Source organism: Peribacillus sp. TH14 (assembly GCF_016651145.1).
Lineage (GTDB): Bacteria > Bacillota > Bacilli > Bacillales > DSM-1321 > Peribacillus > Peribacillus butanolivorans.
The window spans coordinates 461374-519044 of sequence record NZ_JAEKEK010000001.1 but is presented as its reverse complement, the minus strand read 5'-3'; the positions used below and the strand labels follow the sequence as shown (position 1 = coordinate 519044).

General features: G+C 38.6%; 53 protein-coding genes and 1 pseudogene (2 of these 54 only partly in view). 42 read left to right on the top strand and 12 right to left on the bottom strand.

All coding sequences use genetic code 11. From position 1 onward, the window contains the following. The 8 genes from JFU50_RS02650 to JFU50_RS02615 form a co-directional block, all read left to right on the top strand. A protein-coding gene (locus JFU50_RS02650; protein WP_201221580.1) for an ABC transporter ATP-binding protein crosses the window boundary here: on the top strand, positions 1 to 859 show its 3' portion. Its footprint begins 167 nt before the window's first position; only the last 859 of its 1026 coding nucleotides appear in the window; its start codon lies beyond the left edge, outside the window; it ends in the stop codon at positions 857 to 859. Then, entirely contained in the window at positions 837 to 1763 is a 927-nt protein-coding gene (locus JFU50_RS02645; RefSeq protein WP_056530750.1) for an ABC transporter ATP-binding protein, read from the top strand. The genes JFU50_RS02650 and JFU50_RS02645 overlap by 23 nt, the downstream gene beginning before the upstream one ends. 15 nt (positions 1764 to 1778) lie before the next feature. Next, entirely contained in the window at positions 1779 to 2744 is a 966-nt protein-coding gene (gene opp4B / locus JFU50_RS02640; RefSeq protein ID WP_201181702.1) for an oligopeptide ABC transporter permease, read from the top strand. A 21-nt stretch (positions 2745 to 2765) separates the two neighbouring features. Then, complete coding sequence (locus JFU50_RS02635) at positions 2766 to 3665, top strand: ABC transporter permease (protein WP_201183392.1); 900 nt, start codon at positions 2766 to 2768, stop codon at positions 3663 to 3665. Positions 3666 to 3683: 18 nt separating this feature from the next. Continuing rightward, complete coding sequence (gene opp4A, locus JFU50_RS02630) at positions 3684 to 5456, top strand: oligopeptide ABC transporter substrate-binding protein (protein ID WP_201221578.1); 1773 nt, start codon at positions 3684 to 3686, stop codon at positions 5454 to 5456. Between the two features lie 100 nt (positions 5457 to 5556). Beyond that, positions 5557 to 5745 (top strand): hypothetical protein, encoded by a 189-nt coding sequence (locus JFU50_RS02625; RefSeq protein WP_201181698.1) that lies wholly within the window; start codon positions 5557 to 5559, stop codon positions 5743 to 5745. Positions 5746 to 5775: 30 nt separating this feature from the next. Next, a complete protein-coding gene (locus tag JFU50_RS02620; protein ID WP_201181697.1) occupies positions 5776 to 5913 on the top strand; it encodes a hypothetical protein in 138 nt (45 codons plus the stop codon). Between the two features lie 91 nt (positions 5914 to 6004). After that, the gene (locus JFU50_RS02615; protein WP_201181696.1) at positions 6005 to 7051 is read left to right on the top strand and encodes a M42 family metallopeptidase; all 1047 of its coding nucleotides are present in this window, start codon (positions 6005 to 6007) and stop codon (positions 7049 to 7051) included. 213 nt (positions 7052 to 7264) lie between these two features. Here the strand turns inward: JFU50_RS02615 and JFU50_RS02610 are convergent, their stop codons facing one another. After that, positions 7265 to 7687 carry a pyridoxamine 5'-phosphate oxidase family protein gene (locus JFU50_RS02610; protein ID WP_056530738.1) on the bottom strand — a complete coding sequence of 141 codons (423 nt, stop codon included), beginning with the start codon at positions 7685 to 7687 and terminating at the stop codon, positions 7265 to 7267. Positions 7688 to 7870: 183 nt separating this feature from the next. Between JFU50_RS02610 and JFU50_RS02605 the strand changes: the two genes are divergently transcribed. Then, entirely contained in the window at positions 7871 to 8683 is an 813-nt protein-coding gene (locus tag JFU50_RS02605; protein WP_053345089.1) for a cyanophycinase, read from the top strand. Continuing rightward, on the top strand, positions 8680 to 11301 hold the full coding sequence (gene cphA, locus JFU50_RS02600; RefSeq protein WP_201221576.1) for a cyanophycin synthetase: 2622 nt from the start codon (positions 8680 to 8682) through the stop codon (positions 11299 to 11301). The genes JFU50_RS02605 and cphA overlap by 4 nt, the downstream gene beginning before the upstream one ends. 206 nt (positions 11302 to 11507) lie before the next feature. Here cphA and JFU50_RS02595 read toward each other — a convergent pair whose 3' ends face one another. The 3 genes from JFU50_RS02595 to JFU50_RS02585 all read right to left on the bottom strand — a co-directional run bounded on the left by JFU50_RS02595 (position 11508) and on the right by JFU50_RS02585 (position 17398). After that, positions 11508 to 15836: a S8 family peptidase gene (locus tag JFU50_RS02595; protein ID WP_201221574.1), complete on the bottom strand. Its 4329-nt coding sequence runs from the start codon at positions 15834 to 15836 to the stop codon at positions 11508 to 11510. A 427-nt stretch (positions 15837 to 16263) separates the two neighbouring features. Continuing rightward, complete coding sequence (yidC, locus tag JFU50_RS02590) at positions 16264 to 17082, bottom strand: membrane protein insertase YidC (RefSeq protein WP_201221572.1); 819 nt, start codon at positions 17080 to 17082, stop codon at positions 16264 to 16266. Between the two features lie 28 nt (positions 17083 to 17110). Next, positions 17111 to 17398, bottom strand: coding sequence for a hypothetical protein (locus JFU50_RS02585; protein WP_201181692.1), 288 nt, complete (start codon positions 17396 to 17398; stop codon positions 17111 to 17113). A 315-nt stretch (positions 17399 to 17713) separates the two neighbouring features. Here JFU50_RS02585 and JFU50_RS02580 point away from each other — a divergent pair, with 315 nt between their 5' ends. After that, a complete protein-coding gene (locus JFU50_RS02580; protein ID WP_242485308.1) occupies positions 17714 to 18319 on the top strand; it encodes a transporter in 606 nt (201 codons plus the stop codon). Between the two features lie 57 nt (positions 18320 to 18376). Here the strand turns inward: JFU50_RS02580 and JFU50_RS02575 are convergent, their stop codons facing one another. Beyond that, a complete protein-coding gene (locus tag JFU50_RS02575) occupies positions 18377 to 19195 on the bottom strand; it encodes a glycerophosphodiester phosphodiesterase family protein (protein ID WP_201221570.1) in 819 nt (272 codons plus the stop codon). A gap of 243 nt (positions 19196 to 19438) precedes the next feature. On the opposite strand from JFU50_RS02575, the gene JFU50_RS02570 reads away from it, so the two are divergent. Beyond that, entirely contained in the window at positions 19439 to 20755 is a 1317-nt protein-coding gene (locus JFU50_RS02570; RefSeq protein WP_201221568.1) for an MFS transporter, read from the top strand. A 54-nt stretch (positions 20756 to 20809) separates the two neighbouring features. Here the strand turns inward: JFU50_RS02570 and JFU50_RS02565 are convergent, their stop codons facing one another. Beyond that, a complete protein-coding gene (locus JFU50_RS02565; protein ID WP_053345094.1) occupies positions 20810 to 21226 on the bottom strand; it encodes an organic hydroperoxide resistance protein in 417 nt (138 codons plus the stop codon). Positions 21227 to 21421: 195 nt separating this feature from the next. On the opposite strand from JFU50_RS02565, the gene JFU50_RS02560 reads away from it, so the two are divergent. From JFU50_RS02560 to JFU50_RS02540, 5 genes are all read left to right on the top strand, one after another. Next, complete coding sequence (locus JFU50_RS02560; protein WP_053345095.1) at positions 21422 to 21805, top strand: GntR family transcriptional regulator; 384 nt, start codon at positions 21422 to 21424, stop codon at positions 21803 to 21805. Next, positions 21802 to 22701 (top strand): ABC transporter ATP-binding protein, encoded by a 900-nt coding sequence (locus JFU50_RS02555; RefSeq protein ID WP_053345096.1) that lies wholly within the window; start codon positions 21802 to 21804, stop codon positions 22699 to 22701. Before JFU50_RS02560 ends, JFU50_RS02555 begins: the two co-directional genes overlap by 4 nt. Next, complete coding sequence (locus JFU50_RS02550; RefSeq protein WP_201221566.1) at positions 22676 to 23347, top strand: hypothetical protein; 672 nt, start codon at positions 22676 to 22678, stop codon at positions 23345 to 23347. The genes JFU50_RS02555 and JFU50_RS02550 overlap by 26 nt, the downstream gene beginning before the upstream one ends. A 133-nt stretch (positions 23348 to 23480) precedes the next feature. Beyond that, positions 23481 to 24641, top strand: a complete 1161-nt coding sequence (locus JFU50_RS02545) for a DUF6449 domain-containing protein (RefSeq protein ID WP_207198770.1) — start codon at positions 23481 to 23483, stop codon at positions 24639 to 24641. A 19-nt stretch (positions 24642 to 24660) separates the two neighbouring features. Further along, positions 24661 to 25197, top strand: coding sequence for an RNA polymerase sigma factor (locus JFU50_RS02540; RefSeq protein WP_201181684.1), 537 nt, complete (start codon positions 24661 to 24663; stop codon positions 25195 to 25197). Positions 25198 to 25254: 57 nt separating this feature from the next. Here the strand turns inward: JFU50_RS02540 and JFU50_RS02535 are convergent, their stop codons facing one another. After that, positions 25255 to 25458 carry a cold-shock protein gene (locus tag JFU50_RS02535; RefSeq protein WP_201181683.1) on the bottom strand — a complete coding sequence of 68 codons (204 nt, stop codon included), beginning with the start codon at positions 25456 to 25458 and terminating at the stop codon, positions 25255 to 25257. Between the two features lie 968 nt (positions 25459 to 26426). Here JFU50_RS02535 and JFU50_RS02530 point away from each other — a divergent pair. Both JFU50_RS02530 and nhaC read left to right on the top strand, forming a co-directional pair. Then, entirely contained in the window at positions 26427 to 28001 is a 1575-nt protein-coding gene (locus tag JFU50_RS02530; protein ID WP_053345100.1) for a peptide chain release factor 3, read from the top strand. Between the two features lie 536 nt (positions 28002 to 28537). Then, a complete protein-coding gene (nhaC, locus tag JFU50_RS02525) occupies positions 28538 to 29938 on the top strand; it encodes a Na+/H+ antiporter NhaC (RefSeq protein WP_242486115.1) in 1401 nt (466 codons plus the stop codon). 163 nt (positions 29939 to 30101) lie between these two features. On the opposite strand, the gene JFU50_RS02520 is transcribed toward nhaC, so the two are convergent. Then, positions 30102 to 31295 (bottom strand): FtsW/RodA/SpoVE family cell cycle protein, encoded by a 1194-nt coding sequence (locus JFU50_RS02520; protein ID WP_313889033.1) that lies wholly within the window; start codon positions 31293 to 31295, stop codon positions 30102 to 30104. A gap of 318 nt (positions 31296 to 31613) precedes the next feature. Between JFU50_RS02520 and JFU50_RS02515 the strand changes: the two genes are divergently transcribed. The 5 genes from JFU50_RS02515 to JFU50_RS02495 all read left to right on the top strand — a co-directional run bounded on the left by JFU50_RS02515 (position 31614) and on the right by JFU50_RS02495 (position 37817). Next, positions 31614 to 32714 carry an SDR family oxidoreductase gene (locus JFU50_RS02515; RefSeq protein ID WP_201221561.1) on the top strand — a complete coding sequence of 367 codons (1101 nt, stop codon included), beginning with the start codon at positions 31614 to 31616 and terminating at the stop codon, positions 32712 to 32714. A gap of 16 nt (positions 32715 to 32730) precedes the next feature. Next, positions 32731 to 34290 (top strand): aldehyde dehydrogenase family protein, encoded by a 1560-nt coding sequence (locus JFU50_RS02510; protein ID WP_201221559.1) that lies wholly within the window; start codon positions 32731 to 32733, stop codon positions 34288 to 34290. Between the two features lie 275 nt (positions 34291 to 34565). Further along, positions 34566 to 35342 carry a TerC family protein gene (locus JFU50_RS02505; protein WP_201181680.1) on the top strand — a complete coding sequence of 259 codons (777 nt, stop codon included), beginning with the start codon at positions 34566 to 34568 and terminating at the stop codon, positions 35340 to 35342. Positions 35343 to 35709: 367 nt separating this feature from the next. Beyond that, positions 35710 to 36453: an RNA polymerase sigma factor SigI gene (gene sigI / locus JFU50_RS02500; protein ID WP_201181679.1), complete on the top strand. Its 744-nt coding sequence runs from the start codon at positions 35710 to 35712 to the stop codon at positions 36451 to 36453. Next, positions 36450 to 37817: an anti-sigma factor domain-containing protein gene (locus JFU50_RS02495; protein WP_201221557.1), complete on the top strand. Its 1368-nt coding sequence runs from the start codon at positions 36450 to 36452 to the stop codon at positions 37815 to 37817. Before sigI ends, JFU50_RS02495 begins: the two co-directional genes overlap by 4 nt. A gap of 41 nt (positions 37818 to 37858) precedes the next feature. Here the strand turns inward: JFU50_RS02495 and JFU50_RS02490 are convergent, their stop codons facing one another. Then, complete coding sequence (locus tag JFU50_RS02490; protein WP_034314196.1) at positions 37859 to 38050, bottom strand: alpha/beta-type small acid-soluble spore protein; 192 nt, start codon at positions 38048 to 38050, stop codon at positions 37859 to 37861. Positions 38051 to 38283: 233 nt separating this feature from the next. Between JFU50_RS02490 and JFU50_RS02485 the strand changes: the two genes are divergently transcribed. From JFU50_RS02485 to JFU50_RS02415, 15 genes and pseudogenes are all read left to right on the top strand, one after another. Next, a complete protein-coding gene (locus tag JFU50_RS02485; protein WP_201181675.1) occupies positions 38284 to 39636 on the top strand; it encodes a TrkH family potassium uptake protein in 1353 nt (450 codons plus the stop codon). 271 nt (positions 39637 to 39907) lie between these two features. After that, positions 39908 to 40708, top strand: a complete 801-nt coding sequence (locus JFU50_RS02480; RefSeq protein WP_201221555.1) for a histidine kinase dimerization/phospho-acceptor domain-containing protein — start codon at positions 39908 to 39910, stop codon at positions 40706 to 40708. Further along, positions 40705 to 41160: an ATP-binding protein gene (locus tag JFU50_RS02475; RefSeq protein ID WP_201221553.1), complete on the top strand. Its 456-nt coding sequence runs from the start codon at positions 40705 to 40707 to the stop codon at positions 41158 to 41160. The genes JFU50_RS02480 and JFU50_RS02475 overlap by 4 nt, the downstream gene beginning before the upstream one ends. 97 nt (positions 41161 to 41257) lie before the next feature. Further along, on the top strand, positions 41258 to 42484 hold the full coding sequence (locus JFU50_RS02470) for an acyl-CoA dehydrogenase (RefSeq protein WP_057213375.1): 1227 nt from the start codon (positions 41258 to 41260) through the stop codon (positions 42482 to 42484). Continuing rightward, positions 42481 to 43254 carry an SDR family oxidoreductase gene (locus JFU50_RS02465; RefSeq protein WP_201181671.1) on the top strand — a complete coding sequence of 258 codons (774 nt, stop codon included), beginning with the start codon at positions 42481 to 42483 and terminating at the stop codon, positions 43252 to 43254. The genes JFU50_RS02470 and JFU50_RS02465 overlap by 4 nt, the downstream gene beginning before the upstream one ends. 37 nt (positions 43255 to 43291) lie before the next feature. After that, positions 43292 to 44902, top strand: a complete 1611-nt coding sequence (locus JFU50_RS02460) for a long-chain-fatty-acid--CoA ligase (protein WP_274606932.1) — start codon at positions 43292 to 43294, stop codon at positions 44900 to 44902. 72 nt (positions 44903 to 44974) lie between these two features. Next, positions 44975 to 45544 (top strand): TetR/AcrR family transcriptional regulator, encoded by a 570-nt coding sequence (locus JFU50_RS02455; protein WP_201181668.1) that lies wholly within the window; start codon positions 44975 to 44977, stop codon positions 45542 to 45544. Between the two features lie 39 nt (positions 45545 to 45583). Then, positions 45584 to 46468: a 3-hydroxyacyl-CoA dehydrogenase family protein gene (locus tag JFU50_RS02450; protein WP_201181667.1), complete on the top strand. Its 885-nt coding sequence runs from the start codon at positions 45584 to 45586 to the stop codon at positions 46466 to 46468. Continuing rightward, positions 46465 to 47245, top strand: a pseudogene (locus JFU50_RS02445) (enoyl-CoA hydratase/isomerase family protein). The gene JFU50_RS02450 and the pseudogene JFU50_RS02445 overlap by 4 nt, the downstream one beginning before the upstream one ends. 16 nt (positions 47246 to 47261) lie before the next feature. Then, positions 47262 to 47663: an acyl-CoA thioesterase gene (locus JFU50_RS02440; RefSeq protein ID WP_201181666.1), complete on the top strand. Its 402-nt coding sequence runs from the start codon at positions 47262 to 47264 to the stop codon at positions 47661 to 47663. A gap of 30 nt (positions 47664 to 47693) precedes the next feature. Continuing rightward, positions 47694 to 48755 carry a phosphotransferase family protein gene (locus JFU50_RS02435; RefSeq protein ID WP_201221551.1) on the top strand — a complete coding sequence of 354 codons (1062 nt, stop codon included), beginning with the start codon at positions 47694 to 47696 and terminating at the stop codon, positions 48753 to 48755. Between the two features lie 4 nt (positions 48756 to 48759). Next, a complete protein-coding gene (locus JFU50_RS02430) occupies positions 48760 to 49518 on the top strand; it encodes a 2-phosphosulfolactate phosphatase (RefSeq protein ID WP_207196294.1) in 759 nt (252 codons plus the stop codon). A 36-nt stretch (positions 49519 to 49554) separates the two neighbouring features. Next, on the top strand, positions 49555 to 50334 hold the full coding sequence (locus JFU50_RS02425; RefSeq protein ID WP_053345118.1) for an SDR family NAD(P)-dependent oxidoreductase: 780 nt from the start codon (positions 49555 to 49557) through the stop codon (positions 50332 to 50334). 16 nt (positions 50335 to 50350) lie between these two features. Further along, positions 50351 to 51130 carry an enoyl-CoA hydratase/isomerase family protein gene (locus JFU50_RS02420; RefSeq protein WP_201181663.1) on the top strand — a complete coding sequence of 260 codons (780 nt, stop codon included), beginning with the start codon at positions 50351 to 50353 and terminating at the stop codon, positions 51128 to 51130. 15 nt (positions 51131 to 51145) lie between these two features. Next, on the top strand, positions 51146 to 52123 hold the full coding sequence (locus JFU50_RS02415) for a quinone oxidoreductase family protein (protein WP_201221549.1): 978 nt from the start codon (positions 51146 to 51148) through the stop codon (positions 52121 to 52123). An 88-nt stretch (positions 52124 to 52211) separates the two neighbouring features. On the opposite strand, the gene JFU50_RS02410 is transcribed toward JFU50_RS02415, so the two are convergent. Then, positions 52212 to 52547, bottom strand: coding sequence for a DUF3905 domain-containing protein (locus JFU50_RS02410; protein WP_201221547.1), 336 nt, complete (start codon positions 52545 to 52547; stop codon positions 52212 to 52214). Between the two features lie 122 nt (positions 52548 to 52669). On the opposite strand from JFU50_RS02410, the gene JFU50_RS02405 reads away from it, so the two are divergent. Beyond that, complete coding sequence (locus JFU50_RS02405; RefSeq protein WP_056530653.1) at positions 52670 to 52828, top strand: hypothetical protein; 159 nt, start codon at positions 52670 to 52672, stop codon at positions 52826 to 52828. Continuing rightward, positions 52828 to 52974: a hypothetical protein gene (locus JFU50_RS02400; protein ID WP_169787512.1), complete on the top strand. Its 147-nt coding sequence runs from the start codon at positions 52828 to 52830 to the stop codon at positions 52972 to 52974. Before JFU50_RS02405 ends, JFU50_RS02400 begins: the two co-directional genes overlap by 1 nt. Before the next feature lie 41 nt (positions 52975 to 53015). Here JFU50_RS02400 and JFU50_RS02395 read toward each other — a convergent pair whose 3' ends face one another. Both JFU50_RS02395 and JFU50_RS02390 read right to left on the bottom strand, forming a co-directional pair. Then, positions 53016 to 54776 (bottom strand): B12-binding domain-containing radical SAM protein, encoded by a 1761-nt coding sequence (locus JFU50_RS02395; RefSeq protein ID WP_201221545.1) that lies wholly within the window; start codon positions 54774 to 54776, stop codon positions 53016 to 53018. Positions 54777 to 54992: 216 nt separating this feature from the next. After that, positions 54993 to 56018, bottom strand: coding sequence for an acyltransferase family protein (locus JFU50_RS02390; protein WP_201221543.1), 1026 nt, complete (start codon positions 56016 to 56018; stop codon positions 54993 to 54995). A gap of 284 nt (positions 56019 to 56302) precedes the next feature. Here JFU50_RS02390 and JFU50_RS02385 point away from each other — a divergent pair, with 284 nt between their 5' ends. Further along, positions 56303 to 57671, top strand: the 5' portion of a protein-coding gene (locus JFU50_RS02385) for a PAS domain S-box protein (RefSeq protein WP_201221541.1). 791 nt of this gene lie beyond the right edge of the window; only the first 1369 of its 2160 coding nucleotides appear in the window; it begins with the start codon at positions 56303 to 56305; its stop codon lies beyond the right edge, outside the window.

The following is a 57671-nucleotide window of genomic DNA, read 5'->3' as shown; positions in this document are numbered from 1 at the left end:
GCAATTACATAATAAACAGAGAACGAAGTCAGAAGGTACAATACATTATAAAGGTCAAAATTTACTTACACTGAATGATACACAAATGAATAAAGTCCGCGGAAAGGAATTAGGGATGATATTTCAGGAACCTTTGACAGCATTGAACCCGCTGATGACAATCGGAAAACAGATTGAGGAAAATCTTGACTATCATACTGAGCTTTCTAGAGATGAAAAAAAGAACAGGACAATCGAACTCTTAACACAAGTGGGTATCCCTTATCCTGAACGGACGTACAAGCAATATCCGCATGAACTATCAGGCGGAATGCGTCAAAGAGCAATGATATCGATTGCCATTGCTTGCAATCCTGCACTAGTTATTGCTGATGAACCAACGACAGCATTAGATGTTACCATTCAAGCGCAAATACTTGATTTGTTGAAAGATATTCAAAGTAAAACCAAAATGGGGATTATATTAATTACCCATGATCTGAGCGTTGTAGCAGAGGTAGCTGATCGGATTGTTGTCATGTATGCTGGGCAAGTAGTAGAGACGGGAAGTGTTAAAGAGATATTTAACAATCCACTTCATCCATATACTAGGTCGCTATTAAATTCAATCCCTTCGGCTACCAATGAAAAAAACCGTTTGCACGTTATTGAGGGAATTGTTCCATCGATAGCAAAAATGGACAGGAAGGGATGTCGGTTCCAAGATCGTATTCCATGGATTCCTAAACAAGCTCATGAAGAGTCGCCTCATCTTCACGAGGTAAGTCAGGATCACTTTGTACGGTGCACCTGCTATAAAGAATTTTATTTTCAAGCTGAAGGAGATGCATCCACTCATGACATTACTCAAAGTAGATAATTTAAAAGTGCATTTTCCAATAAGAGGCGGTTTTTTCCGAAGAGTAGTTGATCATGTAAAAGCCGTTGATGGTGTGTCCTTTGAGTTGCAGCAAGGGGAAACATATGGTTTGGTAGGAGAATCAGGAAGCGGCAAGTCAACGACAGGTAAGGCAGTTGTCAAGCTGAATAATGTGACATCCGGACAAATCCTGTTTGAAGGCAGGGATTTAGCAGCTTTAAGTAGAAAAGAGATTAAACCATTCAGAAAAGATATCCAAATGATTTTCCAAGACCCATATTCATCATTGAATCCCAAGAAGAGGGTGCTGGACATCATTGCCGAACCGCTGAGGAACTTTGAACGGTTATCACCTGCAGAGGAAAAGAAAATCGTTCAGGACTTCTTGGACAAAGTCGGACTCAGTCCGGAATCGATTCACAAGTATCCTCATGAATTTTCAGGGGGGCAGCGCCAGCGGATTGGAATTGCTAGATCATTAACATTAAAACCCAAACTGATTATTGCTGATGAACCGGTATCAGCCCTCGATGTATCGGTTCAGGCGCAGGTGTTGAATTTTCTTCAGGATCTCCAACAGGAGTTCAATTTAACTTATTTATTTGTTGGTCATGACCTCGGTGTAATCCGGCATATGTGTGATCGGATGGGCGTTATGTATCGCGGTAGATTAGTAGAGGAAGGCAATAGCGATGAAATCTATGAAAATCCCCAACATATTTACACAAAGCGTCTGATTGCTGCCATTCCGGATTTAGAGCCGGAAGTTCGTGAGGAAAAAGTACAGCTTAGAAAAAAATTATCAGCAGAGTATGAGTCGTCTTATTCAAAATTTTTCGATGAAAATGGACGTGCTTACGACTTGAAGCCAATCTCATCAACACATAGAGTCGCATTACAATAAGGAGGTGGAAAGGATATGTGGAAGTTTATCCTCAGGCGTTTTTTAGTTATGATCCCGCAGCTCTTTTTATTGAGCATTATCGTTTTCATGATGGCAAAAGCAATGCCGGGAGATGCCTTGTCTGGTCAAGAAATCAATCCTAGGGCTAATCCTGCTGAGCTTGAAAGACTCAGAGAAGAATTGGGCTTGAATGATCCTTGGTATCAACAATATATAAGGTGGGCATCTAATGCTGTACAAGGGGACTTTGGTATTTCCTATACACATAAAACGCCGGTTATGGATGTTATAGAAGACAGGCTTTGGAACACGGTTTTCCTTGCGTTGGTAACACTTATCTTTACATATATGCTTGCCATTCCATTAGGTATACTTAGCGGCAGATATAATGATACCTGGGTGGATAAGACCGTTACGGGTTATAGTTATATAGGATTTGGCACACCGATATTTATCTTTGCGTTAATTATGTTATTTGTTTTCGGATTTGCCCTGGATTGGTTCCCGTCTGGAGGCAGTGTCGATTCCAAAGTGGATGAAGGTACATTCGCATATGTTGTAAGTAAGATCAATCACCTGATTTTACCGGCTTTAAGTACGGCCTTAATAGCTACAACAAGTACAATTCAATATTTACGAAATGAAATAATTGATAATAAAATAAAGGATTTCGTAAGGACTGCGCGTTCAAAAGGTGTACCTGAATCCAACGTATATTCACGGCATATCCTAAGAAACTCCTTTTTACCAATTGCAGCATTCTTAGGCTATGAAATTACTGGGTTGATCGGCGGCGCTGTCATAATAGAGACTATTTTTAGTTATCCAGGACTTGGACAGCTTTTCCTTAGTTCCGTCAGTTTACGGGATTTCAGTGTAGTGACGGCCATCGTCATGATGACGGGATTTGCCACTCTGCTTGGCACTCTTCTTTCAGACATCATACTAAGTGCGGTCGATCCGCGCATACGGATAGAATAGGAGCGGGGTGAGCGTATGGAAATGAAAGTAGAATCCGGAAAAATCATTCAAACGAAAGATGTGAGCCCATCAGGTATGAAAATCATATGGCAGGAAATTAAAAAGGATAAACTTGCTATGGGCTCATTGATTATATTAGTAGCTATATTGGTTTTCGTTTACGGCGCGTCGTTCTTTATGGATGCCAAGGAAATTGCTAAGGTCGATTTCCTCTCCATTTATATGGAACCATCTTCAGACTACTGGCTCGGAACCGATTATGGTGGACGGGATGTATTCGGACAACTGATCATCGGTACGAGAAACTCATTTACCATCAGTTTGTTCATTACCTTATTTACGGCTATCATTGGTTTATCTTTCGGGCTTCTAGCTGGATATTTTGGCGGGGCCACCGACAATGTGATCATGCGTGTAATCGATTTTGTGATTGCCCTTCCGCAATTGATGTTCATCATTGTTGTAGTCACGATTGTACCAGTATTCAATGTGTATGTTTTCATATTAATCATGACGATGTTTTTATGGACAGGAAAGGCACGGCTGATTCGTTCAAAGGCTTTGTCAGAGCGTGAGTTGGACTATATTCACGCCTCACAAACACTTGGTACACCACATTGGAAAATCATCCTTTTTCAGCTTCTTCCTAATGTCAGTTCACTGATTATAGTTAATTTTATTTTGAATCTAGCAGGTAATATTGGCCTAGAATCCAGTTTGACTTTCTTAGGATTCGGTCTTCCAGAGAGTACCCCGAGTCTAGGGACGCTCATCAGTTATGCTCGAAATCCAGATGTTTTGGAAAACAAATGGTGGATATGGGTACCCGCATCGCTCATGATTTTAGTGTTGATGCTGAGTATAAATTTTGTTGGTCAAGCGTTAAAACGCGCCGCAGATGCAAGACAAAGAAGAGGATAAAAAAGGGGAGTGTATGTCATGAAGATCAAAAGTTATAGCAAGGTATTAAGTGCATTGGCTATATCGTCTCTACTGCTTGCCGCATGTTCAAATGATACAGAAAAATCGTCAACAAAAGAAAAAAAAGGGAAAGATGTCGAACAAGTTGATACATCGCTATTCCCGACAAAAACAACAAATCAGGGAGAGCCGATTGAAGGCGGCCATCTGACTTACGGATTGGTATCAGATACCCCGTTTGAAGGGATATTAAACAAAGTTTTCTATCAAGGAGATCCGGATAACCAAGTTATCACATTCCTTGATGAAGATTTACTGGATACAGACGAAAACTATGTTTTCACAAATGACGGTGCTGCTTCTTATGAAATTTCAGACGATAATAAAACGGTAACACTTACAATTAAAGACAATGTTAATTGGCAAGATGGGAAGCCTGTGACTGGGGCTGATTTAGAGTATGCATACCTTGTCTTGGGGAGCAAGGATTACAAAGGTGTACGCTATGATGAACAAATGGCTTTAATTGAAGGTATGGAAGAGTATCATGCCGGAAAAGCGGATAGTATTTCGGGTATTAAAGTAGATGGTAAGAAAATCACCTTTACTTTTAAGAAAGCAAATCCATCTGTAACAACTGGATTATGGACATATCCGCTTCATAAAGAATACTTAAGTGATGTTCCAATTTCAAAGTTGGAATCTTCTGATAAAATTCGTAAAAATCCGATTGGTTATGGACCATTTAAAGTGAAGAAAATTGTTCAAGGTGAAGCAGTTGAATTCGAAGCGTTTGAAGGGTACCACCGTGGAGCGCCTAAGTTGGACAGCGTTACTTTAAAAGTTGTGAATCCGTCCGTTGCTGTTAAGTCACTGGAAAATGGGGATATCGATGTAGCTAGTATTTCTGCTGATCAATATGACCAGGCAAAAGCATTGGACAACGTTGAAATATTAGGAAAAGTCGATTTAGCTTATTCTTATATTGGTTTCAAGTTCGGTCATTATGATAAGGAAAAAGCAGAAAATGTTATGGACAACCCGAAATTCGAAGACAAACGTCTTCGCCAGGCAATGGCTTATGCCATCAATAATGAAGAAGTCGGCGAAAAGATGTATAAAGGGCTTCGTTTCCCTGCCAACTCAGTTATCACACCAAACTTCAAGTATAATAATAAAGATGTTAAGCCATATGAATATGATCCTGAAAAAGCAAAAAAACTTTTGGATGAAGCCGGATATGTTGATACAAATAAAGATGGACTTCGTGAAGACCCAGATGGAAAAGAGTTCAAAATCAACTTCGCTTCCATGAGCGGCGGAGATATTGCTGAACCGCTTACCAATTATTACATTCAACAATGGCAGGAAGTAGGCCTAGACGTTCAAATGCTAGATGGAAGGCTGCATGAGTTCAATTCATTCTATGATCTGTTGAAAAAAGATAATGAAGAGGTTGATATCTATCAAGCGGCATGGGGTGTTGCTTCCGATCCAGATCCATCTGGTCTTTGGTCAAAATCCGCAGCATTTAACTATACTCGCTGGGTGAACGACAAAAATGATGAGCTTCTTGCGAAAGGAATCTCAGAGGAAGCGTTTGATGATCAATATCGTATTGATACCTACAATGAGTGGCAAGAACTGATTCATGAAGAAGTTCCAATTATTCCAACATTATTCCGTTACACTACGACTGGAGTAAATAAGCGTGTCTCTGGTTATGATTATCTTGCGGAGCGCCAATATAAATGGTTCAATGTTGGTGTCACTGAAAAAGAAACAAAATAATAAATCCAATCGGCTGCCTGTGTAGGTGGCCGGTTTTTTACGTTTCACTATGTGAATAAAGGATATATACAATTAGTAAGTAATTGGAAGGGTGATTTTGATGGAAGTGAGAAATCCTAATGAAACAAAGAGAGAGTTAGAAATATTGTTTACTGAATCGGTTGGTCGATTACTGAAACCTCTTGAAGAGGCAATCATTGCTGACATTGTAGCCTATCCAGACGAAAAGAGAATTGCCTTCTTGGAATATATGAAGGAAATGTCCAACAAGCAAAGACAGATAAGGTAAATTGAAATTTCGTCATGAGGAGGATTTTTCATGAATAACGAAGATATGAGCAGATATAAAGTATGGCGTGATAAGTGGAAAAGGAAAATGAATATGGAAAATTTCGCGATATATGGTATTACTACATTGGTTATGGCAATCTTGCCTGTTCTGGCCCAAATGAGTTAAATCAATCAAAGGACTGTCTCAGGGCGGTCCTTTGTATGTTAAAAGTTGGCATAAAAAGATATAATAAACAAAGAGGAAAGGAGAGATAGGCATGAGTGTTATCAAAGAAAAAGAGATCGTTACTTACATAAAAGAGTTAGTATCAATACCAAGCCCATCTGGTTATACCGATCAAGCAATTAAGTATGCGGCTAAATTCATGGAGAGCAAGCAGGTACCCTATCAAATCACGAATAAAGGAGCATTGCTAGCTACGTTAAAAGGTGAAGATGAAACCAGACATCGTTTACTGACAGCCCATGTCGATACACTAGGAGCGATGGTAAAGGAAATTAAGTCGAATGGCCGTCTGAAATTGACGATGATCGGAGGTTTCCGCTGGAATTCAGTGGAAGGGGAATACTGCAAAATTCATACTGCTGACGGAGCTTTTGTCACTGGGACGATTCTAATCAATCAAACGTCTGTGCATGTGTATAAAAATGCCGGTGATGCCAAACGTGATGAGGAGACAATTGAAGTCCGCATTGACGCAGTTGTGAAATCAAAAGCGGAAACAGAGGCAATTGGCATCTCTGTTGGAGACTTTGTATCATTTGAACCAAGGGTAGAAGTAACAGAGACTGGCTTTTTGAAATCAAGGCACTTGGATGATAAGGCAAGCGTTGGCATTCTTCTTCATATCATTGACCTGATTTCTGCAGGTAAGATTAAATTGGCATATACCACTCATTTCTTGATTTCTAATAATGAAGAAATAGGCTATGGTGGGAATTCTAATATCCCAGAGAAAACAGTTGAATATCTAGCCGTTGATATGGGAGCGATCGGTGATGGCCAAACGACGGATGAATACAGCGTTTCCATTTGCGCCAAAGACTCTTCCGGTCCGTATCACTATAAATTGCGTCAGCATCTTGCCTCACTTGCTAAAGCAAACGGTATTGACTATCGCGTCGATATTTATCCGTATTATGGATCGGATGCTTCCGCAGCAATCCGAGCAGGATACGATTTGGTTCATGGCTTGATTGGTCCGGGAATTGACGCATCTCACGCCTTTGAGAGAACACATATCTCTTCATTAAAGCATACAGCCAATCTAATCTTGCATTATATACAATCAGAGCTAGTATGATTGAAAAAAAGCCCACACTCATTATGTACCGAGTGTGGGCTTTTTAGGCAGAAGCAAATCCTTTTTGAAATTTTAGCGATAATCCAAATTTTACTCGTGATTTTAAATCATTTACTCGTGAATTTTGCCAATTTACTCGTGAGTTTTGATCATTTACTCGTAAGTACATGAGATTTACTCGTAAATTAAAATTACCTTACGTCCCGACAATTTTTATAATTGTAATTCTTGTGGAGGTTCACCATTGTTATTCATCAAACGGATGCTTTCAGGCTTAATTTGAAGGAATAGATAGTTTGGATCTTCTGGTCCGTCAAACCAATTTTTAAATGACGTATCCCATAATTTTTTCTTTAGTTCCTGTGAGTCGTTTATTTTCGAGGTCCCTGAGATTTCCACGTAAGAATCGCCGAATCCTTTATCTTCATAGCCGATTAGGATATGAACATTAGGATTCTTTTCAATTTCATCTATTTTTTCTGTGGATGCACTTGTTGGTGTATAAAAAGTTAATTCGTCGTTGAAAAATGTCATATAACGTGAATGTGGTTTGTTATCTTCTACTGATGATAGAACACCTATTTTATGATCGCCGATGATATTCAATACTTGTTCTTTTAATTGGTTTTGGCTCATTTTTACACACTCCTTTTATTATTTTCTCTATTACTTTTCCTCTAATGTCATTAAGTTAAACAAAATTCTACAGTTTGCTAAATTTATGAATGAAGACTATGACAAAAGGCCATACTATTCATTATGTGTTCTGTTTAGAAAAACTTCATGATTTTAATCCATATGTAAAGGTGAGTATGAGCAATGAATTGTGGTGAATTACTTATCATCGGTGGGGCTGAGGATAAGTGCCTTGAAGGTGAAGTATTAAATAAATTTGTCGAACTCGCGATACGCGCTAAAGGTGGAATTGGCATCCTGCCTACAGCGAGTGAAATTCCTGAAGAAGTGAGTAAAGAGTATATCAGGATTTTTAGAGACTTAGGCGTGAGCAAGGTTGAAGTTATCAAGTTGAATTCAAGAAAGGATGCAGAGGAACAGGCCATTTGTGAACAACTGGCCTCTTTTTCAGCTATCTTTATAACCGGAGGAAACCAAAGCCGATTATCCGAGCTTATTGGGCAGTCAAAATTTCACAATACTCTATCAAAGGCCTGGCATAATGGAATGGTTCTAGCTGGGACAAGTGCGGGTGCTTCAATTATGGGTAAGCAAATGATTGTCGCAGCTGACACGATGCTGAATGATGATAAATTAAAAGTGGAGATTGGAAAAGGGTTCGGCTTTCTAGACGGCCTGCTTATTGATCAACATTTTTCGCAGCGTGGTCGCTTTGATCGACTTTTAAGTGCGATAGCAGAAAATAAAGAAATTATTGGTATAGGTATTGATGAAAATACAGCAATATTAGTGAAAGATGGACAATTTGAAGTATTTGGTCAACATCAGGTTTTAGTGCTTGATGGAAGCAAAAGTGATTATATCAATATCACGTCTTCTGAAAATGGCAGTGAAGAGTTGACCCTCTCAGGGTTTCAGCTTCATACACTTACAAGAGGCTATCGTTTTGACTTGCATACAAGAAAATTGTTGATGAAAAAGGGGATCCAATCATGATAATCAATCGAGTCCGTTTTTTAAAAGGGCCAAATTATTTTTCTTATACACCAACGATCTGTATAGAATTAGATATAGAGGAACTGGAAAAACAGCCATCTGATGCTATTCCGGGGTTTAATGAAAAGTTGTTAAAGACTCTCCCTAACCTTGGCAGCCATACTTGTTCACAAGGATATCAAGGCGGATTCACTGAGAGGCTGAAACGGGGTACTTGGATGGGCCATATTTTGGAGCATATGACGATTGAACTCCAAAATATGGCTGGAATCAATGCCATTCGTGGAAAAACGATTATGATGAAAAAACAAGGGCTTTATTATGTTACCTATGACTATCAGGAGCCTAAGTCAGGTCTTCAAGCATTTTTAGCTGCAAAAGAAATCGTAGAAGCTATCCTGAATGATGAAAAACATATTAATGTACAATTATATGTGAACCAAATTGAACAGTTATATTATAAAAATAAACTTGGTCCTAGTACCGAAGCCATTTATCAGGCGGCTCACTCAAAAAAAATCCCTGTCGAACGAATAGGCGAAGAGAGTTTACTGCGCTTAGGAACTGGTTCAAGGCAGAAGTATGTCCAGGCGACAATTTCAAGCCAAACTTCAAATATCGCCGTTGAGAATTCCTGTGATAAATCATTGACCAAGGCTATTTTAAAAGGTTGCAGTCTCCCAGTACCAGAAGGAGAAATCGCCTACTCAATAGAAGGTATATTTGACTCAGCCGACAGGCTTGGTTTCCCGCTTGTTATAAAACCGTATAACGGCAGACAGGGCCAGGGTGTAATAACCCATATCAAAAATAAGGATGAGTTGTTTAATGTGATCCATTGTTTGGATTCTCATGTGGAAAAATACATTGTGGAACGTCATTTTGAAGGACATGATTATCGGTTACTGATAGTCAACGGAGAGCTAACAGCTACAAGTTTGCGGCTTCCTCCCTATGTTATTGGGAATGGAAAAGAGACGTTACGCAGATTGATAGAAAAGGAAAACCTCAATTCGTTGCGGGGAGACGGACATGAAAAGCCGATGTCAAAAATTCCACTTACACATACGGTAACGTGTTACTTGGAGAAATCGAACCGGAACCTTGATACTATTCCGAAACAAGGTGAGCTGGTCCAAGTTGTCGGTAATGCGAACCTTTCAACTGGTGGAAAGGCAATTGATGTAACGGACCAGGTTCATCCAACTATTAGGAATATGGCGATAGCTGCTGCCAAAGCTATCGGATTGGATATTGCGGGAATAGATTTAATCTGTCAGGATATATCAAAACCTTTCAATCATTTAAAAACGGCAATAATTGAAGTGAATGCTGCACCAGGGATTCGAATGCATCATTATCCAAGTGAAGGAAAAAAAAGGGATGTTGGCAAAGCCATCGTAGATTATTTATTCCCAACTCAAGAAGAGGCCACTATCCCGATTATTGCAGTAACTGGAACAAATGGAAAGACAACAACAACCCGATTGGTTCATTATTTTCTTTCAGATGTGAAAACAAAGGTTGGAATGACGAATTCAGATGGAGTGTATATCGGCGAAGAGGTATTGGTACAAGGTGACTGCAGTGGCCCTATTAGTGCAAGAACGATATTGGCCCATCCTGAAGTCGATGTAGCTGTTTTAGAAACAGCACGAGGAGGAATTCTTCGTGAAGGTCTAGCTTTTCGTCAATGTGATGTTGGTATTATTACAAATGTGAGTGAAGATCACCTTGGCTGTGATGGTATTGAAACACTAGACGATCTCGTTAAATTAAAGAGGCTAGTAGCTGAGGTCGTTCAAAAAACGGGTTATTGTGTTTTGAATGCCGATGATCCGAATGTAGCTGCTATGGCAGAGTATACTGATGGAGAGGTTATATACACCTCTACATATGCCACTCAGCCATTGGTGAAAGCCGCGATTAATGAAGGACGTAAGGTTTGGTTTGTTGATGAACAAGGTATAATCAGTTATTCATCAGATGGTGTGATACATCAATTTATGGATTGCACTCAAATCCCAATAACGATTTCTGGCATGGCGCGACATAATATCGCTAATTTACTTCAAGCGTTAGCCGCGGCACATACGCAAGGTATTTCAATGGAAGAATTACGAAAGAAGGCTATTGCGTTTATGCCTGATAAAAAATTGTCTAAAGGACGTTTCAATTTAAAAAAACTAAAAGAACGAACCGTTATTATCGATTACGCCCATAACGTAGCAGGGTTGCAGGCCATTTTCGATACGGTTAGTGCCTATAACAGAAATCGCATTATCACTGTTTTGGCAGGACCAGGAGACCGTATTGACGAAGAAATCATCAGATTGTCAGAGGTCGTAGCAAAACATTCAGATCTGTTCATCATTAAAGAAGACGATGATTTACGGGGAAGAGTACCGTTGGAGGTAGCCGAGCTGCTTCGGGAAGCTGCGATAGAAGAAGGATTACATAAAGATAAGACATATATCGTACCTAATGAATTAGACGCATTCGTAAAAGCGTGGGAAGTATCACAACCGGGTGATCTTTTATTATTCTTTTACACGGATTTCGACTATGTAGATCAGTTTTTCGAAACAGTTTCAAAAAATCTATTGCCGAAGAAATAAAAAAGTAAATTCCGCTCAATCTTGAGGGGGATTTACTTTTTAATTATATAAACTTCCCTTTTTCTATCTATGGAATTAGATAAATGTCCTTTTCAAAGCAGGGAAGATGTGAGGCATTTTATAGAGTCAAAGAAAATTGCACTAATATTTGTATTAAAAAAGCCATGCTTCCGGCCGTTAGGCATAGAAAGCATGGCTTTTGCATTTTACTTTTTAGCGTTAATCCAAAGCTTACCTGCCGCTCTTTGTGTTGTAATATTACCATAGCTATCTGCTGCTTTTACTTCCACAACAGCACCAGGTGCCTTTACATTCGTTGTGGCGGTATAGTAGCCGACATAATGTCCTGAAGATGTTTCTTTCATTGGTAATTCAGTTGCATTCGCAATGCCTCCTGCATTTGTCAGAGGCATCAAAATGGAGAAATTTGCTGCCAAGCCAGGTTCACTGTCGAATTCGATTTTAACCGATTCACCGCTTTTTAAGATTTTATCCTCATTTGGCACTAAATCGGAAATTTCTGGAGCGGTATATTTTACATCGATGGAGACAGATTTAGTGACTTTATTGCCTGCCTTATCTTGAGCAACCACCTTAATTTTATTGATTCCTTTGTCCAGTAGAAGGCGATAGGAGAAGGTGTTATCTTTCACATCGGCCTTCTGTCCGTTTACTTTAACTGAATTAAGATTATCATCCGAAACTGTTCCCTTAACAGTAACTGTTTCACGATTTACTTTGCTGCCATCTGTAGGTGAAGTAATTGCTAGTTCCGGATTAGCGGTATCCAATATCACCTTTACAGGCAAAGAGGCCTCAGTTGAACCTTGGCTTGTCCGAGCTTTTGCTGTCAAAGTATTTTCACCGTTGCTTAATGTGACCGGAACAGCGAAGGTTCCTTTATCAGTAGAATCCGTACTTGCTACTTTCTCCCCTTTGTTAAAAATATCTACTTTTGTTGTAGGTGCAGATGTACCTTCAACCGTTACTTCTTTTTGATTTGAATAAGCACCGTCTTTAGGTGAGATAATTACAGGTTCCTTCACTTCGTAATCGACAGTGGCACGAATCATATAATTTCCTTCCTCAGTTGGGGATTGCGACCATGAATCGCTGACTCCCTGCCAGCTTCGTCCTGCATTTGGTCCATCTTCATCAGTAGCTAATCCTGGTGCATTCGGATTGGCCTTTGTTTGGGTATAAACAATAAAGAAATCACCTTCAACCATGATTCCATGTTCGCTCAAATCAACATGTGTCCATTGACCGTCGCGCAACGCAGTCTCATTAAAAGGACCTGCGATTTTTTTGCCTGGCGACCCATCTGTTCCCGATGCATCATACACCGAAACTTGGAATTCAGTCCCGCCTGGAGCAGGCCATGTGGTATCCCAGAAACGTAAAAGGGCGCCGGTTACATTTGCCGTTTTATTTCCCGAAGCTAACGACATTTTCACAGCCCAGCTATTGCCTGCCGTATTAAAGGCTCGGGCGTTTTCTGCTGTTCCGTCGTCATACTTAATCTCATCTGGGTACCCGATGAACGGTTTCAGTTCAATATCTTTCCTAGAGCTGTTACCGTCCGAAATCGTTACGGATGCTTCACTGCCGTAATAAGAAGGAGCCATGACTTTCAAAGTATATTTTCCTTCATAAGCGGATAGAGTGTATTCACCGTCCGAATTTGTAGTCACTGGCTTAATAGCGGCATCCTCAAGAAAGTATACGGTAGCACCAGAGACTGGTTCGCCAGTAATTTTGTTGGTGATTGTACCGTTGATTGTTCCTTTTGGAATTTCTTGAAGCGTAAAGTTAGCAGTTGATGTTGCATCTTGTTCGACGTTGACTGTTGCTGTTTGTGATCGATAACCGTATGTTTCTGCTTGCAATGTGTATGAACCTGATGCATGCGTAAGTTGGTAAGATCCATCTTGCGGGTTTGTATAAACAGATCTTCCAGTTTCTAAAACACTGACCTGTGCCTGTAATGGAAGAAGTACTGGGGCAGGCTGGTCTTTTTCAGGTGCTTTTTTCACTTTATCTGCAATTGGCTTAATTTTATCAGGGTCAACTTTTGGCTTAGCTGAAACAGAAGAGTCAGACTTGATAACGCCTAGTCCTGTTTTAGCTTTTGCAGCCGGCTGCAGGGAAGTATCAGCCAATTTAACATCATCAATATACCAGCCAGGTTTTTGGACTGAACCATCAGATGTGACATTAAAGGCAATATAGATTCTTTCTCCAGCATATTGGCTTAAGTTAACTTCACCATCGATCCAACTATTTGACTTATCATTAAAACGAGCCGCTTGTACCCAGTTTGTTCCGTTTGTAGAGATAAATACATGTCCGAAATCATAATTTTTTTCAAGTTCGAACCAATGTTTAAATTGTAAATAGCTTGTGCCTTCAGGAACATCGACTGGAGGCATGGATAGGCTCATATTGGCACTATTAGCATAGTTTCCAGCCAGGTTTGTAGCATAAACCTTTTGACCTGATGCTGCAGAGCCAGGTCCACTTGTCGGAATACCCCATTCCCAGTTATTGTTTGTGCCGGAAGAGGTCCATCCAATAGGATCTTGTTCAAAGTCCTCTGTATAACCCACACTGATTCCTGGCAATAGCTCAACGGTATAAGAGTCAGTAGCTGTTACTGAGCCTCCGAAGTCAGTTGCGGTCCATTTATAAGAGACTGAATCTTCAGTCAGCTCTGAGCCTGGAATCGTGGCTTCATACGTTCCTGATTTATAGTCACCGCTCGTTCTCTCAGCCTTGACTTCAACCCAAGTTCCGTCGGCTTTTTGGTAGCTAAGTTTAACGGTAGTGACACTTACATTATCTGACACTTCAGCTTGAAGTGTTATATCCATTTTTTTATACGAATTTTTTGGTGCCTTATGGGAAATGACAGCTGCTTCTGAGTCATCTCCAGCTTTGGTAACTTTACCCTCAATTTTCCCAAGTCCGCTTACAACAGAGGAAACTGCATCAAATGCATTAACAAGGCCATAGCCGTAAGCATGGTTGGGACTTGTCGGATAATTATTGTCTGTCAAAGGAGTGGAAGTTGTAAGTAAGATTTCCTCAAGCTGGTCAACAGTTAAGCTGGCATTTGCTTGTCGTAATAGAGCAGCAACCGCTGAAATGTGAGGACCTGCCATTGAAGTGCCATTCCAGCCGCCTTCATATGCACCGCCAGGAATGGCAGAACGAATGTTAACGCCTGGTGCGGAGATGTCAGGTTTAATTTCTCCATATGGAGATGGACCACGTAAAGAGAAACTGCCAACTTGGTTGTTAAGATCTGTTGCTCCAGTGGCAAAGGCCTCTGGATAGTTTGCTGGATTTGCTACTGAACCAGCACCGCCGGGATTAGACAATGTGGTATTTCCAGCAGAGAATTCAGGAAATATCTCGGCAGCTTTCCATGCTTGTACCATTGGGCGATACCACTCGTCGAGTCCAGCTCCGCCGCCCCAAGAGTTATTGACAACATCTGGTGCTTTCTCAGGATGAGGATTACCAGCAGCATCTTTTGGAGCGATAACCCATTCGCCTGCTTCTAATAAATCAATGTCTGAACCGCCATCGTTAGAAAAGGCTTTAACTGAAATGAATGTGGCACCTGGAGCAACTCCGATTTGATTTGCACCATTTGATTCAGAGCCCACCATCGTACCAATTGTGTGAGTTCCATGATCTAAATCATCATATGGTGAAGCTTGTCCGCTTACAGCATCAAACCAGTTATATTCATTATTTGGAACATCTGGATTGGCAGGGTTATACCCGCGGTACTTTGTTTTCAAGGCCGGGTGGTTCCATTGGACACCTGTATCGATAGAAGCAATAACCGTTCCTGCTCCATCAATGCCCATGTTCCATACAGCAGGAGCACCGATTTTTTCAATATTCCACTCAATTGAAGAGGTATCGGCTTTTGTTTTGCTCGCTTCTGAGCCTTTAAGGGTCTTTGCAGCTGCAGTCTTACTTGCCGGCTGAATTAGCTGCCTAGTCTCATTTGGCATAATTTTTTCTACTTCAGGAAAAGCAGCGATTTGCTCCATAACATCCTTTGTAGCTGTCACGGCAATCGCATTAACAATATAAAAGGATTGAAAATCTTTCGCCTTACCAGCTTTTTCTTGCTTATCTAAGTAGTTTTTAATATTCGCTTGTGTTTGAAGAGCTGTAGCACGAAGCTCAGATACTACACTTGATCGTTTAAGTAACTTTGAATTACTCGCAGATAACTTTTGTGATTTTGCTGTTTTTGCAGCCTTTGAGGATACGTCTTTGGTGTCTACTTGCTCTTTGAATTTAACGAGAAACGTTACCTGATCATTTTTTTTAAACTGAGTAAGTACTTTTGAGGCGACTTTCTTTTGATTCTTCCCCGTTAATTCATCTTTAGCGGAGGTATGGATTTTGTTTGAAGTTGCTGCGATAGAGTTTGTTGGAATTATCAGCGATCCAATAAGCATGATAGCGAATATTAACGCTAACCATTTCGTTCTTCGTTTTTTTTGCAATTTTTTTCCCCCTATTCTATTTTCAAAGAACAAAAAATTCGACCAGTCTACAGGTACAATGCACCTCCATTCTTTCTAGATGGCCAGTATGTAGAACACTGATGTTCCTTTAATGATAACGAACAGGTAAACAAGAAAATTGTCATATTTTGGGATGTAAAACTCGGATTATCGAAAATGAACATATTGTAGGAATGTATATTTTGGGAAAATAAGGAATTATACCTTTCTTCGTGATAAATATAATGGTAAATTATAGAAAAAATATACTATTATACGAGTGTCAAAAGAACTTTCTTTGTATTAGATTATTAAAAATGGTAATAAAGAATTAAAAATACATGTCTGCAGAAATTTATTGACATGTTTATTATTTTTTATTTTTTGGAAAGAAAGAATGAACCTACAATTTTTGTATTTATTATGGTTAAATAAACGAAAAAAAGCTAATCCAATTTGGATTAGCTTTTTTCATAATCGTTTCTTTTACGACAGTGACAGCGGGTTGATCTTTCTTATATACTCGCTGAAGTACAATAGACTGAACAATCATAAATAATCCACCTATTGACCAATAAAGAGGTAATGCAGCAGGCGCAGAGAAAGAAATGAATAAAATCATTGCTGGTGAGAGCAGGCTCATCATTTTCATTTGTTTCTGCTGTTCCTCTGGCATTTGTCTCATTGAAATGACCGATTGGAAATAATAGATGACGCCGGCGATGATTGCCATGGCGATATTCGGTTGGCCAAGGCTGAACCACAGGAAGCTATGTGTCGCAATTTCATGAGAACCTTGAATCGCATAATAAAAGCCCATTAAGATTGGCATTTGAATCAAAAGTGGAAGACAGCCCATATTTAAAGGATTGACTCCATGTTTTTGATAAAGCTGCATCATTTCCTGTTGCAGAGCCTTTTGTTTTGCTGGATCCTTTGTTTCTTTAATTTTCTGTTGTATTGCTGTCATTTCTGGTTTTAGCCCATTCATTTTGGTTTTCATACTGAGCTGTGTTTTATATTGCTTGGCAGTCAATGGAAGCAAAACGAGACGTATGAAAAATGTCATCATAATGATGCTTAGACCATAGTTCCCGTTAAATAAATTAGCATTAAATTCAAGCATCTTTGTCATTGGGTTAACCAATGCAGTATGAAATGGGCCGCTTGTAGTCGCCGAACATCCTGTCAACAGGATGGTTGATAAAAATAGAGCTGAAATAAGTAAAATATTTTTCTTTTTCAAAATAATTTCCTCCTCGAATTGTTTTTAATTAAACAATGGAAAGGAGGCTTGGCTCATCTGAATCATCAGGCGAGTCCTTTTGACGAATATAAGTGAAAAAGCGCTGTGCTCCACGCCAGTCATAAATGCTACCTGTATAAACAGCGGATTCACCATGACCTGAATGAACAGAAGCTTGATATTTATCGTTTAAGAGTGACTGCTTTTTATTTAAGAAGTAAAACGCTGCCAGTGGAAAGACAAAGGTAAACAAGTATCCTGCCCATACCGCATGGCGAACGGTTTGATAATCAAATTCTAACAATAATTCCCACATAGGAATCCCTCGTTTTTTCTAAGATAAAAAAATTGTAAGATTGGTTCTCGGCTAACAAGAGAAACGCTTTAGAGCCAAATAGCGACTATATAATTTTTCAAAATATAAATCACTAGTAACACTATAACAAATTCTAGGCCAAGAATGCTAAAAATATAGGGATTTTTTCAAAAAATAAACAGGTAATTTTTTCTGATATATAATTCTGATCATTAATACATCATTAGAAAGTCTGCATTAAGAGAGGTAAATAAAGCACACATGGTCATTCGTCTACATATGGATAAATGAAGTTCAAATATGAGGTGAAAAGGTATGAAATCATACGAACCATCTAATCAACAAAACGACTATAACGGTATTGAAAATAACCTTTATCCAAATGAATATACCACATATATTGACAATGGTTTCTTGTCGGACCCATATCATTTAGGAAATCAGGTTTTAGGAGAAAGACAGCGGCCACCAGGACCACCGCAAGGAGGAGGTCAACCGCCGCCGCGACCACCACAAGGGGGAGGAGGTCAACCGCCGCCGCGGCCACCACAAGGGGGAGGAGGTCAACCGCCGCCGCGGCCACCACAAGGGGGAGGAGGTCAACCGCCGCCGCGACCACCGCAAGGAGGAGGAGGTCAACCGCCTCGACCACCACAAGGAGGAGGACCTCCTCACAAAGCGCCGCCGCTATTTATTCCACAGTTTCCTGGTGGAATGATTAAGGCCATTGACGCTGGTTCAATGAAAGGATGTTTATACCAAAATACGTATGTATGGTTAATAAATGGCCGCTCATTTTGGTTTTACCCTACCTATGTTGGCTATAATTCTGTGGCTGGATATCGATGGAGACCAAGTCAGCAACGTTGGGCCTACTATGGAACGGACGCGAGTGAAATACGCTCTTTTCAATGTTATTAAAAAAACCAATCCACAAAAGTGGATTGGTTTTTTTGTAAACTAATTTACCTATGAGGTTTAATCTATAAAATAATCTGGGAAATCGGATATGATTCCATCCAATTTCATCTTCTTTAACATGTGAATTTGTTTTTTATTGTTGACGGTCCATGTAAATACTTTCATCCCGTGCTCTTGGATTCGCATTTGCAGCTTGGTACTCAAAATGGTTTGTTTTGGATTTAAAAACGAAGCAAACTCTGCTATTTCTTTCAATTTTTGATCAGAAATACGCCGCTTTATCAATACCCCGACTGGAATGTCTGGCATTAATTGATGAAACCTTTTCATGGATTCCATATCAAACGAATGAACCAGAATTCTTTTTTTATCTGATGTATAATCCTCTCTTTTGCTTAATTCTTCTGCAAGTTTCTTTTCAACTCCAGGGTAAAGAGATGGATGCTTTATTTCTATTAATATTCCAACCTCAGACCGGAAATTTTCAAATATCTCGCTAAGTAAAGGAACTCTTTCGTCCTTAAAACGAGCATGAAACCAGCTTCCAGCATCCAATTCCTTTAATTCAGCTACTGTGTAATCTCGAAGGTTTCCTTTTCCGTTTGTAGTTCGATCGAGTGTAGAATCATGATGAACCACTAGGATACCATCTTTACTAAGATGAATATCGACTTCTAGGAAATCAGCGCCCAATTCAATCGCTTTATAATAGGATGCCATCGTATTCTCAGGGCAATATCCAGATGCCCCGCGATGTCCAATCTTGAGGGGGGAATGCTGCATAGTGAAGTTGTCTGGGAAGTTACTTTTCGTTTTTTTTAAGTAGAGCACCAACAGGACCAGTATAGTTACCAAGATAAGAAAAAATGCTATCACCTTGCACACTCCCTTTGCTAACATTAATCAAAACTTTTTGCAATCTTTTACCCCTATGATAAATAAAATAAAAGACCTCTGTATACTGATAACCTCTTTTAATCATGTATTTTAAGTGGTAAGAAATCATGAATTGGATCTGGCTTTCATTATGCAGCTAATTATTGTTTTTTTATCTTAAAAGGATTTTATAGGTATGTATGGAATACTTATAAATTAAGTCTATGATAAGGGGGAAGGCAGATGCAACTGCAATTGAAACCGAATTCTAAAAAATGGAAGGGTAATCTAAGTTTATATTTTTCCCTTCCAATTCTCTCTTGGGCCTTTTACGATTTTGCCAACACGATTTTTTCTTCTAATATTAATACAATTTTCTTTCCCTTCTTTCTTCAGGAACAAATCGGAGAAAATGCTGTTCTTGATCAGATTGCTAGTACCTTCATTTCTTATGCGAATGCGATTGCCAGTTTATTTCTTGTTCTGTTTTCTCCACTATTTGGTGTAATGATTGACCGAACAGGAAAGATGAAGAAATATATCATAATTTTCACATTGGTTTCAGTTGCAGCGACTTTTTTAATGGGGATTTTTGGTGGTCTATCGTTGGAAGGAAATCTTCTTGGTATCCCAATTTCCTTAGTGATTGTCATTATTTTATTTGTGATAGCAAAGTTTTTCTATCATTCAAGTCTTGTTTTCTATGATACGATGATGAGCGATCTAGGCACGAAGCAGCAATTGCCGCTAATATCAGGGTTTGGTGTCGCTGTAGGCTACATTGGAACGCTTGTCGGTCTGTCCATCTATCCATTTATTAGTAAAGGGAGTTCACATGAAGCCTTTATCCCCACCTCTATCTTATTTCTGATTTTTTCCCTTCCATTATTCTTTTTTCTAAAAGATACGCCAAAACAGCAAAAGGTAAAACAACCTTTTTTTTCAGGTTATAAGGAAATTATAGCAACATTTAAAGAGATGAGATCTTATCAATTAGTATTCACATTTATGATTGCGTATTTTTTCTTAAATGATGCAATTGCGACAACAATTGGCATGATGGCCGTTTACGCGAAGACCGTTGTTGGATTTTCTTCAGGTGGATTCATTTTACTTTATCTGGTCTCAACGGTATCCAGTATTATTGGTTCGTTTCTATTTGGGTATATAACTCAGGCAAAGGGCCCACGGCTTGCAGTTACATATGTGGGTATTCTGCTCCTAGTCGCCTTATTTGTGGCGGTCTTTGCCCAAACGCCTCTTTGGTTCTGGATTGCCGGGAGCATGTTTGGCATTGCACTCGGGTCGATGTGGGTAACATCCCGGACATTCATTATTGAATTGACACCAGTGGAGAAAAGGGGGCAGTTTTTTGGACTCTTTGCATTCTCAGGAAAAGTTTCTTCAATAATAGGTCCTCTTATGTATGGAACAATTACGTTAATTTTCCATGACCTCGGCACACTGGCTAGCCGGATGGCATTAGGCTCACTGATTATCATGACAGTAATCGGGCTATGCTTCCTATTGAAAATGAAGAATTTAGAAGGAGTTAAATAAAAAAGAATGAGCTCAGCAAAGGCTGGGCCCATTCTTTTTAAAAAAAATGAATGTTTATACCAAATTCAATGTCACGTCGAGATTCCCACGAATTGATTTTGAATAGGGACAGGTCATGTGAGCTTTTTTTGCAAAGTCTTCTGCTTCTTCCCGGCTAAGATCAGGGATGGAGATATCCAGCCTGACAGCCAATTTGAAACCACCGTCTTCTTCATCTTTCCCAATTGTGACATTTGCGGTCACAGAAGTATCAACTTTCTTTTTTGCTTTCTGCAGGACAAGATTCAATGCACTGTCAAAACAGGCAGCATATCCGGCGGCGAATAACTGTTCCGGGTTGGTTGCTTTCTCACCGGATCCACCTAATTCCTTCGGTGATCTTACATCAAAATCAAGAATACCATCCTCTGATTTCACATGTCCTTCACGACCACCGTGTACAGTAACGACTGCTGTATATAATGGTTTCAATGAAAACAACTCCTTTTTATATTCTTAAATTCTTTAGTTCCCTAATACAAGGCTAATTAAACAAAAGAATGAGAGGTAGGATAAGAATATGAACTATGTAATACTTCAAAAAAATGGTTTTAAATTGGAAGAAAATGTTTTATAATGAACTGTATTAGGAAGAGTAATACACTATGTGCAGAGAGGGGGGTGATGATGTTCGAGTTGGATGTGCAAAGTAGAAAACCTATTTATGAGCAATTGATGGATAAGATTAAGGAACTTATGATTAATGAAGTTTTGCAAGAACATAATCAACTTCCTTCTGTTAGAATATTGGCACAGAAATTGACCATCAATCCTAATACGATTCAAAAAGCTTACAAACAGCTTGAATTGGACGGATATATTTATACATTGCCGGGCAAAGGAAACTTTGTGGCACCTCCTAAAACTTTGAAGAATTCCTTAAAAGAAGAGAAGATAAAATCCGAACTTACAAAGGTTCTTGCTGAAGCACTGTATATTGGAATTGATAAAAATGAAATCTACAAGTTAGTTAAAGAAATTAGTGCTTTAGCCAAGGGGGGAGAGTCATGATTGAAATAAAACAGGTGAGTAAATTATATGAAGGAAAAGAAGCAATCAAGGATGTAACCTTGGTTATTCATGAAGGCTCAATTTTTGGGTTGTTAGGATCTAATGGTGCCGGAAAAACGACCCTTTTAAAAATGCTTTCGGGCAATTTAATTCAGGATTGCGGCGAGGTACTTATTGATCAATCCCATGTCTTTGAAAACCGAGAAGTGAAAAATCGTTGTTTCTTCCTTCCTGACACACCTTATTTCTTGGCTAACTATACTATTATGCAAATGGCAGGCTTTTATAGTCATATTTATAGTGACTGGAATCAAGAACGTTTCTATCAATTACAGGAAGTGTTTCCCATTCCCTTTCAAAATAAAATACATAAATTGTCAAAGGGGATGCAGAGACAGGTTGCTTTTTGGTTGGCTCTCTCAACCATGCCGGAAGTTCTCATTCTTGATGAACCCTTTGATGGGCTGGATCCGGTTATGCGCAAAAACGTGAAACAGTTGTTGATTCAGGATGTATCTGAACGGAAAATGACAATTTTGATTTCGTCCCACAACCTCCGGGAAATTGAAGATTTAGCCGATCATGTGGGAATATTACACAAAGGGGAACTTATTATCCAAAAAGATTTGGACGATTTAAAAGCGGATGTACATAAAGTACAGATTGCCTTCAAAAATAAGATTCCTTACGGGATTTATCGCGGAGTTCAAGTTCTTAATAAGGAGAGGCGAGGCAGCGTGATTGTATGCATTGTTAAGGGTAAGAAATCCGAGATTGAATCCCACTTTAATCAGTTTCAACCAGAAATATTCGATATGCTACCCCTTACTTTAGAGGAAATATTCATTTATGAAATGGGGGATATAGGTTATGTCATCCAGAATAACCTTGTTTAATAGAGAACTGATTATCTATATTTTCAGATGTTCCGGCTGGATAGGTTTCCTTTATTTTATCGGCCTCATCTTTGCGTTGCCTTTAGAAATTTTGACGATTGTTTTAAATGAAAATAGTGAATATGTAAAATTCGAAAATCTTTTTTCCAGTCAGCAGATGATACAATTCGTCTTAGTCATAGGTATCCCAGTGTTGCTTGCCATCTTCCTATTTCGGTTTTTGCAGATAAAACAAGCTTCGGACTTTATACATAGTTTACCGATTACTAGACGCAGCATTTATTTTCATATGATTGGAACGGGAATTGGCTTTATTATACTGCCTATTTTACTTACAGGCTTAATATTGATATTGTTCCACTCGGCAATAGATGTAGAGAGGCTGTATACCCTTGCAGATATTTGGTCCTGGATGGGAATTACATTTTTCATGGAAGCAATGATCTTTTCTGTGGCTGTTTTAGTAGGAATGGTTACGGGATTATCTGCCTTGCAAGGCCTACTAACTTATATCTTGCTTGCTTTACCGGTTGGCTTATTTGTTTTGTTTGTTGCTAATGTGAAGTTATTGCTAGCGGGATTTTCTGCAGATTATTATTTAAGTGCCAATATCAATAGCATTTCTCCATTATTAGTCTGCAACTGAGATGGAAAAAATGGAATTTTTTTCAGTTAATATATTAATCTATGGACTATTAATCTTGCTTTTTCTACTGATTTCGCTGTTTCTCTATGAGCGGAGAAAGTTGGAGCATGTCTCACAGGCATTTGTTTTTCCTATGATAAAACCGCTATTTAAGTTCGGATTGACGATAAGCATGATGTTGTTTACAGGATTTTATTTTAGCGAAACTACAGGGAAACTAGGATGGATATTTTTCGGCTATATTGTCGGATCATTGATTGGATATTATCTAGGTGAAATCGTCCTGCAAAAGACATGGCGAATCCGTGTCAATTTGAAAGGATTTGTATCATTTGCGGCGGTTATTATTTTGCTTGCTGTCATCCTAAAATTAGATCCTGTTCATTATGAGTCAAAGGTTCCTGATATAAAGATGATTAACCAAATTTATATTGGAAACAATCCACTACTCTATTATGAAGATAACTCTTCAAATGGTGAGTTCAATTATTTGAAAGAAAAAGAAAATATAGAAGCGCTGAGGTTATTGCATCAGCAAATTATCGAAAAAGGTAAAAAGGCTTCCATTGGTGATTTAAATATAAATCACTCTGTATTTCTTATGTATGAACTTAAGGATGGAAAACGAATAGCAAGAGAGTATCATTTGCAAAACTACGATTCATACCTGCCACTACTGGCGAAAATCTATGAGTCTAGTGAATATAAAAAAAACGTTAATGAGTTATTAAATGTGTCAACTGAGGATGTTTCTAAAATCAATATAACTGCGAGCGGAGAATTGGACAAATCTGTAAACATTACGGACAGTCAGGAGCTTAAAGAAGCTATACAGGCATTATCGGAAGACCTGAAAAATCAGTCGCTGGCTCAAATGACAAATTCTATTGGAGATTATGCGTCGATTGACATTCTTTTGAAGAATAACAATATTATTTATTTGAATTGGGATTCTTCTTATACTCAGTTTTCGAATTGGATGGAACAAACTGGGCAAGCAAAAGAGGCTAGGTTAACGGCTGATGAAATCTCTTATATTCTAGTAGCAAAGACTGATCCACAAATTTTTAATTCGATTTCTGAAAGTGAAGTTGTACAGCGAATTGAGAAGCAGTCAAATCGCTTAAAGCTTGATCAGACCTCGGAAATCGAGTCGGCAATTGATAACGCTCAAATCGATTGGGGAGGAGATTATTTAGCTGCCTTTTATTATAAAGATAGCAGAAATATTGATATCAAGAGCCTTTCTGGTGATCATGTTCCCGGCTTTATTTTGGAGCACTTTAACGAATGAGATGCGAGGAGGAACGAGTGTGAAAGAAAAGCGTTATTGCCAAACGCAAGATTTCACTTTGGTTTATCAATCCTTTTATAAGCGGATTTATTATATAGCCTTAGCGATTATTAAATGTCCTTTTCTGGCAGAGGATATTACCCAAGAAACCTATATAAAAGCCTATAATAAACTTCATACGATCAACAATAGGGAGAAGATAGGAGCATGGCTAGCATGCATCGCTACGAGAACAGCAATTGATTTTTCCCGTAAGCAAAAAAGGGGATGCCAATTAATTCAGCAGGAGATGGTGGATTGGGTAGAGAGCCAGGCATGCAGACAAGTGGTAGAGGAGAACGGTATTGATATTTGGACATTAAAAGAAGATGTCTCCAATCTCTTATGTAAATTGACTCAAAAACAAAGGGAGATATTGCTGCTGAAGGTAAATGGAGGATTAAAAGAACGTGAAATTGCCGCTATACTTGAGATAAATCAAGCAACTGTCAAAGTTAATCTATTTCGAGCTAGAAAACAGTTGAAGTACGCATTACAAATGCAGGCAGTTGCTTAAAAAGGAATGGATGCCGTCCAGGTTGGGCGGCATCCATTTGCATATGGTTTCTATTCTTTATAGTTTAATGACGTTCTTAGCTTGAGGTCCGCGATTTCCATCTTCAATTTCAAATTGTACTTCTTGACCTTCATCAAGAGTCTTGAAACCATCGCCCTGAATAGCGGAAAAATGTACGAATACATCATCTTCGTTTGGTACTTCTATAAATCCAAACCCTTTGTCACTGTTAAACCATTTTACTTTACCTGTTACTGTCATTCGATGAATCCTCCTAATAATTTTAAAAATATTAATGGTGACTGTTTTTCCTTACAGGAAAAAATCAATTTCACACATTATCAAATACCCTCATTTAAGTTGAAATATCATACGAAGATACTTGATAATATGTGAATCTTTACTGGAAGTATTTAGCTGGGGTGTTCTGTATCGGAACCTTCTGGAACAATTTCCAGTTTTTTAGTATATACCCACCTTTATAAAGGATAAAACAAGAGGATGTAATTTATACATATTCATTTGGGGAAATTAATATTATGGTTGTTTTATGAGGGAGAGGTCCAATCCTAATGATGAGGAGGATTATATTGAACTATGAGGTGCTTGAAAATGAGATGAATCTAAGCTTTCCTTAGTCCTGGCGTAAAAAAATTCACGTCAAAATGGTGTAAGCAAAAGCTAGTATTGATTTACTTAAGCTGAAAGAGGAAAAATAACTCTTGGAATCAAAGTTTTTTATAAAGATATTCGGGTATAGGATAAGAAAGAAAGGACTGATCAATAATGAAGAAATTATTAAAAAGAGCTGTCGTTTTTGCTGCTCCTATAATATTCAGACAAGTAAAGAAACGTTGGAAAAACAAACGTAATCAAAAAGCAATGAAGACAGCAAGATAAGTTGGTTAAACTATGAGTAAATGAACGATAACCATATGAACTTGGATAAGAGGCGCTGATATAGCGTCTTTTGTTTTGCTATAACATCAAATCCGCTTAAGGTGATTCATTCACCTCTACATCTTTCCTTCATATCGTGTTAAAATAGTAAGGTTGATTGAAATGAATGCTGAGTAGCCAAGGCTTAAGCCTTATGATATATTTTTTCATACATATATTGTGTATGTTGGTTTACATACAAAGAAAGGTTGACATTCCAATGTGAAAAATCTAATTAGCCTTCCTATAAATATATTTAGTGATGACTCCAATAATGAAAGGAACATTTTATGACTACATTAAAAGACGAGGTTCAATCCCGACGGACCTTCGCAATTATCTCCCACCCGGATGCCGGGAAAACAACTTTGACAGAAAAATTATTACTGTTTGGTGGCGCCATTCGTGATGCCGGGACAGTTAAAGCTAGAAAAACAGGGAAATATGCAACAAGTGATTGGATGGAGATTGAAAAGCAACGGGGAATTTCCGTTACATCTTCAGTCATGCAGTTTGATTATGATGATTTCCGTGTGAATATCCTCGATACACCAGGTCACCAAGATTTCAGTGAAGACACATATCGTACATTGATGGCTGTTGACAGCGCCGTGATGATTATCGATTCGGCAAAAGGGATCGAGGATCAGACGGTTAAATTATTCAAAGTGTGCCGGATGAGAGGAATTCCGATTTTTACATTTATCAACAAAATGGACCGCCAAGGGAAAATGCCGCTCGAATTGCTTGCTGAACTTGAAGAAGTACTGGGCATTGAAACATACCCAATGAACTGGCCAATTGGGATGGGAAAAGATTTTGTCGGCATTTACGACAGGTTTAATAATCGGATCGAACAGTTCAAAACAGAAGGCGATGAGCGCTTCCTTCCATTGAATGACGAGGGTGAACTCGAGGTGGATCATGAACTTAAAGATTCACAGTTGTATGAGCAAACTTTAGAAGAAATTATGCTGTTGACGGAAGCGGGGAACCAATTCTCTGAAGAAAACATTGCGAATGGTAAACTTAGCCCTGTATTTTTCGGAAGTGCTTTAACAACATTTGGGGTTCAGACGTTTTTGGATGCTTATCTGCAGTTTGCACCTGCTCCTCAAGCCCGTATGACAACTTCAGGTGAAATGAGTCCTGTCAGCAATGATTTTTCTGGTTTCATTTTCAAGATTCAAGCGAATATGAACCCAAAACACCGTGATCGGATTGCTTTTCTTCGTATCTGTTCTGGTAAATTTGAGCGTGGAATGAGTGTAAACTTGAGCAGAACAGGTAAACCAATTAATCTTTCTTCTTCAACTCAATTCATGGCTGATGATCGGAACACGGTAAATGAAGCAGTAAGCGGAGATATTATTGGTTTGTATGATACCGGGAACTACCAAATTGGTGATACTATAACGACAAGTAAAGATATGTTTCAGTTCGAACGGTTACCTCAGTTTACCCCAGAACTATTCATGCGGGTAACAGCTAAAAACGTTATGAAACAGAAGCATTTCCATAAAGGAATTAACCAACTAGTACAAGAAGGGGCCATTCAGCTCTTCAAAACAGTTCGGATGGAAGAATACCTGCTTGGTGCGGTTGGTCAACTTCAATTTGAAGTATTTGAGCATCGGATGAGAAATGAGTACAATGTTGAGGTCATGATGGAGCGTATGGGTAGTAAAATCACTCGCTGGGCCGAAGATGAAAAGCTTGATGAAAACCTTCACAGCTCAAGAAGCATACTAGTTAAAGACCGTTTTGAGAAATACGCATTCCTGTTTGAAAATGAGTTTGCACTTCGTTGGTTCCAGGATAAAAATCCTGACGTGGAATTATATAATCCAATGGATTTGAAATAATGGAGAAGCCCGTGTATATACGCGGGCTTTTTTTATTATCTGGAGCATTATTAAATATCGAAAGATTTTTTGATAGTAGCTTAGCCAAGTATCCATAGCTGTATTTACCTGTTCTTATGTGAAATCACCTAAAGAGCAGATTAATGGAGGAACTTCATTATCAATAATTTATGTAACTCGTGAGAACTGATATTCAATTTTATGAGAAAAGTTCTTTGTATCAGAGGAGCCTTTAATGAATGGAAATGGTTGGTGAAGGTGAACTTGGAAGCTGATTCTGTCAGTCGTTGGGAATGTGGGGTAATTTCCCTTGTTATCTTAGGATATTTATGAACCTGTACTAATCGAAGTATGGGTTTTCGTTTTATGAGAAGAATGTCGATTTTATTAAGAATCAAAATCTACTAAAAAAGATTATTATTCCTTTGACAATCTTAAGAAACTCATTTATATTTATCTAGTGCTTTAGTACTTAAAAGCGTTTCAGCAATTGTGAGGAATTAAAAGGTCCATCCTTACCTCAGAGAATACACAACATGAAAGCGGGGAAATACATCATGCGTCTGGAAGATGCAAAGCTAAAACTCTCCTTACCTGAAGCAATTGGGGTTTTGGCAATTCTTTTCTTAATCATTGCAACTGGTATCATACATTATGGACTTGCCCCCCATATTCCAATAATAGCTGCTATCCTATTTCTATTTGTTTATGGAAAGTTCAAGAAGTTGCCATTTTCGATTATGGAGGCGGCTATCGTCAAAGGTGCAGTTTCTGGTATGGGAGCTATCTATATATTCTTTTTCATTGGAATGCTAATTTCGATCTGGATGGCAAGCGGGACAATCCCTACCATCATGTACTATGGGTTTGACTGGATTTCTGGTGAATATTTCTATGCGGTCACATTTCTGGTGTGTTCGCTAATTGGGCTCTGTATCGGGAGTTCACTTACAACATCAGCCACGATCGGAGTTGCTTTCATAGGTATGGCGGCGGCGATGGATTTATCGTTGGCGATTACAGCCGGTGCAATCATTTCCGGTGCATTTCTTGGGGATAAAATGTCTCCATTATCCGACTCGACCAACCTTGCTTCGGGAACGGTTGGAGTACCATTATTTGAACATATTAATAATATGCTTTGGACAACGATTCCAGGTTTTTTAATATCACTTATTATCTTTTATTTCCTTTCACCGAATGTCAAACTGGCTCGTGTTGAGGAGGTTGAAGCAATGACAAAAGCCTTGGAAATGGAAACGAACATTAGCATATGGAGTTTGATTCCGTTTGTCATCGTTCTAGTCATGGCTTTGAAAAAGGTGTCGGCGATTCCGACTTTGTCAGCAGGAATTGTTTCGGCCGCTGTCATTGCTTTCATACAAACGCCAAGTTTGACCGTTGCAAAGCTAGCGGATATCTTATACGGCGGTTTTGTACTGAAGAGTGGAATGGATCAACTTGACTCAATCCTATCGCGGGGCGGCATTGAAAGTATGATGTTCTCCGTTTCGATGGTGTTGTTGGCATTGGCGATGGGCGGACTATTGTTTGAATTAGGGGTCATCCCTTCTATTTTAAATGCGGTCCAGGATTCATTGACGAGTGTAGCGAAAGTGATTTCAGCTACCGTATTTGCAGGAATCAGCGTGAATTTCCTAGTGGGGGAACAGTATTTATCAGTTATACTGCCTGGGAAAGCCTTTCAGCAGAAATATGAAGATTTAGGCTTGCAGCCAAAAACGCTTGGGAGGGTACTTGAAGATGCGGGAACAGTTGTGAATCCTTTGGTTCCTTGGGGGGTCTGCGGTGTATTCTTGACACAGGTATTGGGTGTTTCAACCTTGGAATATGCTCCATTTGCATTCTTCTGTCTGCTTTGTCCTTTACTTAGTTTAATTGCTGGCTTTACGAAAATCGGGATACACTATAAGTAAAAAAACAGGCGGTCGATTTCGACCGCCTGTTTTTTAGTTGAATTTGATTCCAGGTTATATTAATCACAGACACAGCAGTATTCTATATTTAGTTAAATTGCTGTAAATTAAAAACCCCCAACATACTGATAAACAGAATGCCAGGGGATAAAAAACTAGAGTTTTATTTTGAAGAGGCTATCTCTTCTTTTGGGATGGTAGTAATCTTTTCTTTCTGTTCAAGTATATTCATTCGCATTACGACATTTTGGAAGATTCCCATTGAAATCATAAGCAGTAGTAAGGAAGAACCTCCATAGCTGATAAATGGAAGGGTAATCCCGGTAATTGGAATAAGCCCAGTCACTCCGCCAACGTTGATGCCTACTTGAATGCCAATCATGGATGATATGCCGATTAATAGCAGGCTTCCGAATGGATCTTTACATTTGGCAGAAAGCACAAAACCCCTCAAGACGATAAAACCGAGTGTCAAAAGAACGAAAGCTACTCCGAATATTCCGAGCTCTTCCGCAATTATGGCCATGATAAAATCTGTATGTGATTCAGGCAGGTACCCGTATTTTTGTACACTGTCCCCAAGTCCGACACCTGTTACACCACCTGAACCTATTGCGAACAATGAATTCACGAGCTGATATCCGTCTTCTCCTGCTGTACCAAAAGGGTCTGCAAAGCCGGTAAAACGAGACACTTTATTTTCAGATAAAACGGATGAGAAATTACCTGTCACAAGAACTCCTAAAGCAAAAATAGCTACGAACACTAGTGTTATTAAAGAGAGTTTGAAGATGCTTTTAAAAGACATTCCAGAGGAAATGATCATGGTACTTGAAATTAGGAAAATGACGGCTGCCGTTCCATAGTCCGGTTGTATCCCGATTAAAAAACAAATAAATACTAAAAAGAAAATCGGAGGAATAACAGCTTTATCAATACTATTGATTCGATCCTGTCTTTTTCCGTAAATGGCAGCCAGGTAAATAATCATGACTAGCTTTGAAAATTCTGCGGGCTGAATAGATTTTGAACCTAATTTAAACCAGCTTGTGGCATTTCCTGCAGTATGGCCAAAGATGAAGAGCATCAAAAGGATACCTGCCATTCCAAACATCATTAACATTAAAAAGTTTTTGTTTTTGTACATCTTATAAGGAAGAATCATCGTCACAATCATTGCTAAGAAAGAAATGATAAAGGCCATTTTTTGTTTCTCAAAGAAGAAATCCATGGACTGGCCGTATCGAGCAACTGCAGTAATCATGCTCGCACTATAAATCATGACTAAACCAAATAGACAGAGTAATACGACAGCGATAAAAATAGGGAAGTCGTATGCTTTAATTATTCTTTTCACTTGTGCGCTCACCTCAAATATGTATGCGCGAAAAAATCGCCTTCTTATATAGTAACGGAAAATCGCCTATATAGATAATAATTTTTATTCAATATATGAATTTACCCTCTAAATCTTATTATTAAACCCCTAATCTGATAAATTTATAGACAATCTACTAGATTACTCTTTAAAGAAGAATCCTACTAGGTACCTTCGATAGAAAATGCAAATACTCCTTCAAAATGGAAGTATTTTTTTCTATTATATTCCATTTAAATAGTAATAATATGTAAAGTAACTTACAATCAAGGTAGGTAAACTGAGGGGGAATAATCTATGGAGCATGTTTATTTATTCACAGGATTTCCGGGTTTCATCAGTAATCAGTTGATCATGGAGCTTTTAAGGCGTGATGATGCCTTAAATAAAATCTACCTGCTTGTTTTGCCTGAACAAAAGATAAAAGCAGAAGCAGAAATCAAATCTATAGAAAATGAACTGGATGGAGCAAAAATAGTATTTGAAATGGTGATAGGCGATATAACGAAAGAAAATCTGGATATTCCATTTGATTTAATTCATAATCTTCAACAAGAAATTACCCATGTTTTTCATCTTGCAGCGATATACGATTTAGCTGTCCCTGAAAAAATTGCTCAACTAGTTAATGTCGTGGGTACGAAACATGTAAATGAATGGGTTAAAGGGTTAACTAAACTTAAGCGATATACCTATTTTAGCACGGCTTATGTTGCGGGTAACCGGGAAGGAAATCTGTACGAGCATGAAATGGTCTTTCCAAAAAGCTTTAAGAACCATTATGAACGGACTAAATTTGACGCCGAATTATTAGTCGAGGAGCTTAAAAAAGAGGTTCCGACTACCATCATTCGACCTGGTATCGTAAAGGGGCATTCTCAAACAGGGCAAACAATTAAATTTGATGGACCCTATTTTATCCTTAATTTTCTTGATCGGTTAAGCTTTCTCCCTTTATTTCCATATATTTCTTCAGAAAGGGAAACAGTCGTGAACCTGGTTCCAATAGATTATATTATACAGGCTACTGCATATCTGGCATTATATAAAGAAAGTGCTGGAAAAACGTATCATTTAACCGATCCTAATCCATGTACGGCTACTGAAGTTTATGAACTATTTGTTGGAGAATTATATAAGAAAAAACCAAAAGGTTATGTACCAATGGTATTGAGTCAGGCGTTTTTATCAATTCGTCCGGTGCGGGCTTATTTAGGAGTTGAAAAAGAAGCCTTGGATTATTTTACTTGGAAGGGGCGGTTTGATAGCAAGGAAGCCCAAAAAGACTTAGCTGGTTCTGGAATCGTTTGCCCTAATTTCAGGAAAGGTGTTCCGGCTATGGTTGATTTTTATTTAAGGTATAAAAATGATAAAGAGTATCAGATTAAAATAAGGTAAAACAAGGGGAGAAGTTATGGAAGAATTACATACCAAGTGGGAAGTGTATTCTCCGGCAACAGGTGAGAAGATTGCCGAACTTGATGAAACGCCACTGGAGTCTATTCCTCATTTATATACGAAATCAAGACAAGTGTTTCAGACCTGGTCAAAACTTCCTATCAAAGAACGTCTGCAATATTTAAAGCGCCTTCGTTTACTGATGGTTAACAAAATGGATGAAATAGCTGAGGTTATTTCAAAAGATACAGGCAAAGTTAAAATTGAAGCGCTTGTCGCGGATATCATGCCAACTATTGATGCAATTAAGCATATTGAAAAACATGCAGTGAAAGCTCTTTCTAGACAGAAGGTTCCCACACCATTAATGTTAATTGGGAAAAAATCTTATATTGATTATATGCCCCGTGGAACTGTTCTCGTCATTTCACCTTGGAATTATCCGCTTCAACTAGCAATGGTCCCGATCCTGAATGCTCTTGCCGGTGGGAATACCGTTATTGCCAAACCTTCAGAGGTGACACCTTTAGTGGGAATGTGCATAGAAAATTTATTCCATGAAGCAGGTTTTCCAGAGGGGACCGTTCAGTTTGCTCATGGAGGGAAAGATTTAGGTGCGTCATTAACTGAGCAGAAACCGGACTATATTTTTTTCACTGGTTCTGTCAGGACCGGAAAAATAATTGGTGAAGTTGCAGCAAAACAGCTAATTCCAAGTACTTTGGAGCTTGGTGGAAAGGATCCGATGATTGTCCTGCGTGATGCGAACTTGGAACGGGCTGTTAATGGAGCGCTTTGGGGGGCTTTTACAAATAGCGGGCAGGTGTGTATGAGTGTTGAACGAATATATGTGGAACGTCCCGTTTATAAGGAGTTTCTGTCTTTGCTTAAAGAAAAGTCTAATTCTTTAAAACAGGGGACACGATTAACGGATGATATTGGTTCAATGACCTTCCCGGCTCAGATTGATATTGTTGCTGGACACCTAGAGGATGCGCTTAATAAGGGTGCCATACTTGAATCTGGAACCTCACCGAATGATTGGAAAACGGGTAAGACCTATTTTATTCCGCCGACGATATTGTCCAATGTCAATCATACAATGAAAATTATGAAAGAAGAAACGTTCGGTCCAGTTCTGCCAGTTGTACCATTCGATACGGAGGAAGAGGTCGTCCGGCTAGCAAATGATACTGAGTACGGACTTAATTCGAGCGTTTGGACAATGGATACGGTAAAAGCAAATCGGGTAGCATCCCAGTTAGTGACAGGAGCGGTAACGATCAATGATGTTCTGATTACTGTTGCTAATCATTACTTACCCTTTGGTGGTACAAAGCAAAGTGGTATCGGCCGTTATCATGGCGAACAAGGAATGCGGATTTTTTGTCATGAAAAAGCAATCATGAAAGACAATGGAAAAAAGAATTCGGAAATTCAATGGTATCCATATGAAGGGAAGTATACGAAGTTTTTATCACTGTTCCAACACTACTTTTCTGAAAAAACCAACTGGATTCAATTTGGTAAAGAATATTTACAATTAATTAAGATATCCAAGGAAAAACGAAAATAGAAATTCTAGAATTTTTATCTTATAGAAAAAAAGATTGTAATTTTCACCATTAGCACGTATACTATTAATATACTTAATAACTGATTTTCCTTTTACAAAGGGGAGTAGCGTTAGGGTTCGCCCTAAAACAAAGTCGTCATTACGTGAGTGGAGACATTCATCGGCTTTGTTGACATGTTTTCATGTTCAGCAAGACCTTTGCCTATACGGCAGAGGTCTTTTTATTTTGCCAATGCCGATAGCGAGGGAAATACAAACTATTGGAGGTTGAATGCATGGAAGCATCAATATTATTGGAATATGGCTGGGTCCTTCTTATCTTGGTTGGATTAGAAGGAATACTCGCTGCAGATAATGCAGTCGTTATGGCTGTCATGGTTAAACATTTACCAAAAGAACAACAACGAAAAGCCTTGTTTTACGGTCTGATGGGAGCTTTTGTTTTCCGCTTTGCAAGTTTATTCCTTATTTCCTTTCTTGTCGACGTGTGGCAAGTTCAAGCAATCGGTGCCATTTACTTACTTTTCATTGCTTTTCAGCATATTTACAAAAAATACGCTAGGAAAGGTGAGAAGGAAGTCACTAAACCTAAGAAACAATCTGGCTTCTGGATGACAGTGGTAAAGGTAGAGGCTGCTGATATTGCATTTGCGATTGATTCCATGTTGGCTGCTGTTGCACTGGCCGTTACACTTCCTGCAACAGGTTGGATGAAAGTTGGCGGAATTGACGGGGGGCAATTCGCTGTAATGTTCCTCGGTGGTATGATCGGGTTGATTATTATGCGATTTGCAGCTAATGGATTTGTGAAATTGCTTCATCAGCGTCCTTCACTTGAAACTGGAGCATTTTTAATTGTAGGTTGGGTTGGGGTAAAGTTAGCGGTATACACACTTGCACACCCTTCGTTAGCTGTCATCGATCACCATTTCCCGGAATCAACACTTTGGAAATCGATTTTCTGGGTTGTATTAATCGGTATTGTCATAAGTGCATGGATCATTTCAAGCAAAAAAGAAAAAGAAAAAGAAAAACAAATACAAGAAGCATAAAAAAATCAGGCGTGCAAGTCGCGCCTGGTTTTTTTAATTGTAAATCAAAATCCATTATATGGGTTTTGGGGTGTGACCCACAAAAATTCAGACGCTTTTACGAACGATATGTTAAAAGAAGTAAATATTAAATTTGGGTAAAAAAAATGACAATTGCCCCATTGATTTGTGAAATAACTAGAAAAAAGTTATTTTACTGTAATTACACTGTAATAAACGAGAAAAAACTAAGTATTTTTTCATGTGGATATATTTTGTGATTTCGATATCATTGAAAAATAGTTCTTTTGGTACTGTCTTTTAGACTCCCTCCGCTTAAGATAAATATGTTGATCGTTTTTCCGTTCAACAGGAGCGAGGTGAGCAAATGCTTGGTTTGTTGTTTACAGCATTCAAAAAAAAGCGTTCTTTAGAAGAAACCGTTTTGAAAATTCAACAAGGCGATATTAGCCTTCGTAACGATATTATAGAATCATTTAAGCCTTTTATAGCCAAAGCCGTCTCGTCAGTATGCAGACGCTACATATACGAATCAGATGATGAATTCAGTATTGGATTGATTGCTTTTAATGAGGCGATAGATAAATATTCCCCGGAAAAAGGCCGTTCTTTGTTGGCATTTGCCGAAACCCTTGTTAAGCGAAGGGTTATTGATTACTTAAGAAGCCAATCAAGAAGCAAAGAAATTATTCTGGATTTTTCTCAAAACGAAGAAAATGATCAAAGCCAAATATATCTGGATAATGAAAATTCCATACAGGAATACGAAATACAAAAGGAATCAGAAAAAAGAAAAGAAGAAATTCAACTTTATATAAGCCATCTACAGGATTTTGGTCTGTCGTTTGATGATCTCGTTGAAAACTCTCCAAAACATGCAGATGCTAGGAAGGGAGCGATAATGATTGCTAAATTGTTAATGGACGATGACGACTTGAAAGAAATCCTGTTTACAAAAAAGCGGCTGCCAGTAAAACAGCTTGAGGGAAAGGTAGATGTAAGCAGAAAAACAATCGAACGGAATCGAAAGTACATCATTGCTGTTGCAATAATAATAAACGGGGATTTTTTGTATTTGAATGATTATATAAAAGGGGTTATTAATGGATGAAAAAAGGAGTTATTCTTTCAATAAATAAGCGTTTTGTAACCCTATTAACCCCCGAAGGCGAGTTTCTAAAAACCAAAAGACAGGAAAGAACGTATGAAGTGGGCGAAGAAATAACTTTTTCACCTTTTAAACCAAAAGTAACTTTATCTTTTTCTAGCTTTCATTTATCTTTCAAAAAAAAGGCGGTGCTTAGTGTAACAGCTGCCCTTCTGATTCTCTTTTCTATTCTGCCATCGTATTCTTCTGAGCATGTCTCTGCATATATGACAATTGATGTGAATCCAAGTATTGAACTAGAGCTGAATGATCAATTAGAGGTTCTCAAACTTACCGGCTTAAACGAAGATGGTAAGCTTGTTATTAATAAGTTGACGAACTGGAAAGGTAAAGAAATTAAGACGGTCACAAACCGAATTGTTGAAACAACAAAGAAACTCGGTTATTTGAAAGGAAATAAACAAATAGTTGTTTCTACAACGTTATTGGATAAAGATAAAAAACTGGATAAGAATTTAAAAGAAGAGATTAAAGAAATTTCAGAGCAGGGAAATGTTTCACAAACAAAGATGAAAGTTATTCAAGCAACGAAAACTGATCGGAAGCAGGCTAGGAAACAAGGCATGTCTACCGGAAAATATGTTGAAAAGAAGTTGAATGAGGATAAAGAGAAAGTTAAAGTGAACACAAGGGAACCTGCAACGGATAAAAATGTCGAGGGTAATACCGAAACCTTGGAAGAGAAGAGAGAATCGCAGAGCAATAAAAACAAGTCGAATCAAGAAAAGGAAAAAGTGAACAATCCAAGTGAGAAAAAGGAAAAAGTGAACATTCCAAGTGAGAAAAAGGAAAAAACAGTTATCAAAGACGAACTAACCGAAAAAAGGGAAATGCAAAAACAATATAAGCAAAAGAAGGAAACATCAGATAAAAAAGAAAAAAATGGACAATATAGACCATATAGACCATATAACGGAAAAAACAAAGAGAAAAATACCTTTCAAGAAAAAAACAAAGAGAAAAATACCTTTCAAGAAAAAAACAAAGAGAAAAATACCTTTCAAGAAAAAAACAAAAAACCGAACGGGAAATCAAATAGAGACCATAGCAACCATTCAAAAGACAAGCAATCGAAAGAGCGGAAGTGGGTCAAATCAAATGAAAAGACTGAACAGAGAATTGATAAGCAAAGACACCCATCAGTCAAAGAAAAGGCAAAAGAAAGTGAAAAAAGTAAAGACCATCGTATAAAGCACGAAACTAAAAAGGGCAATAAGACAGAACGGAATAAGACAGAACGGAATAAGAGGGAAATGAATAATAAAGAAAACGGTAATGAACGGAATATTAAAAAGAGTCCAGCTTAAAAGCTGGACTCTTAGCCATTGATATTCAATTGTAATAGGATTTATTGACCTTTAAGTTGAGATTGAGCTTGCTGAACAAGACGTTTTGTAATTTCTCCACCAACTGAACCATTGGCACGTGCGGATGTATCGGAACCTAATTGTACACCAAATTCTGATGCTATTTCATATTTAATTTGTTCAAGTGCTTGTTCGATTCCAGGAACAAGAAGGTTGTTACTGCTGTTAGCCATTTGAATCTCCCCTTTACGTTTTCAACGGCTTTTGCCGCTGTAATGATAGTATAAGTAGAAAAAGGAGTTTTACTTATGTAAGCAGTATCAAACTTATTGGTAAACCTGCCTTATTGTTGCAAGTAAGACAGTTTCAAAAGAGAATGGAAAAAAGAATGAAAAAAGGGTACACTAGATTTTTAATGGTTATGTGATTCACATAATTATAAAGGAGTAAGAAAGGAAAACTCTGTATGTTTGCTATCAAAAAACTATTAGCAAAATTAACACCAGCACAGCTTATCGTCGGTTATTACTTTTTAGCTGTCAGTATCTCGACCATACTGTTGAGTCTGCCGGTTGCTCTTAAGCCAGGCGTAAAATGGGGATTCATGGATGCTTTATTCACAGCCGTAAGTGCAGTTAGTGTGACAGGTCTAACAGTTGTTAGTATGCCCGAAGTGTTTAATGAGGTAGGCTATTTCATTCTAATGTTTGTTCTCCAATTTGGTGGTATTGGCATTATGACACTTGGAACCTTTTTCTGGTTGATTTTGGGTAAGAAAATCGGCTTGAAGGAAAGACAATTGATCATGACCGATCAAAACCAATCGAATCTATCGGGGCTTGTTAAATTATTGATTCAAATCATTCAGATATTTGTCGTAATTGAAATGATTGGGGCTCTTGTTTTAGGCATTTACTTTCTGAATTATTATCCAAACTGGAAAGAAGCCTTTTTAAATGGCTTATTTTTAGCTGTAAGTGCCACCACGAATGCTGGTTTTGATATTACCGGTATTTCAATGATTCCATTTAAAGGCGATTATTTTGTACAGTTTATCACGATTATCCTACTTACCCTTGGAGCAATTGGATTTCCGGTTTTAATTGAGTTGAAAGAATTTGTATCCAATAGTGCACGTACTTATAAGTTTCATTTTTCTTTGTTTACAAAACTGACATCAGTCACTTTCTTGTGTCTTATAATTGGGGGAACTATCCTTATCTTCCTGCTAGAGATGAACGGGTTTTTAAAAGATAAGAGCTGGCATGAATCATTTTTCTACTCTCTATTTATGTCTTCGAATACGAGAAGTGGTGGCCTAACAACGATGAATGTGAGCGATTTCTCGGAACCAACCCTTTTATTGATGAGCATATTGATGTTTATTGGAGCATCTCCTAGCTCAGTGGGAGGAGGTATCCGGACAACAACCCTGGCTATAATGATTCTCTTTTTATGGAATTTTATGAGGGGAAGGCGATCTATTAAAGTATTCAAACGCGAGATTCATCCTGATGATATTCGTAAGGCGACAGCAGTTATGATCATGGGATCCCTATTATGCATTATGGCAGTATTCATTTTAGCAATTACTGAGAATTTTACTTTGATGCAAATCATTTTTGAAGTATGTTCGGCTTTCGGTTCTGTGGGTCTTTCAATGGGTATCACTCCCGAACTCAGTAATATCGGTAAAATTGTAATTATGATTATCATGTTTATTGGCCGGGTCGGGATTACGTCCCTTCTCTATATCATTGGTCATAAAGAAGTTACGGAGAATTACCATTATCCAAAAGAACGCGTCATTATTGGATAATGTTTTAGCTATATCAGAGACCTTTCCATTGTGGAAAGGTTTTTTGAGTTGTTTGCAGGAATCGAAGTAATTATGTTGAAATGTACCTATAAGATAATTAATTACCATTTTAATGTAAGGTATATGCTAAATTCAAATCCTAACTTGCTGGAATTTAATCGATTATTTTTTTAATTATTTTGGTAAGGAGGTGGAGGAAATAAAGAAATACGTTGGAAGGATTTTTGTTCCTGCACTATTTTTTATATTAATATTGCCATTTATAGGATGGATGTATTTTGAAGTACATAAAGTTTCCACCTTTGCAGGAATATATATAGTCGCAATTGTATCTATAGCTTGGTTATTAGGCGCTACCTATGATAAAAACCGAAAAATGATTGAGTTATTGAAGGATAGTGAAGGGCGTTATCGAATTTTCTCTAAGTACTCGAAAGAATTGGTCAATAGCTTCAATGAAGTTATATTCCAAACAGATGAGAAAGGAAAATGGCTATATTTAAATCCTGCCTGGAAATTGATGAGTGGTACTACTGTTAACGAAACTCTCGGGCTTCACTTTTCTAAAAGTATGGATAATACATCGTATCAAGAAGTTTTGAAAACGTTTGCAGAATCCTTTCATCAAGGAAAAAAATATTTTCGTGTGGATATTAAATTGAATAATTCGAAAAAGGAGACGACCTGGGTCGAAGCATTTGTCAAATTAATTCATGACGAGGCAGGGAAATTCATCGGAACGGCAGGAATATTATCAGAAATTAATGAACGGAAGCATGCAGAGGAAAAGCTTGTAAGTTTGAATGAAAATTTAGCGATTACTTCCAGTAAATTATCTACGGCTGCCCAACTTGCTGCAGGGATTGCTCATGAAGTTAGAAATCCCATGACAGCGATTTTAGGTTTTGTAAAACTGATCAGAGACGGGGGTGCCGATAAACAGGAATACTATGACATTATTTTTTCGGAAATAAATCGAATCGAGCAAGTCCTAAATGAACTATTGCTGCTTTCCAAGCCAAGTGAAGAGGAGTTTCTTAAGAAAGATATAAAAAAACCTGCAATCATGTGATTACTTTGTTGGAAACCAATGCCGTACTTAATAATATTCAAATTCATAAAAATTATAATGAACAGTCGATTTATATATATTGTGATGAAAATCAAATCAAACAAGTAATAATAAACCTTATAAAAAACTCCATTGAATCGATGACAGATGGCGGAAATATTTTTGTGAATATATATGAAAAAGACAATGAAGTTTATATAAGCATTTTGGATGAGGGGGAGGGGATTCCAGAAAACTCTCTTCAAAAAGTTGGTGAACCATTCTTCACTACGAAATCAACGGGAACAGGATTAGGACTTTCAGTATGTTTTAAAATCATTGAGAAACATGGTGGTAAAGTATTCATTACTAGCGAACTAAAAAAAGGTACGAAAATCGTTTGTGTCTTCCCGATAGTTGAACCAAGAGATATGGATGTTCTGAAGCAAGGAAGTGGATTAGCAGGAAATTAATTTATTTAATAATTGAAAAAAAAGGAAAAATAGTTGTATACTGTAAAAAGAAAGTTAACATACTAACCGGTTAGTGAGTTGAAAGGGAGGAATTAATTTGAACTTTGAACATACACAAAAAGTAAAAAATCTGGAAAAGAAGTTAACAGAATTTATGGAGAAATACGTATACCCAAATGAATCGGTGTATCATAAGCAGCTCGAAAAACAGAAAAGCCGCTGGAGTGAAATACCGCCGGTTTTATCTGAATTAACTGCAAAAGCAAAGGAAGAAGGACTCTGGAATTTATTTTTACCGGAAAGCAATTATGGAGCTGGTTTAACCAATCTTGAATATGCGCCGCTTTGTGAAATTATGGGAAGATCGATGATAGGACCCGAAATTTTTAACTGTAATGCGCCTGACACTGGGAATATGGAAGTATTGGTTCGTTATGGTACTGATGAACATAAAGAGCGCTGGTTGAAGCCGTTGCTTGCTGGGGAAATCCGCTCATGCTTTTCAATGACAGAGCCAGAAGTGGCATCTTCTGATGCAACCAATATTGAGTGCCGAATTGAAAAAAGCGGTAGTGAATATGTAATAAACGGTCGGAAATGGTGGTCTTCTGGAGCTGGTGATCCACGATGTAAAATTGCTATTGTTATGGGTAAGACCGATCCAGACGCCTCTAAGCATGAACAACAATCTATGATTCTCGTACCGCTGGATACACCGGGAGTCAAAATTGAGAGAATGCTCCCTGTTTTCGGTTATGATCATGCACCTCATGGACATGCTGAAATAACTTTTGAAAACGTGAGGGTCTCAAGCGAGAATATTCTTTTGGGTGAAGGGAAAGGGTTTGCTATTGCTCAAGGAAGGCTTGGTCCTGGAAGAATACATCACTGTATGAGGCTTATCGGAGCTGCAGAAAGAGCGCTTGAAGAATTATGTAAGCGTATTCAAAATCGTGTCGCTTTTGGAAAACCTTTGGCGAGACAAGGTGTGATTATGGAATGGGTGGCAGATTCCCGTATTGAAATTGAGCAAGCCAGGCTTTTGACTTTAAAAGCTGCATATATGATGGATACTGTAGGAAACAAGGAAGCGAAGGCGGAAATTGCCATGATAAAAGTGGTTGCACCTAACATGGCATTAAAAGTGCTGGATCGTGCCATCCAAGGGTTTGGCGCAGCAGGTATATCTGATGATTTCCCTTTTGCGGCTCATTGGGCAAATGCCAGGACATTGAGGCTTGCCGATGGTCCGGATGAGGTACACCGTTCGCAAATCGCTAAAATTGAACTTCGCAAACACCAAAAGCATGAGGTGAAAATATGAAAGCGACTGATCTATTTGATTTAACCGGAAAGACAGCGATTATTACAGGTGGAGGAAGAGGGCTTGGAGAACAAATAGCGACTGGCTTTGCCGAAGCAGGGGCCAATGTGGTTCTTTGTTCCAGAAAGAAGGAGGCATGTGATGAAGTTGCATCGCATATCGAGAAGCTGGGAGTGAGGGCGCTTTCCATCAAATGTGATATTACCAACCCGGTAGATGTACAGGAAGTAGTGAACGTAACTTACAGAGCATTCGGATCTATAGATATTTTAGTAAATAATAGCGGGGCATCCTGGGGAGCTCCTGCCGTTGATATGCCCCTTGAAGCCTGGCAGAAGGTAATGAATGTCAATGTGACTGGAACCTTCATCATGAGTCAGACTGTAGGTAGGATCATGATCGATCAGGGGTATGGAAAAATCATAAACATTGCTTCTGTCGCGGGACTTGGCGGGACGGACCCAAGGGTCCTTGATACAGTCGGCTATAATACGAGCAAAGGGGCAGTAATTACCTTAACAAAGGATTTAGCCGTTAAATGGGGCCAGCATAATATTAATGTAAATGCGATAGCACCTGGATTCTTTCCGACAAAAATGACCAAAGGCGTTCTTGAGAAAGGAAAAAATCCTATCTTGGAATCCACTCCGCTTAAAAGGTTAGGGAGTGATGATGATTTAAAAGGAGCTGCGATTTTCCTAGCCTCGAAAGCCTCCGATTATGTGACGGGGAATATCTTAATAGTTGATGGGGGTTCGCATGCAATGTAATGAAAAGTAATTAAATATGGCTGGAGGGTATGTAATGATGAATGAAAAAAAGTGGCTGTCAATGTATCCTGATTCAATACCTAAGGAAATAAAAGTTCCTGAGTTTCCGATGCAGCAGATCCTTAAAAACACATTTCAGTCCTATCCAAACAATACAGCAATTACTTTTTATGGTCGAAAGATTTCTTATCAGGAGCTTTTCTTTGCATCACAAGCTTTCGCTTCAGCTCTTCAACAAAAGAGTGTCCAAAAGGGTGATCGTGTAGCAATAATGCTCCCTAACTGTCCGCAATACGTCATAGCTTACTATGGCTCATTGACTACAGGTGCCATTATTACACAAATCAATCCAATGTTGGTTGAAAGAGAGTTGCAGCATATTTTACAGGACTCTGGTGCCGAAACAATTGTGGTGTTAGACGGACTATATCCAAAAGTGAAAAGTGTGCAGCAGAATGTAAATGTGAAAAATATTATAGTAGTCAGCCTACAACCATCTGATGCAGATTTCCAACCTGATATTTCATTTGATCAATTTATAAAAACAGGCGATGGCAACATTACTCCAGTAACAATTGATCCGGGAAATGATATAGCCGTACTTCAGTATACAGGAGGCACAACGGGACGTTCGAAGGGTGCAATGCTGACACACAGCAATATTCTGGCAAACGTAGTTCAATCTTATGAGTTCTTCAAGCATGAACTAAAAATAGGTTGTGAACGAACTCTGACGGTCATACCACTTTTTCATGTGTTTGGAATGACGTCTGCAATGAATTTATCGGTGTATATTGCGGGTGATTCAATTATACTGCCACGGTTTGAAATAGAGGAAGTATTAGAAACAATTAAGCGTGAACAGCCTACCATTTTCCCTGGTGTACCTACTATGTACGTCGCGTTAACGAACCACCCTAAGGCTGAAGAATACGGTATGGGTTCGATTCGGGTCTGTAACAGCGGGAGTGCCCCGATGCCGATGGAACTGCTTCGTGAGTTTGAACGAAAATCAGGGGCGAAAATAATGGAAGGCTATGGTCTTTCGGAAGCTTCCCCATCAACGCATTGTAACCCTATATTTGCTGAAAGAAAGACCGGTAGTGTCGGGATTGGTTTCCCTTCCACTGATTATAAAGTGGTGGATCTAGGAGACGGAACAAAGGAAGTAGCTACGGGTGAAATGGGAGAGTTAATTATCAAAGGACCGCAAGTGATGAAAGGTTATTGGAATATGCCTGAGGAAACGGCGGTGACTCTGAAGGATGGCTGGCTTTATACAGGTGATATTGCCAAGGTTGATGAAGGCGGGTATCTCTATATTGTCGACAGGAAAAAAGATTTGATTATTGCAAGTGGCTATAATATTTATCCGCGTGATGTAGAAGAAGTGCTTTATGAACATCCAGCTGTTCAGGAAGCGGTTGTTATCGGAGTTCCGGATACCTATAGAGGAGAGTCCGTTAAAGCAGTGCTTGTTCTTAAAAGTAATCAGAAGGCAAGCGAACAGGATATCATCGATTATTGCCGTGCAAACCTATCGGCCTATAAGGTCCCGCAACTTGTAGAATTTCGTGAAGTGCTTCCGAAAACAAACGTCGGAAAGATTTTAAGGCGAGCTTTAAGAGAAGAATTTTCTAAAAAATAATATGGCTTGATAATACGAAAGCGTATGATATCAATTCACCTGAAATTTTAAACAGAATGCGAGGATGCTTACATGAAAGAAAAAATGACAGAAAATAGCATACGTTTATTCGAAAAGAAGGGCTTTAGTGAGACGTCTATTCAGGATATTGTTGAATCGATTGGTGTGACGAAGGGAACGTTTTATTATTACTTTACGAGCAAAGAACAGTTGCTTATGGATATTCATCTGGCTTACATAGATGAGCTCCTAAATGAGCAGGAAAAAATCATTCAGGTTCTTGAAAAAAGCTGCAAAGATAAGCTTTTCGAAATGGTTTATATGCTTTTAAAGAGTATCAAAACAAAAAAATCAAGCGCTACGGTCTTTTTTCGTGAAATGAAAAATCTAAGTGAAGAAAAACTGGCTCAGATCCTTCCTAAGCGTGATGAATTCCGTAATAGAATTGAGCAGTTGCTTAAAAAAGGTATCGAGAGTGGAGAGTTTCGCTCCAATCTCGATACATCTATCATCTCGTTTGCGATTTTGGGTGTGGCCAATTGGAGCTATCATTGGTTTGATCCAGATGGGGAAAAAACAGATCAGGAAGTGGCAAGGATTTTTATGGGAATGATTTTACAGGGAATTGAAGAAGGAAGATAAATTACATACTAACTAGTTAGTAGAAGGGAGAATGACGTTATGCCGAACAAGCAAATTAATTCTATAACCGTAATTGGAGCCGGCCAGATGGGGCATCAGATTGCGATGCTTGCAGCACTTGGAGGATTCGAGACAGTTCTCCAGGATGTTCAAGAAAATGCTTTAATAACAGCTAAGGAAAAATTGGAAGATATTTTGGCTAAGTGGGTCCAAAAAGGAAAATTGACTGAAGATCGTAAACTGGCAGCCTTCAGTCGCCTTCAATATACTACCAATTTGGAAAAGGCGGCAAGCCGGGCGGATCTTATCATCGAAGCGATTGTAGAAAAACTTGATGTGAAACAGGAAGTCTTCGCCAAACTAGAGGTGTTGGCACCAGCAGAAACAATTTTTGCGACTAATAGTTCAACTATCGTCAATAGTCTCCTTTCGGGTGTGACAAATCGTCCAGATAAGTTTATTAATATGCATTTCTTTTTTCCACCTTTAGTAATGGATTGTGTTGAAGTTGTCATGAGTGATCAAACATCTGAAGAAACAGCAAAGCTTGCAATGGAAGTAACTCAGAAAATGAACAGGACAGGCATTTTATTACGGAAAGAAATATCAGGTTTTGTTGCCAATCGAATTTTAGGTGCATTACAGCGTGAAGCATTATTTCTGTATGAAGAAGGAATCGTTGATTACAAGGATATCGATTTAATTTGTCGAAAAGCATTAAGCCATCCAATCGGCCCGTTTGAACTGATGGACTTATCAGGTATTGATGTAAGTTATTTCGTCATGCAACAGCGATATGACGAAACTGGAAATCCTGAAGATAAACCAAATGTTTGTATTGAAGAAAAGGTGAAACAAGGACATTTAGGAAGGAAAACAGGTAAGGGCTGGTATGACTATCCAAACAAAGGAGTGAAAAAATGAGAAATTTAGTGAGAGTGGAAAAGGAAAATAAGCTTGCTATTGTAACCATTGATAATCCTCCATTAAACGTAATCAGTAAAAATGTATTTAAGGGTTTGTTGGAAGTATTTACTGAGCTTGAAGAAGATAATGAAACGGTAGCAGTACTCATTACTGGTGCAGGCGATATTGCATTTGCTGCAGGTGCGGATATAAAAGAATTTCCACAAATGATGGGAAATCCGAATATGAAAGAAACTGTAAGGGAAAGTCATGCAATCTTAAATAAAATTGATCATTTTCCTAAACCGACGATTGCTGTCTTAAACGGTATGACTTTAGGAGGCGGATGCGAACTAGCTCTGGCCTGCGATTTGCGGGTAGCCGAAGCACAGGTGCAAATCGGCCTGCCGGAAGTGAAATTAGGCTTATTTCCAGGAGCTGGGGGTACACAGCGTTTGTCTAGACTTGTTGGGAATGCAAAAGCAAAGGAAATTATTTTTTACCGGTGATTCACTTAATGCAAAAGAAGCAGAAAAGATAGGGCTCGTCAATAAAGTCGTCGAGCAGGGATGCGGGTTAACAGAGGCAAAAAATTTAGCCTCACGAATGACGAGACATTCACTTCAGGCGCTTTCGAGAATTAAAAAGGCTATAAATGAAGGAAGCGAATCGACACTTGAACAAGGATTAGAGATTGAAACAAATCTTTTTGAAGAAATCTTCCAAACTGAAGATGTGAAAGAAGGAGTTTCAGCATTCTTAGATAAGCGGAAACCTGCTTTCTTACATCGATAAAACAAGGAGGGACATAATGCATGAATTAAAAGTTAACGTCCGCTTTTCAGAAACGGATGCCTTGGGCCATATCAATAACACAAGTTATTTTATTTACCTCGAAGAAGCCCGCATGAAATTTTTTGAAGCGTTGGGATTAGCGACAAATGTCGAAGAGTGGAATTTTTTGCTTGCTTCCACAAAATGCGATTTTATTTCTCAGGGGTACTTTAACCAGCTTTTAACTATTCGGACATATTTGACAAAGGTAGGCACGAAAAGCTGTGAAATGGTCCATGACATCTATTGTTCACAAACTGGAGAGGCCATTGCAAAGGGGAGTGCGGTCTTAGTTTGTTTCAATTTTACTGAACAGAAAAGTGAACCTATTCCTGTAATGATAAAAGATACGCTTATCTCACATCTTGTTCATACCTAGATTCACTAAAGTGTAAAGGAGTGAAGGAAATTGGTTGATGATACGATTCCTGTTCGTTCCGGTGAGGAACTGAATTTAAGTACATTAGAAGATTTTCTGAGAAAAAATGTTTTGGACCTACCAAATGAACCGTTAGAACTGCAACAGTTTTCTACAGGGTATTCCAATTTGACCTATCAGTTGAAGATGGGAGAGTGGGAAGCTGTATTAAGGAGACCGCCGCTTGGTCCTGTTGCTCCAAAGGCACATGATATGAAACGGGAACACCATATTCTTTCATCAATCAACCCGTATTTTCAAGCAGCTCCTGAACCTATACTGTTTTCGGATGATGATTCAATCGTCGGATCTCCCTTTTTTCTAATGGAAAGAAAACATGGAGTTGTAATAGATTCTAAGTTTCCCGAAGGAGTCGAACCGACTTCAGAGAGGTGTCGTCAGCTTTCTTATGTCATGGTTAATCAGCTTGCTGACCTCCATTCAATTCCATATGAGAAGACGGGATTAGCGGAAATCTCCAAGCCTGAAGGGTTTATCGAGCGACAAGTACACGGTTGGATTTCCCGATATGAGCGGGCAAAGACAGATGAAATCGAAGAAGTAGGGCCACTTATCGATTATTTGCAAAAGAATATACCACAGTATAGCCAAACTTCCATTATCCATTATGACTACAAGATTAATAATGCAATGTTTAACCAAAACCTAAGCGAAATGGTAGGATTATTTGATTGGGAAATGTCCACCGTTGGCGATCCGCTGGCAGATTTAGGAGTTGCTTTGAGCTATTGGACTGAAAGCAGCGACCCAGAATTGATTAAATTCGGTTTGGGACAAGCGTCAGTTACAACCTTGGATGGTTTTCTGACCCGACAAGAATTTATTGAAGCCTATGCAGTGAGAAGTGGCAGGAATGTTTCCAACATCGATTTTTATTTAACCTTTGGATACTTTAAGTTAGCTGTCATCCTTCAGCAAATCTATTACCGTTATAAAAAAGGACAGACCAATGATCTCCGCTTTTCTAAACTTGGAATAACGGTCAAAAGCTTAATCACCCATGCAGCCCATGTTGCGGCGAAGGAAGCTTGAGAATATGGGACATATACAAAACATACATTTGCTATTAAAAAAAGAAGAGATAGATAGGGAAAAGCTTTTAGAAGGAGAGAAAGTGGCCATCATCCTGGATGTTTTATTAGCGACTACAACTATCATTTCATCTCTTCATAATGGAGCCCGACAAGTAATTCCTGTCCTTAACCCTGTAGACGCCCTATTGAGAAGCAAGGAATTGGATCATGAGGATTATTTATTGGCAGGAGAACTTAAGGCTAAGCCGGTTGATGGATTCATGTATCCGAGTCCGACGCTTTTGAGTAAATTAGTTCTCAATAAAACGCTTGTATTATCTACGACTAATGGGACGGTTGCACTGAGAAACTCTGCTGCAGCCAAAAAGGTGTATATAGCGTCCTTGTTAAATAATCCCTCTGTTGCTGAAAAAATAAAAAAAGATCATCAGACCGAAACGATAATTATCGTTTGTTCGGGGAATTCGGGTGAATTTAGTTTGGAAGACTTTTACGGAGCAGGTCATTTGATAGAGTGCTTGATTACTGGAGCACATGGAACGTTCAGTCTGAATGATGCAGCAATTGCTGCTTGCACTTTTTATCAGACGAATACCGACAATACTTTTGATATTCTGCAATCATCACATGTCGGGCAGCTGTTTGATAAACATGACTTGATTGATGATTTGAAATTGGCTTCTCAAAAAGGTTCGATAAATCTTGTTCCTGAGTTGATAGATGGGAGAATCGAAGCTGAATTGAAAAGGCAGGAAACGTAATAACATGTTATCAAATCCAGTTGAAGAGGTGAAGGAATGAGGTTTTTACAGTCAATAGCGGTGGTAACAGGTGCAGGATCTGGAATTGGAAAGGCTACAGCAATGCGCTTATCGGACGAAGGAGCAAAGGTTTTATTAGTGGGCCGGACGAAAGGAAAGCTGAAGGGAGTAGCTGCTGAAATCAATGCCCGGCACACAATTCCCGTGGCCGATATTTTTCCTGCAGATGTGACGGAAGAGGAAGATATAAAAGAGTTGGCGCTGTATGTAAAAGAACAATATCGGGATCTTCATATTTTAATCAACAACGCAGGTGGATCGAAATCCTCGAAGCTTCTGGATACCTCTACAGATGATTGGGATATGATTCAAGATGTCAATTTAAAAAGTGTCTTTCTTGTTTCGAAGTACTTAGGAAAAGTGATGGAAGAAGGTGCTAGAAATGGGAATGGTGACTCCGTAAACCGGGCAATCGTGAATGTTGCTTCACTCTCAGGACATCAAGCTGGAGCATTTATCCCACATTACAGCTCCGCTAAAGCAGGAGTAATCAGTTTGACTAAATCTCTAGCACTGGAATTAGCTGGAGTTGGCATACGTGTCAATTCCGTTTCACCTGGGTTTATTGAAACACCCTTAACAGAGGATGGTCTGCAGAATGAAAAATTCGTAAAGTCCATTCAACGGAACACGGCCCTGGAAAGAGTAGGTAAAGCGGAGGAAATTAGTAATGTCATTACGTTTGCTGCTTCGCCGGAAGCTTCCTATATGACAGGAACCGATATTTTGGTTGACGGCGGCTGGTTGATTAAGTAGAAAAGGGGATGGGTAAATGTTAAAAGAACACTTATTAACAGAAGTAAATAATAATGTATTAATCGTGACTTTGAATCGTCCTGAAAGCTTGAATGCCTTTAGCCCAGATATGATCTCAAACTTAACGAAAACGATTACCGATGTTAAGCACAAGCCTCATATAAGGGCCGTTGTCATCAAAGGGGCTGGACGTTCTTTTACTGCAGGAGGAGACGTTAAGTCGATGGGTCAAGCCTCGGCAGGACAATTGTATGATCATGTTGGTAAAATGAATGATTGCATTTTGGCGATGGATTCTTCTGAGGTTCCTATTATTGCTGCAGTTCATGGATTTGCGGCAGGAGCTGGTTTCAATTTGGCACTCGCATGCGATTTAATTGTGGCTTCCGATGATAGTCAATTTGCAATGAGTTTTTCACAGGTGGGCTTGATTTCAGACGGAGGAGGTTCGTACTTTTTACCAAAATTAGTAGGTCCTCATCTTGCAAAGCAGCTGTTCTTTTCGGCTGAACCGATTTCGGCCGAGCGCTTATATCAGTTAGGTGTCATTAATTATTTATTTCCACTAAATCAACTAGAAGAAGAAACGTTGAAACTTGCTGACAACCTTGCCAATGGACCGACAAAGGCATTTGGAATGATGAAAAAACTCGTTAGTCATTCATTTACGGCCACACTAGATGAAATGCTCGAACAGGAACGAATTACCCAAACCTTGATGGCGTCTACAGAAGATCATCTAGAAGGAGTTGCGGCATTCAAAGAAAAACGTAAACCTGAATTTACTGGAAACTAACAAGGGGGAACAGTGATGAAAGCCATTCAATTTGAAGAATACGGTGGACCGGAAGTACTGAAAATGACTGATAAAGAAAAGCCGGTGCCAACTGGACATGAAGTGCTGATTGAAATTGACTGTGTCGGCGTTAATTATGCCGATACAGCAAGAAGGGAAGGGCAATACGTGGTTCCTACACCACTACCTTTCATACCAGGTGCGGAAATAGCTGGAGTGGTGGTGGAGGTTGGTGAAGAAGTAACCAAAATCAAACCGGGGACAAGGGTCGTGAGTCTGATTGAAGCGGGAGGATATGCCGAATATGCCTTATCGGATGAATTCTCTGCAATTCCTCTTCCTGATGTGATTCAGTTCCATGAGGCTGTTGCCTTACCGCTACAAGGGTTAAGTGCCTATCACATTATAAAAACGATGGGACGCCTGCAACAGGGTGAAACGGTACTTGTCCATGCAGCTGCAGGAGGCGTTGGAACGATTGCGGTCCAGCTTGCCAAAATCTTCGGGGCTGGAAAAATAATTGCCACCGCAAGTACTGAGGAAAAGCTGGCGCTAGCTAAAAAGCTGGGGGCCGATATTCTCATCAATTACACCAAAGAAGGTTGGGAGCAGGAAGTGCGTGAGGCCACTGGAGGAAAGGGTGTCGACGTCGCACTGGAAATGGTTGGTGGAGACATATTCAATAAAACACTGAAATGCTTGGCTCCATTTGGCCGACTTGTTGTTTTTGGTAATGCTAGCCGTGAGGCATATACGATGAACCCACAGGTTTTAATGCGCCGTAATCAATCTGTGGTAGGTTTTTTCCTGCCGCAGATTATGAAAAAACCAGATTTGCTGCTACCAAGCATCAAAGAGCTCTTTTCTTACGTAGCGTCTGGTAAGCTAACGCTGACTATCGGAGGTATTTATCCGTTTGAACAGGCTGCTGATGTACATGAAGAAATGAGCTCCCGCCAAACAAAAGGAAAGTTGATTTTGCAGGTTAAATAAGGAAGGAGGGTGTACCGGACTTACCGGGGACACCCTTATTTTATGTGGGTATTACTAGTGAATTTTGGCTATATGACTTGTGAGTCATTTAATCCGTTTTAATACTCACATCTTTATCAGGATGCATGAAAGGGGCTTGTGGGGCTCTTTTTGCCTCTAACAGTTCGCGGTTTTCAGTTGAGTTCCATCCAATATCATTAGTTGGGTGTATCCATTCGTCTCCAGCCATGATTTCTGGGTCTGTATCTTCGCTCCAATTTTCGAGTGGTGAGTTTTCTGATGCATATTTGCTGTCCCCAATGACGACTCCATAATCATTAACAAAAGGAGCTTGCGGTTTTATCCCGGTACCTTTAAAGCTCGGTGCGTTAATTTGGTGAGGTTGGGTATCATCCATTATTGGATTATCCAATTTCCTTTTCATAAAGTATCTCCCTTTCGTTTTAGGGTTATTTTACTCGACTACCCATATATTATCCCTGAATAATTTTTAGCGGAATTACCCCATTCTAAAAAGTAAAACTTTTTAAAAAAGGTGGAATGAACATGAAACGGAAAGCCAATGTAGATGGAGCAATCAAAGCAAGTACGACGCCAAAGAAAAACCAAGCAGTAGAGGAATATTCAAATGAATTCGCAGTTGAAGAAAACGCCATGAAAGGTGCCAACCGTAATTCAAAGCAAGGCAGAAAAGGTAGAAGTTAATGGATAAAAACAAACGCAACTCTCAAGAAAAACGGGTAGAAGAAATAGTACGAACGGAATTCGGAATGGAATTCAGTGGTGATATGAATGCATCCAAGATCTATGAAATATTGTCTACAGAAAATAAAAAACGTGAAAATAAATAGAGAATAAAGGACGGACCCTTTTTGGGATCCGTCCTTTATTCTTATAAAATGATGCTATCAGATTTTGAAAGAGAAAAAATGGATGAGCCTTTTCCGCTCGGATCAAAATAAGCAAGCATAATCGATGGTTTATTAACAATGGTTCCATCTGCTAAATATGTTTCTAAATCAAAGGGAAGTTCTTCAAGTAATGTGTGTTTGTGAATTTCTTTTTCATTTAGTCCCAAGGCAATGAAAGAAGATCCAAGATGTTCAGGTTTATTTAAAATTTCTTCATAAATCTCTTTGCGCCCTTGTTTATCAAGAGAAGCATCCCACCATGGTTTACGTGGTTTGTATTTTTGATTCATGAAATAATCCAATTTCATGAGTCCGATAATGGTTTTTAAATCAGCTGATTCTCTGGAAGATAAAAACTGCTGTAATCGACGGAACAAGTCTTCAAGTTGATGTCCGATTCGTGACCAGCCTTGTTCATCCCAGAAGGTACCAAATTCTTGGAAAAAGTCGAATGGTGAATTAAACACCGATTCAACCAGAAACTCTGTCGTATGATCCATTCTGTGATCGTTCCAGTATTTTTCAAGCACATCTTCAACTTGTTTAATACGGACAATGTCGTCAAAGGACAAAACATTATTCCCAAGAATTTCATAAGGAGCATGATCACTGTAAATATAGTCGTGATCATTGGCACGTATCCGTAGGCCTGTACCACGCAGCATTTTTAAGAAACCAAGCTGCATTTCTTCGGGCCTTAGTTCGAAAACATCATTGAAGGTCTTCCTGAATGAAAGATAGTCTTCCTCAGGCAAACCAGCAATCAAGTCAAGATGCTGATCAATTTTTTGACCGTCTTTGACCATGGTGACTGTCCGTGTTAGTTTTTCGAAATTTTGTCTTCTCATGACCAAATCATTTGTATGATCATTCGTCGATTGTACGCCGATTTCAAATCGGAATAGCCCTGCTGGTGCATGATCATTCAAAAATTGGATAACTTCCGGACGCATGATGTCCGCTGTGATTTCGAATTGGAAAACCACTCCAGGATGATGTTCGTCAATTAAAAATTGAAACATATCCATGGCGTAGCTCCGGCTGATATTGAAGGTACGGTCAACGAACTTAATAGTTTTTGCACCATTTTCCATAAGGTACCTAATATCTTTTTTGATCTTTTCCCGATCAAAATACCGGACACCTACTTCGATCGATGAAAGACAAAATTGACAGCTAAACGGACAACCACGGCTTGTTTCGATATAGGTGACACGTTTGGATAGCTCGTCGCGGTCTTCTTCCAATCGATAAGGGGTAGGGAGGGATTTCAAATCCACCTTGCCATTCTGTGGCTGAATAACTTTTTTTCCATCCTGTCGATAGGCAATCCCACCAACTTTTTTATAATCGTTAGCACCTTCAATTTCAGATAAAAGAGCTTTAAAAGTAACTTCCCCCTCGCCAATTACGATAAAATCAGCTCCGGGAATCTGGTCAAGCCATTCACCAACATCATATGTGACTTCAGGTCCGCCGAGAATGATAACCAATTCAGGATTGATTTTTTTCAGCATTGCCACGACTTTCATTGTTTCCTCGATGTTCCAAATATAGCAACTGAACCCGATGACATCAGGTTTTTTGGAATAAAGGTCGCCAACGATGTTCATAATCGGGTCTTTTATCGTATATTCTGCCAGCTGTACATCATAATCTGGCTGAGCATAAGCTTTTAAATATCGGATGGATAGCGATGTATGGATGTATTTTGCGTTAAGAGTACTGATTATTATATTCATGTTAAAGGGCGTAAAAGAAACGCCTGGCTCCTTTCGTGTACATGTCTTTTTAAGCCAACAAGCACTAACGAGTAATTTTACCATAGCCTGCTCCATTTGAAAAATGCGTTATTATTAATGAAGGGGAATCTATTGCCTTTGCTTTTGGCTTGTAAGTTGGTATGGAATTATGTTTGAAAAAACGGATAAAGCAGAAACTGCTTTATCCGTTTTATTTCAAAATGCTTGTTTAATATACTCTTTTGTTTTAGTCATGAAACGTTTTGTTTTGGTTGCTTTCAATTCGATGATTGGCTGGGCCATTGTAGCAATCATTTGGCTTGACAATAACACAGTGATCAAGAATGAGAGGCCGGCAAGCATGATAAAACTCTCTGTATTACTGAAGTAGTCCTGTATCGTGCTTTCACGGAAGAAACGAATGAAGAAGCCGTGCAGCAGATACACATATAAAGTTTGTTTACCCCAATTGGTAAAGAAATATTGTCCGCGTGGGATGAAGGATAGAAAGCTAAACACTGAAATTACGCTCAATCCATAAAATCCTAGTCGCTTAAACATGGACACGATTGTCGCATCTTCAAGCTCGGCATAGGGTTTCGAACCGAGCAGCCATTTATAATTTATATCGGTATTTAAATAAAAGCCGATAAAAATCACTAACATGACACCAAGTGAAGCCAAACGAACTTTGGGTGTGAATAACTTTTTTAAATGATCTTTGCTTAAATGGTAACCGATTAAAAACATCGGGAAAAAAACGAATGTCCTTGAGAGACTAAGGTAATTGGAGATATTGTCAATATACCCAATTAATAAAGCGATTAAAATAGATAAACCTATGCCTACTGAAGGCTTTAGCTTTGAAAAACCAAGTAGCATGATGTTCCAACAGAATAAACTGATCAAGAACCAAAGCGACCATTGAGGATCAAGCAAGTCTACTGTGATGGCAGTACGTTCATATAAGAAATAATAGTAAACGGTATATATCATTTGGAAAATAATGTAAGGTAAAATTAATTTTTTTGTAATTTTAGCTAAATACCCTTTTTGATAAAAACCTTTTGCAAAAAACCCTGAAACAAGGATAAAAGCAGGCATGTGAAAGGAATAAATGGTTTTATATAGAGCGTAAATTGTTTCACTGTCGTGTATATACGTATTTAGTAAATGTCCAAAGACGACAAAGGCCATGAGAATGAACTTGGCGTTATCAAAGAAAAAATCACGTTGTTTCATATTTGCCTCCATTAATAAATTTTAAGGTAGCTAGAAAGCATTGTTATTTATATACCCTTAATTCATAGAATTAAATCTCATATTAGTAATTTTATTAAATCATTCTTAAATTAAGCTTAACTCTAAGTATTAGTCGATTCAACATACTATAATTTAAAATAAAGTAAAATTTTGGATTTTGAATGGTGATATGATTTTACTGATTTTTGAAAATACCGAGGAGATTTAAGATAGTTGTCGAATAAGGTTGGGTAAGTATTGGTCTTTGAATAAGGGGTGTAAATATGAATTTAGGTTATGAGAATGAAACGGGATATAAACAAAAAATTATAAAATTAAATAAACAGATTGAAAGATATAACGAAATTTTCAATTCTATGTTAGAGCCCTATATTAGGGTAGATGAGGAACTAAGGTTCACTTATGTGAATGAGGCAGCTTGTACTCTGTTGGAAACACCGAGAGAGCAGCTGGAATTACTGAAATTAACTGATTTTCTTCAGGTCATCCCTTTGACTCATGAAGAATTCGGCTCACAAAGTAGTAGCGAGGAAAGAGAAAAGAAAATGATTCAACTTCATACAGGAGCGCTAAAGCAAATTGAATTTTTGCGTATTGGAGCGCCTTCCGAAGGACAGCAAATTTATCGTTTGGAGGATGTGACATTGGATGTTTCATCCTCCCGGGAAACATTAATGTCACGGCAGATGTTTTTGGACATTTTTGATACAGCCATTGAGAGCATCGTGCTTTTTGATAGCTCAGGAATAATCATAGAAGTGAATCATGCATTTATCCATGTCCTGGGCATTCCGAAAAAGGATATTGTCGGAAAAAATATGACGGATCTCATTTCCCAAAAATATAAGTCATATTGGGAAGAAAGTATTCGAAGAGTCTTCAGTGAGTCGAACTTCAGAGGAGAGGTAGAGATAATAGTCCATGATGAGCCACATCCATTTATTTTTTCACTTAGTTCGACAGTCGGAAATGAATTATATATGTCGGTGTTTCGAAAGCTTACTGAATCGAATTTAATGGAAAAGAAGTTAGAGACGAGCGAAAGGATTTTTGCAGAATTATTTGACCAGTCAATGGATGCGATAATATTTTGGAATGATGACGGTATCATTTTTCGAGTAAATCATTCAGCCTGTAAAATATTTGAGTCTAGTAGGGAAGACTTGATAGGCAGTTATATTTGGAAATATGTCTACAGCAATAATCAACATTTTAATCAGATGATGGATACGTTTGAAAGAGACACCCAGGTCAGGGGAGAACTGATTTATAAAATGCCGAATAATCAAATTAAATTACTTGAATTAACTTCAAAAAAACATGAAGGCGATGGTTATAATGTGACAATCTTTCGGAATGTCAGCGAGCGCTGGCTGATTGAGAAAGAATTACGGGATAGTGAAAAGAAATTCAGGAAAATTTTTGAGGGAACATTAGATGGCTTGATTTTATGGAATGATAAAGGGTTTACAGACATTAATGAGGCGGGACAGGAAATTTTGGGGATTTCGAAGGATAAACTTCTTTCTTTAACTATTAAGGAGTTTATTGAAAAAATACCTGGGAATGCAGCTGATCTGAACGCTCATATTGAAAAAGTCTACAAACATGGGGTTTACTCATCTATCATCC

Coding starts and splice junctions, on each gene's coding strand:
- JFU50_RS02645 (WP_056530750.1), top strand. CDS start 837: ATGACATTACTCAAAGTAGATAATTTAAAAGTGCATTTTCCAATAAGA.
- opp4B (WP_201181702.1), top strand. CDS start 1,779: ATGTGGAAGTTTATCCTCAGGCGTTTTTTAGTTATGATCCCGCAGCTC.
- JFU50_RS02635 (WP_201183392.1), top strand. CDS start 2,766: ATGAAAGTAGAATCCGGAAAAATCATTCAAACGAAAGATGTGAGCCCA.
- opp4A (WP_201221578.1), top strand. CDS start 3,684: ATGAAGATCAAAAGTTATAGCAAGGTATTAAGTGCATTGGCTATATCG.
- JFU50_RS02625 (WP_201181698.1), top strand. CDS start 5,557: ATGGAAGTGAGAAATCCTAATGAAACAAAGAGAGAGTTAGAAATATTG.
- JFU50_RS02620 (WP_201181697.1), top strand. CDS start 5,776: ATGAATAACGAAGATATGAGCAGATATAAAGTATGGCGTGATAAGTGG.
- JFU50_RS02615 (WP_201181696.1), top strand. CDS start 6,005: ATGAGTGTTATCAAAGAAAAAGAGATCGTTACTTACATAAAAGAGTTA.
- JFU50_RS02610 (WP_056530738.1), bottom strand. CDS start 7,687: ATGAGCCAAAACCAATTAAAAGAACAAGTATTGAATATCATCGGCGAT.
- JFU50_RS02605 (WP_053345089.1), top strand. CDS start 7,871: ATGAATTGTGGTGAATTACTTATCATCGGTGGGGCTGAGGATAAGTGC.
- cphA (WP_201221576.1), top strand. CDS start 8,680: ATGATAATCAATCGAGTCCGTTTTTTAAAAGGGCCAAATTATTTTTCT.
- JFU50_RS02585 (WP_201181692.1), bottom strand. CDS start 17,398: ATGTGGGAATTATTGTTAGAATTTGATTATCAAACCGTTCGCCATGCG.
- JFU50_RS02580 (WP_242485308.1), top strand. CDS start 17,714: ATGAAATCATACGAACCATCTAATCAACAAAACGACTATAACGGTATT.
- JFU50_RS02570 (WP_201221568.1), top strand. CDS start 19,439: ATGCAACTGCAATTGAAACCGAATTCTAAAAAATGGAAGGGTAATCTA.
- JFU50_RS02560 (WP_053345095.1), top strand. CDS start 21,422: ATGTTCGAGTTGGATGTGCAAAGTAGAAAACCTATTTATGAGCAATTG.
- JFU50_RS02555 (WP_053345096.1), top strand. CDS start 21,802: ATGATTGAAATAAAACAGGTGAGTAAATTATATGAAGGAAAAGAAGCA.
- JFU50_RS02550 (WP_201221566.1), top strand. CDS start 22,676: ATGTCATCCAGAATAACCTTGTTTAATAGAGAACTGATTATCTATATT.
- JFU50_RS02545 (WP_207198770.1), top strand. CDS start 23,481: ATGATAAAACCGCTATTTAAGTTCGGATTGACGATAAGCATGATGTTG.
- JFU50_RS02535 (WP_201181683.1), bottom strand. CDS start 25,458: ATGACAGTAACAGGTAAAGTAAAATGGTTTAACAGTGACAAAGGGTTT.
- JFU50_RS02530 (WP_053345100.1), top strand. CDS start 26,427: ATGACTACATTAAAAGACGAGGTTCAATCCCGACGGACCTTCGCAATT.
- nhaC (WP_242486115.1), top strand. CDS start 28,538: ATGAAAGCGGGGAAATACATCATGCGTCTGGAAGATGCAAAGCTAAAA.
- JFU50_RS02515 (WP_201221561.1), top strand. CDS start 31,614: ATGGAGCATGTTTATTTATTCACAGGATTTCCGGGTTTCATCAGTAAT.
- JFU50_RS02510 (WP_201221559.1), top strand. CDS start 32,731: ATGGAAGAATTACATACCAAGTGGGAAGTGTATTCTCCGGCAACAGGT.
- JFU50_RS02505 (WP_201181680.1), top strand. CDS start 34,566: ATGGAAGCATCAATATTATTGGAATATGGCTGGGTCCTTCTTATCTTG.
- sigI (WP_201181679.1), top strand. CDS start 35,710: ATGCTTGGTTTGTTGTTTACAGCATTCAAAAAAAAGCGTTCTTTAGAA.
- JFU50_RS02495 (WP_201221557.1), top strand. CDS start 36,450: ATGAAAAAAGGAGTTATTCTTTCAATAAATAAGCGTTTTGTAACCCTA.
- JFU50_RS02490 (WP_034314196.1), bottom strand. CDS start 38,050: ATGGCTAACAGCAGTAACAACCTTCTTGTTCCTGGAATCGAACAAGCA.
- JFU50_RS02485 (WP_201181675.1), top strand. CDS start 38,284: ATGTTTGCTATCAAAAAACTATTAGCAAAATTAACACCAGCACAGCTT.
- JFU50_RS02480 (WP_201221555.1), top strand. CDS start 39,908: ATGTATTTTGAAGTACATAAAGTTTCCACCTTTGCAGGAATATATATA.
- JFU50_RS02465 (WP_201181671.1), top strand. CDS start 42,481: ATGAAAGCGACTGATCTATTTGATTTAACCGGAAAGACAGCGATTATT.
- JFU50_RS02460 (WP_274606932.1), top strand. CDS start 43,292: ATGAATGAAAAAAAGTGGCTGTCAATGTATCCTGATTCAATACCTAAG.
- JFU50_RS02455 (WP_201181668.1), top strand. CDS start 44,975: ATGAAAGAAAAAATGACAGAAAATAGCATACGTTTATTCGAAAAGAAG.
- JFU50_RS02450 (WP_201181667.1), top strand. CDS start 45,584: ATGCCGAACAAGCAAATTAATTCTATAACCGTAATTGGAGCCGGCCAG.
- JFU50_RS02440 (WP_201181666.1), top strand. CDS start 47,262: ATGCATGAATTAAAAGTTAACGTCCGCTTTTCAGAAACGGATGCCTTG.
- JFU50_RS02430 (WP_207196294.1), top strand. CDS start 48,760: ATGGGACATATACAAAACATACATTTGCTATTAAAAAAAGAAGAGATA.
- JFU50_RS02425 (WP_053345118.1), top strand. CDS start 49,555: ATGAGGTTTTTACAGTCAATAGCGGTGGTAACAGGTGCAGGATCTGGA.
- JFU50_RS02420 (WP_201181663.1), top strand. CDS start 50,351: ATGTTAAAAGAACACTTATTAACAGAAGTAAATAATAATGTATTAATC.
- JFU50_RS02415 (WP_201221549.1), top strand. CDS start 51,146: ATGAAAGCCATTCAATTTGAAGAATACGGTGGACCGGAAGTACTGAAA.
- JFU50_RS02410 (WP_201221547.1), bottom strand. CDS start 52,547: ATGAAAAGGAAATTGGATAATCCAATAATGGATGATACCCAACCTCAC.
- JFU50_RS02405 (WP_056530653.1), top strand. CDS start 52,670: ATGAAACGGAAAGCCAATGTAGATGGAGCAATCAAAGCAAGTACGACG.
- JFU50_RS02400 (WP_169787512.1), top strand. CDS start 52,828: ATGGATAAAAACAAACGCAACTCTCAAGAAAAACGGGTAGAAGAAATA.
- JFU50_RS02395 (WP_201221545.1), bottom strand. CDS start 54,776: ATGAATATAATAATCAGTACTCTTAACGCAAAATACATCCATACATCG.
- JFU50_RS02390 (WP_201221543.1), bottom strand. CDS start 56,018: ATGAAACAACGTGATTTTTTCTTTGATAACGCCAAGTTCATTCTCATG.